The sequence below is a fragment of the Williamsia sp. Y844 genome, from assembly GCF_056786475.1.
Genome location: NZ_JBXCJB010000001.1, coordinates 1,727,355 through 1,783,814 on the forward strand (window position 1 = coordinate 1,727,355; position 56,460 = coordinate 1,783,814).

General features: G+C 64.2%; 57 protein-coding genes (2 of these 57 running past the window's edge). 32 read left to right on the plus strand and 25 right to left on the minus strand.

The features are described 5' to 3' along the window. Positions 1-320 carry the 3' end of a universal stress protein gene (locus AC1TQG_RS07670; RefSeq protein WP_482136333.1) on the plus strand. Its footprint begins 577 nt before the window's first position, so only the last 320 of its 897 coding nucleotides appear in the window; the start codon falls outside the window, past its left edge; the stop codon is at positions 318-320. A 32-nt stretch (positions 321-352) separates the two neighbouring features. Here AC1TQG_RS07670 and AC1TQG_RS07675 read toward each other — a convergent pair whose 3' ends face one another. Continuing rightward, complete coding sequence (locus AC1TQG_RS07675) at positions 353-1,234, minus strand: sulfurtransferase (RefSeq protein ID WP_482136334.1); 882 nt, start codon at positions 1,232-1,234, stop codon at positions 353-355. 192 nt (positions 1,235-1,426) lie between these two features. On the opposite strand from AC1TQG_RS07675, the gene AC1TQG_RS07680 reads away from it, so the two are divergent. Continuing rightward, positions 1,427-2,575, plus strand: coding sequence for an acyl-CoA dehydrogenase family protein (locus AC1TQG_RS07680; protein WP_482136335.1), 1,149 nt, complete (start codon positions 1,427-1,429; stop codon positions 2,573-2,575). A 35-nt stretch (positions 2,576-2,610) separates the two neighbouring features. On the opposite strand, the gene AC1TQG_RS07685 is transcribed toward AC1TQG_RS07680, so the two are convergent. After that, positions 2,611-2,853, minus strand: a complete 243-nt coding sequence (locus AC1TQG_RS07685; RefSeq protein WP_482136336.1) for a DUF3263 domain-containing protein — start codon at positions 2,851-2,853, stop codon at positions 2,611-2,613. A 230-nt stretch (positions 2,854-3,083) separates the two neighbouring features. Between AC1TQG_RS07685 and AC1TQG_RS07690 the strand changes: the two genes are divergently transcribed. Continuing rightward, a complete protein-coding gene (locus AC1TQG_RS07690) occupies positions 3,084-4,061 on the plus strand; it encodes a bile acid:sodium symporter (RefSeq protein WP_482136337.1) in 978 nt (325 codons plus the stop codon). 28 nt (positions 4,062-4,089) lie between these two features. Here the strand turns inward: AC1TQG_RS07690 and AC1TQG_RS07695 are convergent, their stop codons facing one another. Then, positions 4,090-4,974, minus strand: coding sequence for a diacylglycerol kinase catalytic domain-containing protein (locus tag AC1TQG_RS07695; RefSeq protein WP_482136338.1), 885 nt, complete (start codon positions 4,972-4,974; stop codon positions 4,090-4,092). Between the two features lie 30 nt (positions 4,975-5,004). Beyond that, complete coding sequence (locus tag AC1TQG_RS07700) at positions 5,005-6,006, minus strand: SPFH domain-containing protein (protein WP_482136339.1); 1,002 nt, start codon at positions 6,004-6,006, stop codon at positions 5,005-5,007. A gap of 105 nt (positions 6,007-6,111) precedes the next feature. Between AC1TQG_RS07700 and AC1TQG_RS07705 the strand changes: the two genes are divergently transcribed. From AC1TQG_RS07705 to AC1TQG_RS07725, 5 genes are all read left to right on the plus strand, one after another. Beyond that, the gene (locus tag AC1TQG_RS07705) at positions 6,112-6,822 is read left to right on the plus strand and encodes an NUDIX hydrolase (RefSeq protein WP_482136340.1); all 711 of its coding nucleotides are present in this window, start codon (positions 6,112-6,114) and stop codon (positions 6,820-6,822) included. A 70-nt stretch (positions 6,823-6,892) separates the two neighbouring features. After that, entirely contained in the window at positions 6,893-7,435 is a 543-nt protein-coding gene (locus AC1TQG_RS07710) for a HutD family protein (RefSeq protein WP_482136341.1), read from the plus strand. A gap of 54 nt (positions 7,436-7,489) precedes the next feature. Further along, positions 7,490-8,203: a YwaF family protein gene (locus tag AC1TQG_RS07715; protein WP_482136342.1), complete on the plus strand. Its 714-nt coding sequence runs from the start codon at positions 7,490-7,492 to the stop codon at positions 8,201-8,203. A gap of 50 nt (positions 8,204-8,253) precedes the next feature. After that, positions 8,254-8,922, plus strand: coding sequence for a hypothetical protein (locus AC1TQG_RS07720; RefSeq protein WP_482136343.1), 669 nt, complete (start codon positions 8,254-8,256; stop codon positions 8,920-8,922). Between the two features lie 103 nt (positions 8,923-9,025). Beyond that, positions 9,026-9,175, plus strand: a complete 150-nt coding sequence (locus tag AC1TQG_RS07725; protein ID WP_482136344.1) for a hypothetical protein — start codon at positions 9,026-9,028, stop codon at positions 9,173-9,175. On the opposite strand, the gene AC1TQG_RS07730 is transcribed toward AC1TQG_RS07725, so the two are convergent. Beyond that, positions 9,176-10,195, minus strand: a complete 1,020-nt coding sequence (locus tag AC1TQG_RS07730) for a nitronate monooxygenase (RefSeq protein ID WP_482136345.1) — start codon at positions 10,193-10,195, stop codon at positions 9,176-9,178. It abuts the gene before it with no gap. 70 nt (positions 10,196-10,265) lie between these two features. Here AC1TQG_RS07730 and rnhA point away from each other — a divergent pair, with 70 nt between their 5' ends. Genes rnhA through AC1TQG_RS07745 form a run of 3 tightly spaced genes read left to right on the plus strand, consistent with a single transcriptional unit; the run spans position 10,266 to position 12,747 of the window. Then, positions 10,266-10,709 (plus strand): ribonuclease HI, encoded by a 444-nt coding sequence (rnhA, locus tag AC1TQG_RS07735; RefSeq protein WP_482136346.1) that lies wholly within the window; start codon positions 10,266-10,268, stop codon positions 10,707-10,709. Then, positions 10,709-11,632, plus strand: a complete 924-nt coding sequence (locus tag AC1TQG_RS07740; protein WP_482136347.1) for a D-isomer specific 2-hydroxyacid dehydrogenase family protein — start codon at positions 10,709-10,711, stop codon at positions 11,630-11,632. The genes rnhA and AC1TQG_RS07740 overlap by 1 nt, the downstream gene beginning before the upstream one ends. A gap of 17 nt (positions 11,633-11,649) precedes the next feature. Further along, positions 11,650-12,747, plus strand: a complete 1,098-nt coding sequence (locus AC1TQG_RS07745) for a PQQ-dependent sugar dehydrogenase (protein ID WP_482136348.1) — start codon at positions 11,650-11,652, stop codon at positions 12,745-12,747. A gap of 21 nt (positions 12,748-12,768) precedes the next feature. Here AC1TQG_RS07745 and AC1TQG_RS07750 read toward each other — a convergent pair whose 3' ends face one another. Then, positions 12,769-14,487: a cation:proton antiporter gene (locus AC1TQG_RS07750; protein ID WP_482136349.1), complete on the minus strand. Its 1,719-nt coding sequence runs from the start codon at positions 14,485-14,487 to the stop codon at positions 12,769-12,771. 106 nt (positions 14,488-14,593) lie between these two features. Continuing rightward, positions 14,594-15,346, minus strand: a complete 753-nt coding sequence (locus tag AC1TQG_RS07755) for an isocitrate lyase/PEP mutase family protein (protein ID WP_482136350.1) — start codon at positions 15,344-15,346, stop codon at positions 14,594-14,596. A gap of 105 nt (positions 15,347-15,451) precedes the next feature. On the opposite strand from AC1TQG_RS07755, the gene AC1TQG_RS07760 reads away from it, so the two are divergent. Both AC1TQG_RS07760 and AC1TQG_RS07765 read left to right on the plus strand, forming a co-directional pair. Beyond that, entirely contained in the window at positions 15,452-18,352 is a 2,901-nt protein-coding gene (locus AC1TQG_RS07760) for a DEAD/DEAH box helicase (RefSeq protein ID WP_482136351.1), read from the plus strand. Continuing rightward, positions 18,349-19,095 carry an SWIM zinc finger family protein gene (locus tag AC1TQG_RS07765; RefSeq protein WP_482136352.1) on the plus strand — a complete coding sequence of 249 codons (747 nt, stop codon included), beginning with the start codon at positions 18,349-18,351 and terminating at the stop codon, positions 19,093-19,095. Before AC1TQG_RS07760 ends, AC1TQG_RS07765 begins: the two co-directional genes overlap by 4 nt. A 28-nt stretch (positions 19,096-19,123) precedes the next feature. Here AC1TQG_RS07765 and AC1TQG_RS07770 read toward each other — a convergent pair whose 3' ends face one another. After that, positions 19,124-19,771 (minus strand): dihydrofolate reductase family protein, encoded by a 648-nt coding sequence (locus AC1TQG_RS07770; protein ID WP_482136353.1) that lies wholly within the window; start codon positions 19,769-19,771, stop codon positions 19,124-19,126. An 83-nt stretch (positions 19,772-19,854) separates the two neighbouring features. Then, the gene (locus tag AC1TQG_RS07775; protein ID WP_482136354.1) at positions 19,855-20,715 is read right to left on the minus strand and encodes an SDR family oxidoreductase; all 861 of its coding nucleotides are present in this window, start codon (positions 20,713-20,715) and stop codon (positions 19,855-19,857) included. 180 nt (positions 20,716-20,895) lie between these two features. Between AC1TQG_RS07775 and AC1TQG_RS07780 the strand changes: the two genes are divergently transcribed. Both AC1TQG_RS07780 and AC1TQG_RS07785 read left to right on the plus strand, forming a co-directional pair. Beyond that, on the plus strand, positions 20,896-21,855 hold the full coding sequence (locus tag AC1TQG_RS07780) for an esterase/lipase family protein (RefSeq protein ID WP_482136355.1): 960 nt from the start codon (positions 20,896-20,898) through the stop codon (positions 21,853-21,855). Between the two features lie 110 nt (positions 21,856-21,965). Continuing rightward, positions 21,966-22,397: a DoxX family protein gene (locus AC1TQG_RS07785; RefSeq protein WP_482136356.1), complete on the plus strand. Its 432-nt coding sequence runs from the start codon at positions 21,966-21,968 to the stop codon at positions 22,395-22,397. Position 22,398: 1 nt separating this feature from the next. Here the strand turns inward: AC1TQG_RS07785 and AC1TQG_RS07790 are convergent, their stop codons facing one another. Beyond that, positions 22,399-23,523, minus strand: coding sequence for a citrate/2-methylcitrate synthase (locus AC1TQG_RS07790; RefSeq protein ID WP_482136357.1), 1,125 nt, complete (start codon positions 23,521-23,523; stop codon positions 22,399-22,401). Between the two features lie 100 nt (positions 23,524-23,623). On the opposite strand from AC1TQG_RS07790, the gene AC1TQG_RS07795 reads away from it, so the two are divergent. The 3 genes from AC1TQG_RS07795 to AC1TQG_RS07805 all read left to right on the plus strand — a co-directional run bounded on the left by AC1TQG_RS07795 (position 23,624) and on the right by AC1TQG_RS07805 (position 26,091). Next, entirely contained in the window at positions 23,624-24,868 is a 1,245-nt protein-coding gene (locus tag AC1TQG_RS07795; RefSeq protein WP_482136358.1) for a citrate synthase, read from the plus strand. 73 nt (positions 24,869-24,941) lie between these two features. Next, positions 24,942-25,331 carry a carboxymuconolactone decarboxylase family protein gene (locus AC1TQG_RS07800; RefSeq protein ID WP_482136359.1) on the plus strand — a complete coding sequence of 130 codons (390 nt, stop codon included), beginning with the start codon at positions 24,942-24,944 and terminating at the stop codon, positions 25,329-25,331. Positions 25,332-25,338: 7 nt separating this feature from the next. Further along, complete coding sequence (locus AC1TQG_RS07805; protein ID WP_482136360.1) at positions 25,339-26,091, plus strand: DUF429 domain-containing protein; 753 nt, start codon at positions 25,339-25,341, stop codon at positions 26,089-26,091. Here the strand turns inward: AC1TQG_RS07805 and AC1TQG_RS07810 are convergent. From AC1TQG_RS07810 to AC1TQG_RS07820, 3 genes are all read right to left on the minus strand, one after another. Further along, positions 26,079-26,564 (minus strand): PPOX class F420-dependent oxidoreductase, encoded by a 486-nt coding sequence (locus tag AC1TQG_RS07810; RefSeq protein WP_482136361.1) that lies wholly within the window; start codon positions 26,562-26,564, stop codon positions 26,079-26,081. The genes AC1TQG_RS07805 and AC1TQG_RS07810 overlap by 13 nt on opposite strands. 120 nt (positions 26,565-26,684) lie before the next feature. Next, on the minus strand, positions 26,685-28,208 hold the full coding sequence (locus AC1TQG_RS07815; RefSeq protein WP_482136362.1) for an acyl-CoA synthetase: 1,524 nt from the start codon (positions 28,206-28,208) through the stop codon (positions 26,685-26,687). 42 nt (positions 28,209-28,250) lie between these two features. Continuing rightward, the gene (locus AC1TQG_RS07820; protein ID WP_482136363.1) at positions 28,251-28,679 is read right to left on the minus strand and encodes a VOC family protein; all 429 of its coding nucleotides are present in this window, start codon (positions 28,677-28,679) and stop codon (positions 28,251-28,253) included. A gap of 97 nt (positions 28,680-28,776) precedes the next feature. Between AC1TQG_RS07820 and AC1TQG_RS07825 the strand changes: the two genes are divergently transcribed. The 3 genes from AC1TQG_RS07825 (at position 28,777) to AC1TQG_RS07835 (ending at position 33,040) form a co-directional block, all read left to right on the plus strand. Next, positions 28,777-29,745 (plus strand): helix-turn-helix transcriptional regulator, encoded by a 969-nt coding sequence (locus AC1TQG_RS07825; protein WP_482136364.1) that lies wholly within the window; start codon positions 28,777-28,779, stop codon positions 29,743-29,745. A gap of 59 nt (positions 29,746-29,804) precedes the next feature. Continuing rightward, complete coding sequence (locus AC1TQG_RS07830; protein WP_482136365.1) at positions 29,805-31,325, plus strand: amidohydrolase; 1,521 nt, start codon at positions 29,805-29,807, stop codon at positions 31,323-31,325. Positions 31,326-31,519: 194 nt separating this feature from the next. Continuing rightward, positions 31,520-33,040: a SulP family inorganic anion transporter gene (locus AC1TQG_RS07835; protein WP_482136366.1), complete on the plus strand. Its 1,521-nt coding sequence runs from the start codon at positions 31,520-31,522 to the stop codon at positions 33,038-33,040. Positions 33,041-33,063: 23 nt separating this feature from the next. Here AC1TQG_RS07835 and AC1TQG_RS07840 read toward each other — a convergent pair whose 3' ends face one another. Continuing rightward, the gene (locus tag AC1TQG_RS07840) at positions 33,064-33,273 is read right to left on the minus strand and encodes a dodecin (protein WP_482137285.1); all 210 of its coding nucleotides are present in this window, start codon (positions 33,271-33,273) and stop codon (positions 33,064-33,066) included. A gap of 159 nt (positions 33,274-33,432) precedes the next feature. On the opposite strand from AC1TQG_RS07840, the gene AC1TQG_RS07845 reads away from it, so the two are divergent. From AC1TQG_RS07845 to AC1TQG_RS07865, 5 genes are all read left to right on the plus strand, one after another. Next, positions 33,433-35,604, plus strand: coding sequence for an FUSC family protein (locus AC1TQG_RS07845; RefSeq protein WP_482136367.1), 2,172 nt, complete (start codon positions 33,433-33,435; stop codon positions 35,602-35,604). Positions 35,605-35,745: 141 nt separating this feature from the next. Next, entirely contained in the window at positions 35,746-35,919 is a 174-nt protein-coding gene (locus tag AC1TQG_RS07850; protein ID WP_482136368.1) for a hypothetical protein, read from the plus strand. Positions 35,920-35,993: 74 nt separating this feature from the next. Next, positions 35,994-36,350, plus strand: coding sequence for a UBP-type zinc finger domain-containing protein (locus AC1TQG_RS07855; RefSeq protein WP_482136369.1), 357 nt, complete (start codon positions 35,994-35,996; stop codon positions 36,348-36,350). A gap of 127 nt (positions 36,351-36,477) precedes the next feature. After that, positions 36,478-37,356: an alpha/beta fold hydrolase gene (locus AC1TQG_RS07860; RefSeq protein ID WP_482136370.1), complete on the plus strand. Its 879-nt coding sequence runs from the start codon at positions 36,478-36,480 to the stop codon at positions 37,354-37,356. A gap of 110 nt (positions 37,357-37,466) precedes the next feature. Continuing rightward, on the plus strand, positions 37,467-39,032 hold the full coding sequence (locus AC1TQG_RS07865; RefSeq protein WP_482136371.1) for an MFS transporter: 1,566 nt from the start codon (positions 37,467-37,469) through the stop codon (positions 39,030-39,032). Positions 39,033-39,045: 13 nt separating this feature from the next. On the opposite strand, the gene zwf is transcribed toward AC1TQG_RS07865, so the two are convergent. After that, complete coding sequence (zwf, locus tag AC1TQG_RS07870; protein WP_482136372.1) at positions 39,046-40,518, minus strand: glucose-6-phosphate dehydrogenase; 1,473 nt, start codon at positions 40,516-40,518, stop codon at positions 39,046-39,048. A 103-nt stretch (positions 40,519-40,621) separates the two neighbouring features. Then, positions 40,622-41,176: an NADPH-dependent FMN reductase gene (locus AC1TQG_RS07875; RefSeq protein WP_482136373.1), complete on the minus strand. Its 555-nt coding sequence runs from the start codon at positions 41,174-41,176 to the stop codon at positions 40,622-40,624. A 272-nt stretch (positions 41,177-41,448) separates the two neighbouring features. On the opposite strand from AC1TQG_RS07875, the gene AC1TQG_RS07880 reads away from it, so the two are divergent. After that, positions 41,449-41,895, plus strand: a complete 447-nt coding sequence (locus AC1TQG_RS07880; protein ID WP_482136374.1) for a riboflavin kinase — start codon at positions 41,449-41,451, stop codon at positions 41,893-41,895. 19 nt (positions 41,896-41,914) lie between these two features. On the opposite strand, the gene AC1TQG_RS07885 is transcribed toward AC1TQG_RS07880, so the two are convergent. Next, positions 41,915-42,688: a nucleoside phosphorylase gene (locus AC1TQG_RS07885; protein ID WP_482136375.1), complete on the minus strand. Its 774-nt coding sequence runs from the start codon at positions 42,686-42,688 to the stop codon at positions 41,915-41,917. Between the two features lie 168 nt (positions 42,689-42,856). On the opposite strand from AC1TQG_RS07885, the gene AC1TQG_RS07890 reads away from it, so the two are divergent. Then, on the plus strand, positions 42,857-43,153 hold the full coding sequence (locus tag AC1TQG_RS07890; RefSeq protein WP_482136376.1) for a hypothetical protein: 297 nt from the start codon (positions 42,857-42,859) through the stop codon (positions 43,151-43,153). A 34-nt stretch (positions 43,154-43,187) separates the two neighbouring features. Here the strand turns inward: AC1TQG_RS07890 and AC1TQG_RS07895 are convergent, their stop codons facing one another. Continuing rightward, positions 43,188-44,531: an NAD(P)/FAD-dependent oxidoreductase gene (locus AC1TQG_RS07895; RefSeq protein ID WP_482136377.1), complete on the minus strand. Its 1,344-nt coding sequence runs from the start codon at positions 44,529-44,531 to the stop codon at positions 43,188-43,190. A 219-nt stretch (positions 44,532-44,750) separates the two neighbouring features. Between AC1TQG_RS07895 and AC1TQG_RS07900 the strand changes: the two genes are divergently transcribed. Next, positions 44,751-46,223 carry an MFS transporter gene (locus tag AC1TQG_RS07900; protein ID WP_482136378.1) on the plus strand — a complete coding sequence of 491 codons (1,473 nt, stop codon included), beginning with the start codon at positions 44,751-44,753 and terminating at the stop codon, positions 46,221-46,223. 75 nt (positions 46,224-46,298) lie between these two features. Further along, positions 46,299-47,405: an NAD(P)/FAD-dependent oxidoreductase gene (locus AC1TQG_RS07905; RefSeq protein ID WP_482136379.1), complete on the plus strand. Its 1,107-nt coding sequence runs from the start codon at positions 46,299-46,301 to the stop codon at positions 47,403-47,405. Between the two features lie 26 nt (positions 47,406-47,431). On the opposite strand, the gene AC1TQG_RS07910 is transcribed toward AC1TQG_RS07905, so the two are convergent. The 4 genes from AC1TQG_RS07910 to AC1TQG_RS07925 form a co-directional block, all read right to left on the minus strand. Beyond that, the gene (locus tag AC1TQG_RS07910; protein WP_482136380.1) at positions 47,432-48,808 is read right to left on the minus strand and encodes an NAD-dependent succinate-semialdehyde dehydrogenase; all 1,377 of its coding nucleotides are present in this window, start codon (positions 48,806-48,808) and stop codon (positions 47,432-47,434) included. Positions 48,809-48,916: 108 nt separating this feature from the next. After that, positions 48,917-50,551, minus strand: a complete 1,635-nt coding sequence (locus AC1TQG_RS07915) for a solute symporter family protein (RefSeq protein WP_482136381.1) — start codon at positions 50,549-50,551, stop codon at positions 48,917-48,919. Next, complete coding sequence (locus AC1TQG_RS07920) at positions 50,548-50,910, minus strand: DUF485 domain-containing protein (protein WP_482136382.1); 363 nt, start codon at positions 50,908-50,910, stop codon at positions 50,548-50,550. The genes AC1TQG_RS07915 and AC1TQG_RS07920 overlap by 4 nt, the downstream gene beginning before the upstream one ends. Positions 50,911-51,114: 204 nt before the next feature. Then, positions 51,115-51,711 carry an NADPH-dependent FMN reductase gene (locus tag AC1TQG_RS07925; protein ID WP_482136383.1) on the minus strand — a complete coding sequence of 199 codons (597 nt, stop codon included), beginning with the start codon at positions 51,709-51,711 and terminating at the stop codon, positions 51,115-51,117. A gap of 98 nt (positions 51,712-51,809) precedes the next feature. Here AC1TQG_RS07925 and AC1TQG_RS07930 point away from each other — a divergent pair, with 98 nt between their 5' ends. Next, entirely contained in the window at positions 51,810-52,700 is an 891-nt protein-coding gene (locus tag AC1TQG_RS07930; RefSeq protein ID WP_482136384.1) for an SAM-dependent methyltransferase, read from the plus strand. A 234-nt stretch (positions 52,701-52,934) separates the two neighbouring features. On the opposite strand, the gene AC1TQG_RS07935 is transcribed toward AC1TQG_RS07930, so the two are convergent. Then, positions 52,935-53,600, minus strand: a complete 666-nt coding sequence (locus tag AC1TQG_RS07935; protein WP_482136385.1) for a TetR/AcrR family transcriptional regulator — start codon at positions 53,598-53,600, stop codon at positions 52,935-52,937. Between the two features lie 127 nt (positions 53,601-53,727). Here AC1TQG_RS07935 and AC1TQG_RS07940 point away from each other — a divergent pair, with 127 nt between their 5' ends. Continuing rightward, the gene (locus tag AC1TQG_RS07940; protein ID WP_482136386.1) at positions 53,728-54,642 is read left to right on the plus strand and encodes an SDR family NAD(P)-dependent oxidoreductase; all 915 of its coding nucleotides are present in this window, start codon (positions 53,728-53,730) and stop codon (positions 54,640-54,642) included. A gap of 32 nt (positions 54,643-54,674) precedes the next feature. Here AC1TQG_RS07940 and AC1TQG_RS07945 read toward each other — a convergent pair whose 3' ends face one another. Together AC1TQG_RS07945 and AC1TQG_RS07950 are read right to left on the minus strand one after the other, a co-directional pair. Then, positions 54,675-56,447 carry a sodium/solute symporter gene (locus tag AC1TQG_RS07945; RefSeq protein ID WP_482136387.1) on the minus strand — a complete coding sequence of 591 codons (1,773 nt, stop codon included), beginning with the start codon at positions 56,445-56,447 and terminating at the stop codon, positions 54,675-54,677. Between the two features lie 10 nt (positions 56,448-56,457). Further along, positions 56,458-56,460, minus strand: partial view of a DUF485 domain-containing protein gene (locus AC1TQG_RS07950; RefSeq protein ID WP_482136388.1) — the 3' portion only. It continues 375 nt past the right edge of the window; 3 of the gene's 378 nt are visible here — the last part of the coding sequence; its start codon lies off the right edge, out of view; it ends in the stop codon at positions 56,458-56,460.

The window sequence follows — 56,460 nt, forward strand, 5'->3', positions numbered from 1 at the left end:
TGTGGGAAACCGGTCCCGCGATCGGACTCGGATACGGCGAGGGCCCAGTCGACTGGAACCTGATGAACCTGTTGAAGTCCAATCAGGAAGAGAAGATGGACGAACTCCTCGCACCCCTGCGCAAGGAGTTCCCCGGCGCGCACATCCACAAGGTCTACACCGACAGCGGCCCGGCCAAGGGCCTCAAGAAGATGTCGCAGGAGGCCCAGTTGGTGGTGGTCGGAAGCCGGGGTCACGGCAAAATGGCCGGCGCTGTCCTCGGTTCGGTCAGCCAGAGCCTCATCCACCACGCCGAATGCTCTGTCTTGGTCGTTCGCTGACTTACCCGTTGCCGTGACCCCAGGCGTCTCGATCAGCGCAGTGACGAGCCCTTGACCAGCGGCAGGTCCGGGTTGGCGGCCCACGCGGTCATCGATCCGTCATAGATTGCGACGTCGGAGCGGCCTGCCTGTGCCAGCGCATGGGCCACACCGGTGGCCGCGATCCCGCCACCGCAGTAGGTGATCACCTTCTTGTCGGCGTCGAGCACACCCGCTTCGTCAAGGATTGCCTTCAACTCTTCGACCGGCTTGAAGCCACCGTTCTCCAGGTCCAGTACGTTGAAAACAGGCAGGTTGATACTGCCCGGGATGTGCCCGTTGCGGGCGTAATTCGTGGTCTCACCTCGGTAGGTGGCCTCGTCGAGGACGTTGACGATGATGGTCGACTCGTCGTCGATCGCCGCGAACACGTCATCGGTGGAACGAAGCAGTTCAGGGCGTCGATTCGGGACAAAGCTGCGCGGTGTCGGGACCGACAAGGCGTCGGTGGTGTCGTATCCGGCTGCCTTCCAAGCCGACAGGCCACCGTCCAACACGGTGACATTGTCAAAGCCCTCGAGGCGCAGATGCCACCACAACCGGGTTGCCCAGAATCCCTGCGACTGGTCGTAGACGACGACTGTCGCGCCGGTACCGATGCCCAGCGCTCCGGCGGCCTTGGCGAACTGTTCCGAACTCGGCACGGTCCACGCCTGGTCACTGGCGGTGTCGGCAAACGTGGTGAGCAGATCAGCGAACAGCGCTCCTGGGATGTGCTCGGCGTGGTAGGTCTGCTGACCCGACTCCGGTACGTAGGGGCCGTCTTTCGGGATCGGCAGATGCGTAGTGGAATCGACCACGACAAGATCTGGATCGCCGAGATGGGCGCGCAGCCAGGCAACGTCGACGGTGGCTGGGACTGACTCGATACTCATGAGGCCTCTCATCAATTGATATGTGTTCGAACCCCCTCCCCTGACCGCCAGGCTAATACCAAGCTTCGCGTGCACGGCCGGTCGGCGACCTCACTGAACGCAACCGGGGGTCATCGCGCGCGGCGGGTAGTGTCGTCGCTGCCGACCGCGGGGCCGCCATACCCCGCATATTTCACCGCAGAAAGAACAACGATGATCAACCACACACCGTCCTGGTATGACGACGAGGTCCAGGCCGTCTCCGATCTCGCTCGCGGATTCTTCGAGCGTGAGGTCATGGCCCACGCGGAACGTTGGGACAACCAGCGCCGCGTCGATCGCGATGTGTGGCGCAAGGCCGGCGAACTCGGCCTGCTGCTGTGCTCGATCCCGGAGGAGTACGGCGGTGGTGGCGGCACGTTCGCGCACGACTTCGCGGTCCTCGAGGCCCAGGGTTACGCCGGCGACTTCGCGATGGGGTTGAGCATCCACAGCGGGATCGTCGCCCACTACATCAACGAGTACGGCAGCGAAGAGCAGAAGCGTGCGTGGCTGCCCGAGATGGCACGCGGCGAGCTGCTCGGCGCACTCGGGATGACCGAGCCGGGCACCGGGTCCGACCTCAAGGCGATCACCACCACCGCCATCCGCGACGGCGACAGCTACGTGATCAACGGATCGAAGACCTTCATCACCAACGGTTCCACGGCCGACGTGATCGTCCTCGCGGTCAAGACAGACCCCAAGGCCGGCGCCAAAGGCGTGTCACTGGTCCTCGTCGACACCCGCGACTGCGACGGCTTCGTCGTCGGACGCGTCCTGGACAAGGTCGGCCAACACGGTGCCGACACCTCAGAACTGTCGTTCACCGACGTGCGGGTGCCGGTGGCAAACCTACTGGGCGACAAGGAAGGTCAGGGCTTCGCACAGCTCATGACCCAGCTCGGACAGGAACGGCTCATCATCGCCGCCCAGTCGGCCGGAGCGATGAAGCGGGCCATCGAAGAGACAGTCCGCTACACCAAGGAACGACAAGCCTTCGGTCACAGCATCTTCGAGTTCCAGAACACCGCCTTCGAACTGGCGGAATGCCAGACGATCGCGCTCACCAGCCAGGTCTTCTTCGACCATTGCGTCGAGCAGCACCTGCGCGGAGAACTCGATCCGACGACTGCCGCCATGGCCAAGTACTGGCTCACGGATCGGCATTGCGAGGTTGTCGACCGCTGCGTACAGCTCCACGGTGGCTACGGTTACATGCGCGAGTACCTGATCGGCCGGATGTACGAAGACGCCCGTGTGCAGCGGATCTACGGCGGCACCAACGAGATCATGAAAACGATCATCGCGCGAGCGCTCTGACCCGCGATTACCACCCGGCGCGGTGGGACTCGACGCTACCGGATGTCGGGGTTCTGCCGCGCCGCGACGACCACCCGGATCGCTTCGATTTCGTCGTCGCCCGGATCGAACGATTGTGTGTCGAGCACCGCGCCGAGCCGACGGAAGTACTCGTGCTCGGTGATACCGAACTCCACGAGGATGTCCTCGGCTGATCCACCGCCGAAGAGATACCAGCGGCGCGCGAAGCCCAGGATGTCCGCGGGCTGGTCATCGAGGTTGTCGTGTGCCTTGGCCATGTGTCCAATTATCGCTTGGCCGCATCCCATTTCGCACATCGGCGACGTCATTCGAGCGGATTACAGCTGGTGGCGTTAACACCGCGTGAACGCTGCCGCGAGCCGCGATGTTCGGAGCGTGCGCGTCGGAGACAGCAGTCGCCATACGACTACAGGCCGGTCTGCGAAGATGGCACGGGATACCGCGTCCACTGCAGTATCGCCACCTACCGAGCACGGGAGCCGACGAGTTGTCCGAGTCATCATCGAGACTTCTCGACCAGCTGGATCGGCATCAGGTCGCCATCTACCTCGGCGCCATCGCGTCCGGTGCGGCAGTGGCCTGGGCGGCGCCGGGATCCGGTTCTGCACTGGCCACCGTGATCAACCCGGCCCTGGGCGCCTTGCTGTACGTGACCTTTCTTCAGGTGCCGGCCACCGACCTCGGACGTGCACTGCGCGACCACCGGTTCGTCGCCGCGCTGCTGGTGGTGAACTTTGTGGTGGCACCCGCCGTGGTCGGCGCACTGTTCACCTTCTTGCCCTCCGAACAGGCTGTGCGCGTGGGTGTTCTGCTGGTCCTGCTGTGCCCGTGTGTCGACTACGTCATCGTGTTCGCGGGTCTCGCAGGCGGCAGCCGCCGGCGGTTGATAGCGGCCACACCGCTCCTGCTGTTGCTCCAGATGGCACTACTCCCGCTCTACTTATGGCTCTTCATGGGATCGGATCTCACCGACGTGGTCGAGTTCCGGCCGTTTGCCCGGGCCTTCCTGTTCCTGATCGTCGTCCCGCTGGCACTGGCCTGGATCACCCAGTGGTCGGCGGGGCGCACAACGATCATTCGGCAACTCGAGGTGGCGGCCACCGCCACCATGGTCCCGCTGATGGCGGTGGTGTTGTTCGCGGTGGTCGGCTCCCAGCTGCCCAAACTCGACGGAAACTACCGCGATGTTGTTGCGGTGGTACCGGTTTACGTGGTCTTCCTGATCGTCATGTCCGGCGCCGGGGCACTGGTGGCCGCGCTGTTCTCACTCGACACCGCCGGTCGACGTTCGGTGGTGTTCAGCGGGGCCACCCGCAATTCGTTGGTGGTGATGCCACTGGCGCTGGCATTGCCTGCCGGATTCGAGGTAGCCGCCGTTGTTGTCGTCACCCAGACCCTCGTCGAAGTGGTCGGGATGGTCATCTACGTCCGGGTGATCCCGAAACTCGTACCGGCCCAAACCTAGTGACGGACTGGCTCACCCGCCAGCAGTGTCAATTCACCAGTCGCAGCGACGTCCGCGCCCGACGCACGGTGACCCGCTGGCCCCAAGAGACCGTCAGAGCATCGGATTCGATGCCGTCGCCGAACACCACCAGATCGGATTCGGCAACGATCCCGAGTTCCTCACCGTCGTCGAGCAACCCCTGGGTGAGGTCGGTGCCGGTGGCCGGTGACGGCCAGGCCTCGCGGACGAACCAGCACAGGTCCAGCGCAGGCCGCGTCGGTAGAACCAGCCTGCTGCGACGTTCGAGCCACACCGATTGGCACCACCCCGTGGCCCCGGTCCCGGTGCCCACCAATACCCCGGAGGATGACTGCCGTTCGCGGGCCGTGCCGAGTTCGATGCGGTAGCGGGCCGATTGGTGGGACGGGTGTCCGATGTAGATCTCGTTCAGTGCCCGCAACACCTGACCATCGTCGAGTTCGGCCTCGACCATGGTGCACCGAGTGAGCTGCTCGAGCGCCTCCGGCCGGCGCAGCAGGTCCGCAACATCCTGGCTCCGGTGATTCACCAGCACACCGGGATTCATTGCCGGTTCGGCATTCACCCCGATCACCGGCTGACCATCTAGGTACTTCGCAACGTTGGCCACCAGCCCGTCCTGACCGACCACCACAACAACATCTTCTTCACCGAAGACGAAGCGGCTCAGGTCGGTTCGTTCGACCATCCCGCGGCGCCAGTCCACCGGTATCGCCGCGTCGACCCGGGTGCGGGCCAGTTGGACCGCATCGTGGCGAGCCTGCACTCCGGTGATGTTGCGTCCGCGGGACTTCAGGAAGAACGCGGCCTGGCCACGGGTGCCGTGCTTGGCGAGCAGTTCGTCGAGTTCGGTGCGGCGGTATACGACCACCGCCCGTGGTGCCAGTGCCATGATTCTTTCCTTCCGCGGGTAGGTGCGTTGTCAATTGCGTTCGGCGGCAAACCGACCGAGGATCTGTGTCAGCACATCGGGCGTCAGGTTCAACGTCCCGATCTCCGGCAGGTTGGCAGCCAGTTCCTTCAGCGCCAGCCCCAGGACGATGGCTTGATCCAGATCGCGATACGGCATCAGCGCTGCCGCATCCACCTCGGCCTGCGCCATGCCGACCACGCGGGTGGCCTCCGCTTGGGTCTGCGCCAGCAACTCCTGACGTTGCGCATCGGCCTCCGTGCGGATCTTCTCTGCGGCAACCTCTTCCGTTGACCGCTTCCGCGCATTGCGTCCCTGTTGGTCCACCAACTGTTCCTCGCGGCGAGCGAGTTCGATCTGGCTCTGCAGCTCGTTCTCCGTGATCGTCCGCTCCCGTTCCACCGCCACCGCACGTCGTTCATAGGTGGCCCGGTCGGCTTCCTGCTGCACCTGTTCCCGCAGCGGTGTCTGCAGTGCCCGTTCCATCTCGGCCTCCGACCGCAGGGCGACCACCCGGACATCGACGACCTCCAGACCGGTCTCGGCCAGTCTCCGGTCGGCGAGCAACCCGACCGCGACGCGTTCGCGCACCGGCGCCACACCGTCGGCCAGTGCCTGTCGCAGCGGAGTGCCTGCCAGCAGGTCCAGTGCGTGCTGTTGGGCGGATTCGGTGAGCAGGCCGGCCAACTGATCCAGAGGCCTTGCCCGCCACACCCCCTCGTCGGGATCGATACCGAAGTCGATACGACCGGCAGCGGTGTGCGGGTCGACGATCCGATAGGTGACGGTGGCCTGGACGGTCAGGTCCTGGAAGTCCACTGTGCGGGCGTGGAACAACAGCGGGAGTTGCTGGTCATCGACCGGGACCTCACTGACCGACGCATTCAGTGGCCGGAACCAGAACGCCTGGGCCAGCCCCGAGTGCACCAGCTTCGCCTTTGCCGTGTGCTCGATGTACATGTTCGGCGCGCACCGCATGTGACGCAGGAACATTGCTCGTTTGATGTCAGCCATGACCCGGCCTTCCTCTGTTGCTCGTCTCGACGATCCATTGTTGTCGTCAGATTGACGATAACCCCAATCGTCGCTAATCGTCAAGATGACGATTAGTATGAGCGCATGGCTTCCGAGTTCTGGTTCAACGCCGCCGCCAGCGTCGACCTTGTGGTCCTGACCATCCACGATGGCCGGCTGTGCGCGTTGCTGGTCCGCCGCGGCATCGAGCCGCACATCGGCGAGTGGGCGTTGCCCGGCGGATTCATCCACGACGACGAAGACCTGCGCGACGCCGCCTACCGGGAACTCGGCGAAGAAACCGGAGTGGGCCGCGACAGCGTCCACCTCGAACAACTTGCCACTTACGGTCGCCCGGGCCGTGACCCCCGGGGCCGGGTCATCAGCACCGCATACCTGGCGCTGACGCCGCAGGCCCCGGCACCGGTGGCCGGATCCGACGCTGCCACCGCAGCCCTGCACCCGGTCGAGACAATTCTCGGTGACACACCATCTGGCAGCACAACATCATTGGCGTTCGACCACAACGAGATCCTGGCCGACGGTGTCGAACGCGCCCGGTCGAAGCTGGAGTACACGCCACTGGCCACGACATTCTGCGAGCCCGAGTTCACCGTCGCCGAACTGCGCCGGGTGTACGAGACCGTCTGGGGCCGAACGCTCGATCCCCGCAATTTCCATCGCAAGGTAACCGGCGCCCCGGATTTCGTCCGGCCGACCGGAGCCATGACCGGCCGTGACGGCGGTCGCCCCGCCGCGCTCTACACCGTCGGCGGCGCCGCCTTGCTTCACCCGCCACTGCTGCGTCCCACCTGACGCGGCGAGTCCGATACTCATGCACGCCAACAATCGAGAATCAGAAAGCCGGTGTGGCCCAATGGCAATCATGCTCGTTCAATCAACCGATCGCGTCCAGGTGCCCTGGAAGAACGGGGCCGGAATCACAGAGGAGATCGCGCTTCTGGCCGATGCCTCGGGTACACCGATCTGGCGCATCAGCGTCGCCGATCTGCCCGGCGCGGCGTCCACGTTCTCGGAGTTCGAAGGATTCGACCGCATCTTCACCGTCATCGGCGACCACGGTGTGGTGCTGGACTTTTCGGGGTCGGCCGTCCCGGTCGATCCGCTCACCCCCTATCGGTTCGCCGACGACAGTGCGCCTCAGTGCCATCCGCGTGGACACACCCGGGCACTCAACGTGATGGCGCAACATGACTCCACCGACATCGCCGTGTCGCCACTGCCCGGTCACGGTCGCCGGCCTTTCACCACCGATCCCGCCGTGATCACCGGAATGTTCGTGATTTCCGGAAGCATCTCGGCGGGCGATCTCGTCGCACACCCGGACGACTGCCTCCTCATCCATCACAGTGAACAGACACTATCTGTGGACGGTACCGCGATACTGATCGAGATCACTCCGCACTGAATGGGTGGCGGAAGCCGGTGCGGGGTCGGAGGACGGCAACGGCGGAGGTGATAGATGTTCACCGCACAAAGGGAGTTCACGGCCTACGGGCCGTCGTACTGGACAGTGATCGCACTGTTCGTCGCGGTCGCCGCGCTGCTGGTCTGGCTCGGGCGACGGCAGAGCGAAGCTCAGGCGCGGCGCCTGCGCCGCACCCTGGCCGTTACGACCGCCGCGATCTACGGTGCAGCACTGATCTATTCGCTATTCCCGCCCAGCATCGACGGGTCTGTGCCGCTGCGTCTGACCGATCTCGCGACGGCGGCGGCGGCCTACGCGCTATGGTCGCAGGCACATTGGGCTTACGCGCTCACCTACTACTGGGGTCTGGTGCTGAGTGCGCAGGCGTTGATCTCACCGGTCCTGACCGGCCCGGACTTCCCCAGCTACGAGTTCCTCACGTTCTGGGGGATCCACCTGCTCGTCGTCTGGGCCGCGATCTACCTCACCTGGGGTCGGCGGATGCGGCCGCAGTGGCGCAGCTACCGGATCGCGGTCCTGGTCACAGCGATCTGGGCGGTGACCACGTTCACCTTCAACCGCATCGCAGGCACCAACTACGGATTCCTCAACCGGAAACCCGACACGGCGACCCTGCTGGACGTGCTGGGGCCATGGCCGCTGTACGTGCTGACCGCGACCATCCTGATCCTCATCGTGTGGGCCCTGATGACCTATCCGTGGGTGCGGACCCACCGCGTCCAGGATGAAAGTCCGTCCCGGACCTGATCGCTCACTGTGCAGCGTTGGTTCGAATGACCAGTGACAGGATATGGCCCATGGGGAGACTGTGTTTTGCACTGACGGTCGTGGGTGGTCTGGTCGCGTTACTGGGGGCGGCGCTGTACCAGGGGCTGTCGAGTCCGGGCGGTGGTAGCGGGTACGTGGTGGATTACTTCGGGGCCACGTCCTTTCCCGATGATCACATCACCTCGGAATCCCAGCGCTACGTGACGGCGGGTGCGGTGGGTGCGGTGATCGGGTTCGTCACCGGTGCGGTGTTGCACCTGGTCGGCGTCCGGGTGGATGCAGGTACTCGCGTCGGCCTCACTGTGCTGGCGGGTCTACTCGGATGCACTGTCGGCCTACTGCCCGCGCTCATCCCTTTGACGACCGGAACTGACCCACCCGGTGGTCTCTCACCCCTAGAGCTCTACGCGGTCACCGGAATGTTCGCGTATGCCGTCGCCCTCGCTGCCGTGCACTTCTCGCTAGGGGCTGTCGGTGCTCCGGGTACGAAGCCGACGACGCACGCGACGGCAGTCGTGCTCCCTGCCGGTGCGATTCTCGCAACAGCGGCCGGGGTGTTCAGCGCGTGGTGGTTGGGTTTCTCCACCGTCACCTCGACGTGGATCGTCGTAGTGGTCGAGGTGATCCTGATCCTGTGCGCGTCGTTTGCGGTGTCTCGTGGGGTGGGAATGCGACGGCATACTGCTCAAGAGCGTTGACCTGCGCGGTATCGGCACAGCGACGGGCGATCCGGTACCTCCATGCGATCAAGCGGGTCCGCGACTAGCGTGGAGGCAGCACTCCAATCGAAGCGAGGTCTAGATGACGTTCCCCTTCGAAGACGCAGAACCCATCGGCGAGACCGAGGAACTGCGCAAACAGGCTGCGGTCTACGAAGCCGGCGAGCACGGCCACGAGATCAACCGTGGCCACGCCCTCGGCGGAACCGCGGGCTCCATCGACGGGCAATAGTCAACGACCAGCAAAAGCTGCAACGATGTCGGCGGCCGACCCCGGGCGGGTGTCCCGAAAACCGGTACCCGCCCAATGGTTGGTCGCGTGCGGATCACCGGCCCGGACCGCGGCCTTACGCAGAGGCCCGGTCAGGTAATGGATCTGGGGATACGCCAGGGGCGCGGTCTGATCGTGATTCTGCATGAACCGGTTGCGTAGTCCGCGCGCGTATCGCCCAGAGAATGCGCGGGTCACGGCGGTTGCGGTGAACTGCGGATCGGTGAGCGCGGCCCGTGATACCGGATTGGTACCGGCTTCATCGCTGAGCAGCAACGCCGTGCCCACCTGCGACGCGACCGCACCGAGCCCGAGCATCACCGCGGCGGCCTCCGGCGTGCTGATACCACCGGCCGCGACCACGACATCGCTGATTGCACCGGCCGCGACCACCAATGTTTCCAGCGAATCGGTGGACGGTCGTGCCAACGGATCAAAGGTTCCGCGATGGCCCCCGGCCCCCGGACCTTGCGCCACCAGCCCGTCGACACCTCGGGCGACGGCCTCCTGCGCCTCGGCCTGCGTTGTCACCGTCCCGAGCGTGGCCACCCCGGCGTCGGCGAATCGCTTGATATCGCCCGCGTCGGCACATCCGAACGTGAATGACACCACCTCGGGACGCAGGTCCAGGAGCACCTCGACTTTCTGCGCGTAGTCGTCATCGGTGTATTTGGGCTCCCCGAGGTCGACGCCGAAGTGCCGGGCCAACGCCCCGAGTTCCTCCGCGTAGGCAGCGATGTCCGCGGGCTTCCCGACGTCCGGCTGTGGCACGAAGAGGTTCACCGCGAGAGGTCCGGATGTCAGCGAGCGCGCCACTGCGATGTCGTCGGCGAGCTTGTCCGCTGTCAGCAACGCTCCGGCGAGAAAGCCGAGCCCACCGGCCTCGGTGACCGCTGCCGCCAGCTGCGGAGTACTGGGGCCACCTGCCATCGGAGCCCCCACGATGGGTACCTCGAGAGCACGAACGTCGAACACTGCCACGGCCAACCTCCTGCGTTGAGTAGTGCTACGCCGACGGTAGCCTTTCTGCCATGTCAGAGACGATCACACAATGACAACTCCCGTCGAGATCTCGACTGACGGCGCCTGCCTGGGCAATCCGGGACCGGGCGGATGGGGTGCCGTCCTGCGCTACAAGGAACACGAGAAGCAGATCTCCGGCTCCGAGCCCGACACCACCAACAACAAGATGGAGCTGACCGCAGCCATCAAGGGGCTCGAGGCTGTGAAGAAGCCGTCGACGGTGATTCTGTATACCGACAGCACTTACGTCCGCAACGGAATCATGAAGTGGGCGTCGGGATGGCAGTCCAACGGCTGGCTGACCAAAGACAAGAAGCCGGTGAAGAACAGTGAATTGTGGCGTGAACTGATCGCACAATGTGACAGGCACGAGGTCGAGTGGAGGTGGGTCAAAGGCCATTCCGGCGACCACTACAACGAGATCGCCGATGAACTCGCCACGAGCGCTGCCCGCAAACTGAAAGAAGGATGATGAGTACCGAACCTGTTCCGGTTGCCCTGATCCCCGACCACGATAGGTATCTGGCGCAGGCGATCACCTCGGCAGGCGGCGAGATCGTCGACCTCGCCGATGCCCGCGCTCTGGTGTGGACCGGCAATGTCGATGGCTTTCCCTCACCCCTGCCCGACCACATCGAATGGGTGCAACTGCGACTTGCGGGGATCGAATCATTCCTGAACGCAGGCCTTCTCGACGACAAGCGCATCTGGACCAATGCCTCGGGCTTTTATGCCGAGAACGTCGCCGAACACGCCCTGGCATTGCTGTTGGCCGGGCTCCGGCAGATCAATGTTGCGGTGCAGCGACATTGGGACAAAGACGCGATCGACACCGCAGTTCGTTCGCTGCACGGTTCCACCGTGGCCATCATCGGTGCCGGTGGGATCGCCCGCTCGCTGATCCCGCGCCTGCGGGCCTGCGGCGCAGATGTGCTGGCCGTCAACCACTCCGGCCGACCGGTCGACGGGGCGATCGACACGCTGCCGTCGAGCCGACTCGACGAGGTGTGGTCGCGGTGCGATCACGTGGTCCTGGCCGCGCCATCCACCGACGAGACCCGGCACATGATCAACGCGACCACCCTGGCCGCGATGCCGTCACACGCCTGGGTCGTCAACGTGGCACGGGGACCTCTCGTCGACGAGACTGCGCTGTACACCGCACTGACCACCGGTGAGATCGCAGGCGCGGCCCTCGACGTCACCGATCCGGAACCGCCCGCCGTCGACCATCCACTATGGGATCTGCCGAACGTGATCATCACCCCGCACGTGGCGAACCCGTCATCCGGCCTGACGCGGACCCTCGCCCCCTGGGTCGCCGAGAACCTGCGCCGGTTCGCTGCCGGCGGCGACAACATGCTGGCACTGGTCGATCCGAACGCCAGCTACTGATCTTCCGGGAGGTCGTCGTGCGCACAAGCGTCCGAGTACTCATGTCCCTCGCCGGGGCGAGTGTGATCGCGTCGTGCAGCGGCGAGAGCGGAAACACCGCGCCCACGAGTCCATCGCCGCCGACGTCGGCCCAGACGTCAACCCAGATCCAATACCCGAGTACGCCGGCAGACGTCGTGACCGACCTCGATGCACCGTGGTCGATCGTGTTCACCCAGGGTGCTGCCCTGATCAGCGAACGCGACACCGGCGACATCCTCGAGATCGTCGGCGACGGCACCCGCGTGGTCGGGACCGTCCGCGATGTCGCACCTGCCGGTGAGGGCGGTCTGCTCGGACTGGCGGCCCACGACGGCGACCTGTACGTCTATTTCACCGGCAGCGACGGCGACAACCGCGTGGCGAAGTACTCGCTGACCGGATCCGCAGGCGGTCTCGGGCTCGGTGAACCCAAGGACATCCTGGTCGGGATCCCGGGTGGGCGTACCCACAACGGCGGACGCATCGCGTTCGGCCCGGACGGCATGCTCTACATCACCACCGGCGATGCGCAGGAACGGTCCAGTGCCCAGGATCCGTCGAGCTTGGCGGGCAAGATCCTGCGCTTGACACCCGAGGGCACGGTGCCTGCTGACAACCCGACCGCGGGAAGTCCCGCGTGGTCACTGGGTCACCGAAATGTGCAGGGGCTGGCCTGGTCTGACGATGGCACCATGTTCTCGGTCGAGTACGGCCAAGACGCCTGGGACGAACTCAACATCATCCGGCCTGGCGGCAATTACGGCTGGCCGCAGGTCGAGGGCATCGGAGAGGCGGTCGGCGACAGCGCCTACATCGATCCTGTTCAACAGTGGCGCCCCGACGAGGCCAGCCCCAGTGGCATGACCATCGCCGACGACACCATCTACGTCGCCAATTTGAAAGGTGAACGGCTGCGCGCGATTCCGGTTGCAGATCCGTCCACCGCCGAAGAGTTGTACGTCGACGAGTTCGGCCGACTCCGCGATGTGGCGGTAGCGCCCGACGGTTCCCTATGGTTTCTGACCAACAACACCGACGGCCGCGGCAACCCGCAACCGGGCGATGATCGGATCAAACGCGTCGTGATCAGCTGAACTGAACGCGATCAGCCGAGATCAGTCGGACTCATCGATGTTCAGTTGTTCGAGCCGTGCTTCTTCGAGGTCGAGCAGATGCTGCGCGTGGGACAGTGCCTGCGAGCTGCACAACCCCAATTTGCGGACGCGGAGCAGCGTCTTTCGTTCGGCGACGAGCACCGCCATGCGAACCCGAAAGTACTCGTCACGGCCGCGTTGTTCGACCTCGGTGTCACTCTGGACGCGCCCCCGACCGATGATGCTGTCGTTGCGAACCATGTCGATGACTGCGTCTGACACCCTGTCTTCACCGGTGCCGATCACTGCCGGATCACGCAGTGCATCGGCGGCGGCCTCCCTCAGCTCGCCGACCAGCTGCTCGTATTCACCGCGCAGCCGGTCCTGATCGTCGGGTGCGACCTGCGCCATCCGGATCACCGTCGGCAGTGTGAAACCTTGCAGCAGAAGCGTTGTCCCGGCGACCACAAACGCGATCAGGATCAGCTGCGGCCGGTGGGGGGTGTCCGACGGCAGCGTCTGTGCGGCGGCAACGGTGATGGCGCCGCGCATACCCGCCCAGCCGAGCACCACACCGCCGCGCCATCCGAGGGTCTCGTTGAGTTTGAAGGCGACGTCGGCCGAGACCCGCGTCATTCGGGTCTGCATGTGGCGCAGTCGTCGTTCGGTGAGTACGTCGTCGGGTTCGCGGGCGTCGAGCCTAGCCTGCATTTTGTCCAGGCGCGGGATCGACTCGTGGGCGCGCTTCGTGTCGCGGCGCAACAGCGCGACCATCGGTGCCACGAAGGCGATCCGCAGCAGGATCACGATGACCGCGGCGAGCAGTCCGAGGCCGACCGCGTGCCAGGTGCTGAACGAGCTCTCCTGGACATCTTCGATCGATTTCTTGAGCTCGAGCCCCATCAGCAGGAACACCGCGCCCTCCAGCAGGAAGGCGAGCGTGCGCCAGTTGACCGCCTCCGTGAGCCGGTCCTGTGCACCCAGATGCTGCGATGCCTGATGGCCCGTGACCAAACCTGCGACCACGACGGCCAACACGCCCGAGGCCCCGGCCTCTTCGGCGGGTAGGTAGGCGATGAACGGCACGACCAACGAGATGGCGGTGGTCAGGATCGGGTCGTCGAGCAGACCGCGGACGCGGACATTGACGTAGCCGACAACCACCCCGATCGCCACGGCGATCACCACGGCCAACACGAAATCGCCGGCCACACCCCAGAGCGTCACCGTGCCGCCGAGCGCTGCCACCGCGGACCGCAACAACACCAGCGCCGAGGCGTCGTTGACCAAACCCTCACCTTCGAGGACCGCCACCACTCGCGAGGGCAGCCCCAACTTCTTACCGATCGAGGTTGCCGCGACCGCGTCGGTCGGGCTGATCACCGCGCCAAGAGCAAAGGCCGCGGGCCATCCCAGGTCAGGGATCAGGGCGTGGAAAAACCAACCCGTCCCCAGCGTGGTGACGACGACCAGCAGGACCGCGAGCGCCGTGATCGGTTTGAAGTTGCGCCGGAAATCCTGGGCAGGCATGTTGACCGCTGCCGCGTACAGCAGCGGCGGCAGCACACCCGCCAAAATGAGTTCCGGTGAAATCTCGACGTCCGGAACCCCGGGCAGAAAACTCAGGCCGACCCCGACGATCACCAGCAACAACGGTGCCGCGACACCCAGCCGGCCCGAAAACACCGCTACGCCCACGATTGCGATGACTGCCAGGACGAAGACCAGTGTCAGTTCCACACCCACACCTTGCCACCGCTGTCACGAATCACCGGCAGCCGAGCTGCCTTGGTTGTGCAACTTCGGCCCGGTCGACGGTTGGTTCGGCGCGGTCAACGGAGTGGCCCTACTTCCAGGGCGCGAGGACTTCGTCGGCCCGCACGGCCAGGACCATCTGGAACAGCGGACCGAAACTGACGCGGGCGACCCCGAGCGCAGCGAAGGCGGCCTTGTTGTTGTTCACCGGATGCCCGATGGCGTTGACCGGCAGTGGCAACTCCTCAACGAGCCGTTTCTGTACCGCATCCTCGTGGAAGCCCACCGGGTAGAGCACGTCGGCACCGGCCTGCGCAGCCAGTTTCAGGCGGGCAATGGCCCGATCGACCCGGTCGCCCTCGTCGCCGACCTGTTTGACGAACAGGTCGGTCCGGGCGTTGATCACCACATGTACGTCGGTGGCGTCGGACGCCGCGCGCAGGGCACCCACGAAGTCGGCGTGTTCCTGCGCTTCCCGCAGACGGCCGCCCTCGCTGTGGACGGTGTCCTCGATGTTGAGTCCCACCGCGCCTGCAGCGATCAGTCCGTCGATCAGCCGTTTGGGGTCTTCGCCGTATCCGGCTTCGATGTCGACGGAGATCGGCACGTCGACCGCGTCGGTGATCTGTTTGATGCGGGTGGTCAGTTCGGTGAAGGTGATGCCCTCGTTGTCGGATTTGCCGATCGAATCCGACACCGGATGACTGCCCACGGTCAGTGCGGTGAATCCCGCGGAGACGGCCAGGTTGGCCGACCACGCGTCCCACACAGTCGGCAGGATCACCGGGTTTCCGGGCTGATGGAGTTCGAGCAGAGTTGCGGCCTTGCTTGAGAGTCCCGTCATGCCCTCTACAACTACGCCGGTTGTCGTCAACATTCCGCGAAGTGGGCAGATATGTATGCGCCGCACGATGCCGGGGCTGTCAGATAAGCGTGCCACCATGAACGGGTGACTCAGAGCGCTTCGGCCCACGCGTTATGGCGCGGTGGGGTCGGTCTGTCCCTGTGGTTCACCGACCCCGATGGGCAGCCGTGCACCGAGCACGTACCCGACGGCTTGCCGCCCGCACTGGACACCGTTGTCGGTGGTCGGTCGCTGCGGCGCACCATCACGGTCTCCGGGCCCGGCGCCGATGACCGGCGCGACATCGCCTCGGTGACGCTCGGACCGGCGGCAGCATGTGAACTTCTCGAGGCCATCAAACCCGACGACGTCGTCGGCGGAGAGTTGCGCTACTACCGCTATCTGCTGGATTCGACCGAGCGATTCGTCCGATCAGGTTCGGTCACACCCGCCGTCAACCGGGTCGCAGGCGAGTGGGCTGTCCGATGGGCACCCTTGGCCACCACCACCTGGCGCACCTGGTTGTCGACGGCGATTGCGGCGGCCCCGCCCGTGGTCCTCGCCAACGGCGACACCGACGCAATCATGGACTTCTGCGGTGAGATGACCGACCATCTCTGCCGAACCAGTTGCCGCGACATCAAACCCGATGCCGTCCGATCCGCATTTGTCCGGACCTTGCTACCCGACGTCGATGCGCCGCCGATGTCCGCGGACAAGGCGACGTCTGCCGCGTCGGCCTGGTCGCAGTGGGCCGACGGTCTGCGGCTCGGTGAATCCGCTCTGGTGTTGCGTCTGAACGAACCAGACGAGGGCGATGAGGACACCGAAGGAGATCCGACCAGGTGGCGCCTACAGGTCTGCCGCCGGACCGTCGATCGCCCCGACGAACCCGTGGAGCTGCGGCGGCTCGACGCCCACGAGATCGATCAGGTCACCACCGAGGTCGCGGGCGCGGTCCGGGCCTTTCCCACACTCAAAGCCGCTCGCCACGACCACTATTCGCTCGATTTTCTGCTCACCACCGACGTCGTGCTCGAACTGCTCGACACCGGGGTCGCGGGACTCGCCGAGGCCGGATACGAAGTGTTGCTGCCTCGCTCGATCGCACATGTCCGCCCGACGCTGACGTTGCGTGGCAAGCAGGAGGGCGGCACACCGCAGCGGTCGGTGGTGGTCGGATTCGACGAGATCCGCAACTTCCAATGGCAATTGGCGCTCGGCGAGGACGTTCTCAACGCCGCCGAGTTGGACGCGCTGGCCCGCCAGAAGGGCGACCTGGTGAAGGTCCGGGGCAAATGGGTCCGGGCCGACAACGCCGCGTTGTCTCGCACGGCGGCGTTCATCCAGACGCAGAAAGCGCTGGCCGAATCCGGTCAGCCCGCCGACATGGGCGAACTGTTCGCCCTGGTGACCGACGGTGATGACAAGCTTCCGGTCCCGGTCAGCCGGGTCGAGGGTTTGTCGTGGCTCGACGAGATCAAACGCCGTGGGCGCATGGCGCCACCCGTCCTCGCAGCGCCGCAATCATTGCGTGCCGAACTGCGGCCCTATCAACAGCGCGGCATGGAGTGGCTACGGCATCTGAGCTCATTGGGTATCGGTGCGGTGCTCGCCGATGACATGGGGCTTGGCAAGACAATTCAGGTCCTGGCGTTGATCTGTGGCGAGCGTGAAACCCCTGACGCCCAGGCAGATCAACCGTCTACAACGCTGCTGATCTGCCCGATGTCGGTGGTCGGCAACTGGGAGCGGGAGATAGCCCGGTTCACCCCGCAGTTGTCGGTGCTGATCCATCACGGCCCTGGACGGATGGCAGGGCAACCGTTCACCACTGCCGCAGCGGGCGTCGACATCGTGATCACAACGTTCGCCATCGCATCCCGCGATCGAAAGTTGTTGAGTGCCAACACCTGGGACCGACTGGTGGTCGACGAGGCGCAGCACATCAAGAACGTCGCCACCGCACAATCAAAGGCGGTTCGATCGATTCAGGCCCGACACCGCATCGCAATGACCGGCACCCCCGTCGAAAATCGTCTCGAGGATCTGCGGTCGGTGATCGATCTGGTCAATCCCGGACTCCTCGGCACCGCCTCGACCTTCAAATCCCGGTACGCCGAAGCCATTGAACGAGAGCGTGATCCGCGGGCAGTGCAGCGCCTGAACGCCGTCACGTCCCCATTCATCCTGCGACGGGTCAAATCAGATCCGACAGTGATCTCCGACCTGCCCGAGAAGGCAGAACTGACGGTCCGCGCCAACCTCACCATCGAGCAGGCGGGCCTGTATCGCGCGGTCATCGATGATCTGATGGAGGCCCTGGGCAGGGGTGAGACCAAGGAGGCCGGGAGTGAGCGTCGCAGAACAGTTTTCGCGGCGCTGACGCGACTCAAGCAGATCTGCAATCATCCGGCCCACTATCTCGGCGACGGTTCGCCGATCATGCGGCGCAACGAACATCGTTCCGGCAAGATCGAATTGCTGGCGGACATCCTCGAGAACATCGTCGCAGACGGCGAGCGAGCGCTGGTGTTCACGCAATTCACCGCATTCGGGACGATGTTGCAGCCGTGGCTCTCCGATCGGATCGGCCAAGAGTTCTCGTTCCTGCACGGCGGCCTGAGCCGCACCGCGCGTGACACTATGGTCGCGGAGTTCTCCGACCCCGATGGGCCCGCGATCATGCTGGCATCGTTGAAGGCAGGCGGCACCGGACTGAATCTCACCTCGGCCAATCATGTTGTGCATCTGGATCGTTGGTGGAACCCCGCCGTCGAGAACCAGGCCACCGATCGCGTCTACCGGATCGGGCAACAGCGTCGGGTGGAGGTGCGCAAGTTCGTGTGTGTGGGCACCCTGGAAGAACGCATCGACCAGCTCATCGCCGACAAGCGGGAGTTGTCCGAGCTGACCGTCTCCACTGGCGAGAGTTGGCTCGCGAACACCGCGGACGACGAACTCTACGACCTGATGCGCCTGAGCGACGAGGCGGTGGGCGAATGAGCCGCACACCCAAGGCGCCTCAGCGCGGCTATGGTCTGACACCGTGGTCCAAGGCCTTCCTACTGGCCGTCGAATCAACTGCCGAGGCACGCAAGATCACCAAGGCCCGCACCTACTTTCGTGACCGCGTGGTCATCGATCTGGTGGTGCGGTCCGGCCAGGTGAAAGCATTGGTCCAGGGTAGCCAGCTCGATCCGTTCGAGGTGACGATCACCACCGGACCGGCAGATCCCGCCACCGTCCTGTCGCTGCTACGCCAACAGGGTAAGACCGATGACCTGGTCGCGGTCACGCGTGGTCGGCAACCCGAAACCCTCGGATCGCTGGTGATCCCCACCGAGGCATCCGACATTCGCGTCGACTGCAATTGCCCGGATGCAGCCGACCGCTGCATCCACCTGCTCGCCGTCAGTTACGAACTGGCCGCCGCCATCGACAAGGAACCATCCACGCTGCTCACCGTGATGGGCACCGACCTGGCCCTTCTGCTCGCACACTTGCGTGATGCTCCCGCCGACGCGGAGACCGAGACAGCGCCCCAGCCGGCGGTCATGACCGAGGTCGACTTCTACGGCGACGGCAGGCAGATGCCCGCGTTGCCCCATCCACCCCAGCTCGATGTGCTGTCCGAACTCGACACCACCGAGTTGTCGGCTGCACTGCGCCGTTCAGGTGCCGCAGCAATGGATGTGGCCCAGGCCGTCGACGAGCTCGCCGAGTTGTACGCCCGCATCGTGCACTGATCGCCGACCGGCGCGAGAGCAGATGGGCCTACCGGCGCCAGAACAGGTGGTGGGTCACTCCGCTTGCGCTGGGTACGGTTTCGAGGAAGAACCGGTCTTCGAGCTCTTGCGGGGTGTCCCACAGACGCAGGCCATTCCCCAGCGTGATCGGTGCGACCGCGACGTGCATCGAGTCGATGAGATCTGCGTCGAGGAACTCACGGACGGTGCTCACCCCGCCCCCGATACGGACGTCCTTGCCGTCCGCAGCCGCCTTGGCCTCAGCCAGTGCTTCGGCCGGCGACGCATCGATGAAGTGAAAGGTGGTGTCGGCCAGCGTGAACGACGGACGCTCGTGGTGGGTCAGAACGAATACCGGGGTGTGGAAAGGCGGCGTATCGCCCCACCATCCTTGCCATTCGTGGTTCTGCCACGGCCCACGCTCCGGCCCGAACTTGTTGCGCCCCATGATCTCGGCACCGATATTGTGGTCGAAGTCACGGATCAGGTAGTCGTCGAGACCACGAGTACCCCCGGGGCCGGTGCGACCCGGAAAACCGGCGGTGGCGAAGCCCCACGCATGCAGATCCCTGGGATCGACGCCGTCTCCGAACGGCTGATCGATGCTTTGGTTCTCACCTGCGCCGACGCCGTCCAAAGACACGCCAAAATTCTGAACCCGGACCAGCTGCGACATTTTTCGTCGACCTTTCGTCTGTCTGTGAGTACCGCTTGCAAGACAGACTGCGAACGGCGACCGAACTCATCGGTCCCGGGAGCCTAACCGAGGGCAGGCCTGATCGCGTCCGCGACGGGAGTGGACGGACGACCGATCAGCGACTGCAGATCACCGGAATCGGTGTCGAGTTCACCGCGTGCGATGGCCGCGTCCGAGCCGGCGAGCATCGCTGCGTACTGCTCGGGCATCCCGGCACCGGCCAGCAGGGCGGCGTAATCGGCCTCAGGAAGGTCCTGGTATTCGACGGGCTTACCCGACACATCGCTGATCACCTCGGCGAACTCTGCGTAGGTGAGGCGGTCGTTGCCGCCCAATTCGTAGATCTTGGCACCCTGATCGTCGTCGGAGGTCAGCACAACGGCGGCGGCCGCGGCGTAGTCGGCGCGGGTGGCGGCTGCGAGCCGGCCTTCTCCTGCTGCACCGAAGAGCTTGCCGAACTCGATGGCCTGCGGAATCGCGGCAAAGTAGTTCTCCCAGTACCAACCGTTACGCAGGAAGACAGACGGCACCGACGATGCGGTCAACCGCTGTTCGGTGGCCAGGTGTTCGGGTGCCATCGCGGTTCCGCTGGTATCGGCCTTGAGGATGCTCGTATAGGCGATCAGCTGTATGCCGGTGAGTTCGGCGGCCTCGATCACATTGGTGTGCTGCGCGATCCGCTGTCCGATCTCTGACCCGGAAATCAGCAGCAGCTTGTCGACGCCTTCCAGCGCGGCCCGGAGTGCGGCCAGGTCGGAGTAATCAGCAACCCGTACCTGCACGCCCTTGGCCTGCAGGTCTGCCGCCTTGTCCGCGTTGCGGACAACAGCCACGATCTCGGCCGGTGCGACACCGCGCCCGAGGAGTTCGGTGATGACGTGGGCTCCCAGATGCCCCGTTGCTCCGGTCACTGCTGTGGTCATATCTGCTCCATCTCGTCGGCGAATCCGTACTCTCCCCACAGTAGGGATGCTGACCCGGACTCAATTGACTCGATCTGGTCACGGCTTGTGATCAGAGTCGAAAACGCCTCCCCGATGCTCGACCGACGACTATTTTTCATCCAACAACCGGTTCGGTTGCGATGGCCGGCGGGGGTCGGGATGCAGAACGTACGCAAAGTCGGAGTGGTTCTCGTCGCTGCGATACTCGCCCTGTTCACCGGTCTGGGAGCGGGGCCGGCCGGCGCACAGGATCCGCTTCCGGTCACATACAACTTCTTCTCCGGTATCCCCCACGAGTTCGCAAACCCCGGGGGATCGTTGCCCGGCAGTAACGACTGGAACTGCAAACCCTCGCCCGAACACCCCCGGCCGGTCGTGCTGGTCCACGGCACCGGTGGCGGAGCCCAGACGAACTGGGGCACGTACGCACCGCTGCTCGCCAACAACGGCTACTGCGTCTTCGCCCTGACCTACGGAAACCTACCGGTGGTGCCGTGGCCGCTCAGCGCGATCGGCGGGCTGGACCGGATACAGGACAGCGCCGCCGAGCTGGCCACCTTCGTCGATCGCGTGCTGTCGGCGACCGGGGCCGAGAAGATCGACATCGTCGGACACTCTCAGGGCACGCTGATGCCGACGTACTGGCTGAAGTTCCTCGGCGGAGCCGGGAAGGTCGACAAGTATGTGTCGTTGGCCCCGCTCTGGAACGGGACCACGGTCGCAGCCGCGCGTGAATTGAACATGTACACCGAAATGCTTGGGCTCGGATGGTTTCAGGAGATCACCGTCGGCGCGCTGTGCGGCGCCTGCCTGCAGATGGTCACCGGCTCAGACCTGCTGCGCACACTCCAGGCCGGCGGCATCCTCGACCCCGACGTGACCTATACCAACATCATGACCCGGTACGACGAACTGGTCGTGCCGTACACAAGCGGCAGTCTGGTTGCCGCCAACTCGACAAACATCGTTGTCCAGGACGGTTGCTCGCAGGACTTCTCCGAACACACCGGAATCGCCGGATCACGTCGTGCGGCAACCTTTGTCCTCAACGCGCTCGACCCGGAGAACCAGCAGCCCGTCGGCTGCTGGTTCGCCGCACCGTTCACCGGCGCCTCCTAGCGCCCACCGCACCGAATCTGCCCGCTGAGCAGGCAATTCCCTGTCTTTCGATTACTTTCTCCGACGTAGGTGGTCTCACTACACAACATCCCACCAAGCCAGGAGTACCGATGACCACCACCACACGTCCCAGTTCCGCAGCGTCCAACACCCCCTCGCTCGGCCGCCCGGCTCGGATCGCCGGTTGGGTGGTCACCGGAATTGTCTCCGCTCTCCTACTCGTGGACGCCGTGTCGCACCTGGCAATGCCCCAGAGCGTCAAGGATGCGACGTACGATCTCGGTTTCACCGATGGAGACGCCACCGCCATGGGTCTCGTCTTACTCGGATGCGTGGCGCTATACCTTTTTCCACGAACCTCGATCCTCGGTGCAGTACTCCTGACCGGCTACCTCGGTGGTGCTGTCACCGCATTGATGGTGTCCGAGGAAGGGTTTGCCGCAGGGGCCTTCTTTCCCATTGTTGTCGGAGTGATCATCTGGGCAGGCCTCTGGTTGCGCAGCACCACCGTGCGTTCGATCATGCCGTTGAGCCCACGATGAATCACACCACGGGCGGTCCGACGTAGCGGGCGATGGGACGGATGATCTTTCGATCCTCGGCCTGCTCAAGGATATTCGCACACCAGCCGACCACCCGGCTGACAGCAAAGGTGGGGGTGAACATCTCCCGCGGCACACCGCAGCGGTCCATCACCACCCCGGCATAGAACTCCACGTTGGCGTAGAGGTTGCGGTCGGGGTAGGCATCGGCCAGGACCGCAACCACGTCCTTCTCGACCTGGACCGCGAGGTCCACCAGCGGACCACCCAGCGACAATGCGATGTCGCGCAACATCTCTGACCGCGGATCGACCGTCCGATAGACGGCGTGCCCGAAGCCCATGATGCGACTGCGGTGCGCGAGTTGCTCTCGGGCCCAGGCGGTTGCGTCCCCCATCCCGCGGATCTCGTCCAGCGCATCAAGTGCACGGTCAGGTGCCCCACCGTGGAGCGGGCCGGAGAACGCACCGATCGCGCCGCACACGGCCGAGACCACATCGGCGCCGGTGGAGGCGATCACCCGGCCGGTGAAGGTCGACGCGTTGAAGCCGTGATCGATGGTCGCGATCATGTACTGCTCCACCGCCCGGGCAGCACCGGGCGTCGGATCGACGCCGGTCAGGCTGTACAACCAGTTCTGCGCCACCGAGAGGTCATCACGTGGTTCGACCGGGTCCTCACCGGCGCGAATCCGGTAGAGGGCAGCCAGAATCGTCGGAGTGATCGACGTGACCACCAGCGAATCGGCGATGCGCTGCTCCGGACTGCTGTCCCACATCGGCGCGATCTGGTGTGTCGCCGCAAATGCCGAAAGCACCGTCCGGAGTCCGGCCAGCAACTGCCGCTCGGTGCCGGCAAGGGCGACGGTCCGCAGCAGCGATCCCAACTCGTCCGGTATCGCCCGAAGTGATCGGGTGTGGGCCACGAACTCCGCGAGTTCGGAAGAATCTGGAAGCCGACCGTATACGAACAGGTACCAGACCTCCTCGAACGATTTCGTGCGAGCGAGCTCGATGGCCGAGTATTGCCGATACTGATAGAAGCCCTCGTCACCGCGGACGTCACCGACGCGGGTATCGGTCACGACGACGTTGCTCAATCCGGGTGGCGCAACAATGACGGACATTGATGCCTCCGATCTTGTTTTGTGTTCTTCTGGTACAGCAACATTCGGCTCGATATTGATCTGTGTCAATGTTGATCGAATCAACATGGAGGTCCCGACGATGACAGTTGAATCCCGGCGCACCGGACATCGACGACGCTGGCCCACCCCATTGCGCCACGACGGCCGGGACTACCTGACCACCGCGCAGGTCGCCCGCATCCTCGGAGTCAAGACGCAGACGGTCTATGCCTACGCCAGTCGTGGCACATTGACCAGCGCCCGCATCGACGGTGTCGGTGGGAGTGTGTTCGCCGTTGACGAGGTGGACGCGGTCGCCCGACGATCCTCAACCCGTCCACCCGCCGGGGTCGTCGAGCGAATACGCACGCAGATAACCCTTCTCGACAACGATCGGCTGTACTACCGGGGCCGCGACGCGGCTGTCCTGGCAGATGCCACCCGATTCGAAACCGTCGCCGAGTTGCTCTGGGACCACACCACGGACTGGGATGTGAACCTATTGCCTACCAAGGTCTTCCGGCAGATCTCCGCATTGCAGCCGACCACCGGCCGCGGTGTGGACAGTATCAAGATGGTCGTCGACGTCCTGGGATCACGGGATGCGCTGCGCCATCAGATCTCCCCTGCCGCGGTCTGCGCACGAGCCGCAGGCATACTGGCCAACACTGTGGCCGCCCTCCCGCCACTGACCGACAAGCCTCCCCTCGACAACTCCCTGGCAGCGCGGCTCTGGCCACGACTGAGCACCGTCACGGCCACCCGGCAGCGGATCCGGCTACTGAACATGGCGATGGTGTTGCTCGCCGATCACGACCTCTCCGCGGGCACCGTGGCCGCCCGGGTTGCGGCCAGTTCCCGTGGCAGCATCTATTCGGTGATCACCTCCGGTCTCGGAGCACTCGACGGATCGCTGCACGGCGGTGCCGCCACCCTCGCCTACCGGTTCCTGCGGGAGGCCACGTCAGACCCGGCAGCTGCCTTGGCGACGGAACTCAAGGCATCGGGCGGTGTTCCCGGCTGCGGCCACGTGGTCTACAGCCACCAGGATCCACGCGCCGAGACCCTGTTGACCGCGCTCGCGTCCGCCTCCGGTGGCAACCGCAAGGTCATGCCGACCATTGCCGATCTTCGACCCTTGCTCGCCGAGTCGGGCGCCGGATTCATGAACTCCGACATGGCACTTGCCGCGTTGGCCCTGCGTTACGACATGGCCCCGGACGCCGCCGAGACAATCTTTGCCCTGTCGCGGATCGCCGGGTGGGTGGCGCACGCCATCGAGGAGTACAACGAGCCGCGACTTCGATTCCGTCCGGAAGGTGTGTACGTGGGCATCCGGCCATGACGGGTCCGCATGGCAGGATTGGCTGCGCGACATCCCGTTCGACCCTGAACGTTCGACCCGGCAAGGAGCACCCATGACCACCGAGAACTCCCGATTCGAACCAGGTATGCAGATCCGCCGGGAAGTGATGGGTGACGAGTTCGTCGACCGCGCCCTGGCCCGTACCGAGGGCACCGAGTCCGAGGCCATCCAGAGCGCGGTCACCGACCTCGTCTGGGGCGGTATCTGGTCGCGGCCAGGACTGGAGCGCCGCGACCGCAGCCTCCTGAACATCGGACTGCTCACCGCATTGCGAGCCCATGGCGAGCTTGCCGGCCACGTCCGCGGCGCATTGAAGAACGGCCTGTCCCGCACTGAGATCACCGAGGCCGTCATCCATTGCAGCGGATACTGCGGCGCACCCGCCGCATTGTCGGCCATGGCGGTGGTCCAAGAAGTTTTCGACGCCACCCCGACCGACTGACCCGGCGATGCGGACCCTCGGGATCGACCTTGCGTCCCAACCGAATCGGACGGCGATGGCGACGATCGAGTGGTCCGGTGCCGGTGCGTCAGTTACTGCCGTGCAGACGATTGTCACCGACGCGGACATCCTGGCGGCCGTACCCGGGGCCGACAAGGTCGGTATCGATGCGCCGTTCGGCTGGCCCGATGCGTTTGTCGATGTGGTGTCCGCCCAGCACGTCGGTGATGTCCCTCGACAACAAGCGCTGTTCGCAGATCCCGGTGTGACCCGGTTTGTGGCCCGCCGTACCGATGAATGGGTACGCGCGACAACAGGTTTGATCCCACTGAGCGTCTCCGCCGATCGCATTGCCTACGTGGCATTGCGCGCGGTTCGGTTGCTGGCACACCTCGAAAGCCCAGACTTCGATGCGAGCCGGATCAACGGAACCGCGGTCGAGGCCTACCCCGCTGCGGCATTGAAGACCTGGCAACTTCGTCACAACCGATACAAGGGCGGACCGCATCTGGTGTCGCTGGCCGCCCTGGTCGACGAACTAGAGGTCCAGGCTCCATGGCTGAACCTCGGACCCCACCGAACGCTGTGCACGACCAGCGATGATGCTTTTGACGCAGTGATCACCGCTCTCATCGCGCGGGCCGCCGCCCTCGGTCTGACCGTATTGCCCGATGCCGAGCACGCAGCCATCGCCCAGCGTGAGGGTTGGATCCACGTCCCGAGCGCGCCTCTCGACGCTCTGGCCCCTCAGCTGTCCTGAGCGTCCAGCTTCTCGGCGACGTCGGCGGGGAATCCGCCGGTTGCCAAAGGACCCCAACGGGTTGGCGTGATGCGGATGAGCGACTTGTTCTGGAGCCTCATCGCGGCGCGATACTCATCCCAGTCCGAGTGTTCACCGGCGATACTGCGGAAGTAGTCGACCAGCGCGTCCTCGGCCTCCGGCATGTCCAACACCTCGGCCGTGCCGTCCACCTGAACCCACGCCGCGTTCCATTCATCCGACAACACACAGACGCTGACAGCAGGATTCCGCTTGATGTTGATCGTCTTCGCCCGTCCCGGATAGGTGGCGATCACGATGCGACCCTGCGGATCGACACCACCACTGACCGGTGACAACTGCGGCGTTCCGTCGGCCCGGACCGCGCTGAGCAGCATCTTGTGTCTCGGACGAACGAAGTCGAGCAGTTCAGCAAGTTCCACATGATTGTTTGTTGCAATGGTTCTGGCCATGCATCCAGCCTACGGACTACGGTCTGACGAGAAAAGCACACGCTCCAGTCATGAGCACACGTTGCAACGTGTGCTTATGACTGAAGCGTGTGCATCTGTTCGATGTGTGTCGCGGCCGACCTACAGGCCCGCCCGCAATTCGCGTTTGAGGAGTTTGCCACTTTGGTTGCGTGGCAATTCTTCGACGATGACAACACGTTTCGGAACCTTGAATGGCGCGATCCGTTCCTTCACATGAGCGATCAACACCTCCGGTGCAACGTCGCCGGCATCGGGCCGCAGCACGACCACCGCGGTGATCGCCTCGATCCACTTCTCGTCGGGGGTGCCGATCACGGCGACCTCGGCGACGCCGGGATGTGTGTAGATGACGTCTTCGACTTCCCGTGAGGCCACCAGGATCCCACCGGTGTTGATGACGTCCTTGATGCGGTCGACCACGGTGAGGAAGCCTTGTTCATCACGGGTGACAAGGTCGCCGGAGTGGAACCAGCCGCCACGGAATGCCTCTTCGGTGGCTTCGGGGTTCTCCCAATAGCCTTGGCACAGTTGAGGTGAACGGTAGAGGACCTCACCTGCCGTACCGTCGGGAACGTCGTTGCCCTCGGCGTCGACAACGCGTGTCTCGACGAAGAACACCGCCTTGCCGCAGGATGCCGGCCGGTCAGCGTGGTCGTCAGGTCCGAGAACGGCAGCCAGCGGACCGATCTCGGATTGCCCAAAGCAGTTGTAGAACTTGATGTCCGGGTATCGCTCACGCAAACGGTTCAGCACGGTGACCGGCATGATCGACGCCCCGTACTGGGCCTTGCGCAGGGACGAGAGGTCGCGGGTGTCGAGATCGGGATGACCGGCAAGCGGTACCCATACGGTGGGCGCGAGGAACAGCGATCCGATCTTCTCCGCTTCGACGCGGCGCAGGATCTCCGGAATGTCCGGTGTCTCCATGAGACTCACCGTCGCACCGACCGACAGCGACGGGATCATGAAGACGTGCATACCCGCCGAGTGGTACAGCGGCATCGCGATCAGCGGATTGTCATCCTGATCGAACTCGAGTGCGATCACCGACGACACGTACTCGTGGACCATCGCGCCGTGGGTCATCATCGCGCCCTTGGGCTTTGACGTCGTGCCCGAGGTGTAGAGAAGCTGCACGAGGTCGGTGTCGGCCACGTCCCAGTCGATCTCCGGGACATCCCCGGCCGTGCTGCGCTCGAGGAGTGATCCATCCTCGTCGCGCAGGGTGATGACCTTCCCGATGTCGAGGGCATCGGCGACAGGCGTCAGGTTCTGACGCAACGCCGGGTCCACCAGGACTGCGCGGCTACCCGATTGGCCGATCAGGTACGACAACTCGCCTTCTTTGAGCGCGTAGTTCACCGGCACGTGGACCAGTCCGCCGCGGGCGCAGGCCAGGAAGGCGATGACGTAGGCGTCTGAGTTGGTGCCGTAGGCCGCCACCCGATCGCCGGAGTTCAGGCCGAGTGACCGCAGGTAACCCGCAGCCCTGGTCACCGCACCGTCAAGCTCGGCATAGGTCCAGGCGCGGTCGGCGAATCGCAGCGCGGTCCGGTCGGGAAACCGCGCTGCGGTCCGGCGCAGAACTCCATCAACGGTACTGAAACGGGGGTTGGCGATCATGCCCCGACTTTATAGGACGTCCAAGTATTGACGGCAGCAGATTCACTGCCCTGCCGGATAGTCGATCTCGACGTCGAGAACCCAGGTGACACCGAACTTGTCCACGAGCATCCCGTACAGCGGAGCCCAGGCGGCCGGACCGAGATCGACGACAGTGTGCGCCTCCGCGGAGAGTTCCTTCCAGTAGGCGGTGACCTCCTCGGCGTCCCGGCCGCGCACCGATACGAAGTGCGCGTTGCGCCCGGCGGCGTAGGGCATGGCGGACGGCACGTCGTAGGCCATGACATGAAAACCGTTCGGCGCCTGGACCTGACCCCACATGATCTGGTCGGCCTCAGCCGGTTCCTGGACGTTGTGGGCATCCGAGTAGCTGATTGCGGTGAGTTCTCCGCCGAATGCGCCTTGATAGAACTCCAGTGCCGCCTTGGCATCGCCGCGGAAGTTCAGATGGTTGGTGACCGTGATCGACATTGTTTGCTCCTTGATTGGTGCGCTCTGTGATTGACAAACACCAGGGTCACACCAGTAGTGGACACATGATGGCCACTACTTCCGGCAAGATGACGCCATGGCTGAAACCTCGGCTCGACTCCTGGCGTTGCTGTCGCTGCTCCAGACCCGGCGGGTGTGGGCGGGCCCGCAGCTCACCGAACGACTGCAGGTCAGCAGTCGTACGATGCGCCGAGACATCGAGAACCTGCGGGAGATGGGCTACCGCATCGACGCGATCAAAGGTCCCGCAGGCGGTTATCAACTGGGCGCCGGATCCGAACTCCCGCCGCTGCTGTTCGACGACGAGCAGGCCGTGGCCATCGCCGTCACGCTGCAGTCCGCCACCACGCCTGGCATCGAGGAAGCGGCAGCGCGGGCCCTCGCCACCGTCCGACAGGTCATGCCGGCACGCCTACGCGGGCGTATCGACACGCTCCAGGTGACCGCCGTCCCGCGCACGACCACCGGTCCGGCCGCACCGCTCGATACAGACATCCTTCTTGCGGTCAGCGCCGCGGTGAGTGCCTGCGAGGTCCTGCGATTCGACTACCGAACCGATCAGAGGCCGGACGTCGACGTCGTGCCACCGCGACGAGCCGAGCCCCATCACGTCGTCAGCCACGACGGCCGGTGGTATCTCGTCGCGTGGGATCTCGACCGTGAGGCCTGGCGGACCTTCCGCATCGACCGGATGACACCACGGATTCCGACCGGCCCGCGGTTTGGCCGACGGGAGATTCCCGGAGGCGATGTGGGCGCGTTCGTGGCTGCCCGTTTCAAGGGTTCGCGCGGTGCGAATTCCTGGCCATGCCAAGGCGAGGTACTCCTCGATCTCCCGGCAAGAACGGTGTCGCCGTTTGTGGAGGACGGGACCGTCGAAGATCTCGGCTCAGCTCGTTGTCGCCTCTTGATCGGCTCGTGGTCGTGGACCGCATTGGCTGCCGGGATCGGTCGGTTCGACGCCGATTTCGAGGTTGTCGGCCCGCCCGAGCTCGCGGAAGCCTGCGTGCGCCTGGCACGCCGGTACGCAGACGCCGCAGAATGACGGCACGGAGTCCCACCCCACATTGCGCCGCGGATCCCCCTACTGGAAAGTGATGTCTCGTGGCCTCTTCGACTTTCATCCGGCGCGCACGATTGGTGCCGGTCCGCACGCCTGCGGCGACCGCCTCACCCGTGGACATCCGGATCACCGATGGGGTGGTCACCGAGGTCGCACCCGAATTGCGCCCCGGATCCGACGACGTGGTGCTCGACGCCGACGGCCGATGGGCGATTCCGGGACTGTGGGATCAGCACGTGCACATGTCGATGTGGGCTCAGACCAGGACGCGAATCGACGTCTCCGCTGCCACCTGCGCTGCCGACGTAACCCGGATCATCGCTGACCATGTCGCGGCACTACCGCGGCCGTGGCAGGGCCGCGCTCTCCTCGGCTTCGGCTTCCGGACCGCACTGTGGCCCACCCAGCCCACCGTCGCCGAGCTCGACGCCGTGAGCGGACATCACCCGGTCATCCTGTCCAGTGGCGACGTGCACACCGGCTGGCTCAACAGCAAAGCGCTTGCACTACTGGGTATTCCACCACGCGATACACAGCTGGTTGAATCCGAGTGGTTCGACGTGCAACCGGCACTCGCGCAGTTGTCGGCGGCCTCGAACGATGTCGATTCGCTTGTCCGCGCAGCGGTCGACGAGGCTGCGGGACGCGGCGTGGTGGGCATCGTCGACTTCGAGATGGCGGCTGGACATCGTGAATGGCCGGAGCGTTTCGCGGCCGGGATCGATCAGCTACGGGTCGCGCCCGTCACGTACGCCACCACGCTCGACGAGGTGCTCGCCGCCGGGCTACGGACCGGGGATCGGCTGATGGAGAGCTCGGACCTGCTGACCATGGGCCCGCTGAAGATCTTCTCCGACGGTTCCCTCAACACCAGGACCGCGCACTGCTGCCAGCCCTACGCCGACGCCGACGAGCTCGAATATCCACGAGGACAACAGATCTACGATCGCGAGACGATGATCGAGCTGTTGGCCCGCGGCACTGCCGGTGGACTCCACATCGCGTTGCACGCCATCGGCGACGCCGCAGTGGATCAGGCGCTGAGCGCTTTTGAGGCCACCGGCGCTCGCGGCGGCATCGAGCACGCGCAGCTGATCCGCTTCGCCGACATCCCCAGGATGAAGGCGCTGGGCATCCGGGCGAGTGTGCAGCCGGCACACCTTCTCGACGACCGCGATGTCGCCTTCCGATGCTGGCCCGACCGCGGCGAGCGCTGCTTTGCCCTGCGGTCGATGCTCGACGGTGGTGTTCGGCTCGTCCTGGGATCCGACGCCCCGGTCTCGATCCTCGATCCCCGGTTGGCGATGGCGGCGGCTGTACATCGCGGCCGCGACGGCGACGACCCGTGGAATCCGGCCGAATCACTGACACCCGCAGAGGCCTTGGCGGCCAGTACCGGCGGGCAGCCGGCCATCACCGCAGGCAACCGGGGTGATGTGGTGCTGCTCGACGAGGACCCGCTGCAACCGGCCGAGACCACCGCGCAGGCGGCGCAGGTGTTGCGTAACCTCGGCGTCGCGGCAACAGTCACCGCAGGCCGCATCACCCATCTGGCAATGTGACGTACGTCAGGTCAAGCACTGTCTGAGTTGGCAGCAAAGCGGTCAGATCGGTAGGTTCCTACAGTCCGACGGCGCTGACCTCGGGTAACAATCGCGGGGTCGACCAGTCGCGCCGTGCAATCCCCCCCGCCGTAAGACCAGGCCGTAAGACCAGGCCGTAAGACCAGGCCGTAGGACCAGAAAGTGAACTCCCCGTGCCCAGCGCAGTGAAGACCGCCCATTCGCAGACGCCACCGGCAACGGTGCGCTCGCTGCTCCGCAATCCGGTGCAGCTGCGCAAAGAGATCCTGGCCGGTCTGGTGGTCGCACTCGCGTTGATCCCCGAGGCGATCTCGTTCTCGATCATCGCCGGGGTCGATCCGCGGGTTGGCCTCTTCGCCTCGTTCACGATGGCCGTCACCATCTCGATCGTCGGTGGACGTCCGGCGATGATCTCGGCGGCCACCGGCGCAGTGGCGTTGGTGGTGGCACCGGTGGTCGAGGAATACGGTCTCGACTACCTCCTGGCAACGGTCCTTCTCGCCGGGCTGCTGCAGATCGTGCTCAGCCTGGCCGGCATCGCCAAACTGATGCGGTTCATCCCGCGCAGCGTGATGACCGGCTTCGTCAACGCGCTGGCCATCCTGATCTTCAGTGCGCAGCTGCCGCAGTTGTTCGGCGACGACATCCCCTGGCTCGTCTATCCACTGGTGGCGGCGGGTCTGGCGATCATCGTCTTCCTGCCGCGCCTGACCTCGGTTGTCCCGTCACCCCTCGTTGCGATCGTGGTGCTCACGGTGCTCGTGACGTCAGTCGGCTGGGACGTCCCGACGGTCGAAGACGAAGGCGCCCTGCCCGATTCGTTGCCGTCACTCCTTCTGCCCGACGTGCCGTGGACCTGGCATACGTTGTCGGTCATCGCGCCGTACGCGCTGGCCATGGCCCTGGTCGGGTTGATGGAGTCGTTGATGACCGCCAAACTCGTCGACGACATCACCGACACCCACTCGAACAAGACCCGTGAGAGCTGGGGGCAGGGTGTGGCAAACATCGTCACCGGATTCTTCGGCGGCATGGGCGGTTGCGCGATGATCGGCCAGACGATGATCAACGTCAAACAGTCGGGCGCCCGCACGCGGCTGTCGACGTTCTTGGCCGGAATCTTCCTGTTGATCCTGGTGGTGGTGCTCGGCGACATCGTCGGTGTCATCCCGATGGCCGCCCTGGTGGCCGTGATGATCATGGTGTCGGTCGGCACGTTCGACTGGCACAGCGTCCGCCCCCGCACATTGCGGTTGATGCCGTTCCCGGAAACGCTCGTGATGCTGGTGACGGTGGTGGCCACCGTGGCGACAAGCAACCTGGCGATCGGCGTGGTCCTGGGAGTGCTGACGGCGATGGTTCTGTTCGCCCGCCGGGTGGCCCACCTGACCGGCGTCGAGGCGACAACGGAGACCACCGACGGCGTGGAGGTCCGGCGCTATCGCGTCACCGGGCAGCTGTTCTTCGCGTCGAGCAACGATCTTGTCTACCGGTTCGACTACGGAGGCGATCCCGACTCCGTCGTCATCGATCTCAGCGCGGCGGACATCTGGGACGCCTCGACGGTCGCCGCCCTCGATGCCATCTTGCGGAAGTACCGTGATCGCGGCAAGGAAGCCACCATCGTCGGACTCGCCGGTCCGAGTCTGGAGCGACTCGAACGTCTCTCCGGAAAGCTCGGAGCCGGACACTGACGTCTGGCGATCTCGACCCAGGGTCAGTCCTCGATCTTGAAGCCGACCTTCAAAGTCACTTGAAAATGGGCGACCTCACCGTTCTCGACGTGCCCACGGGTCTCGATCACCTCGAACCAATCAATATTGCGCAGCGATTTATTTGCCCTCGCGATGGCTTTTTTGATCGCGTCGTCGGAACTCGACAGTGATGTTCCCACGATCTCTGTGACTCGATAGACGTTCTCGCTCATTGGCGATCCTCGATTCTTCGTTGAACGGAAATCGTTCGATGGCGTCAATCCCTCGCACTGCCAACGGTACTGATCAGGAGCAGCCGTGGAGGCGTTCACGAAAACATCGGCCACAATCAGTTCCCCGCGGGGGCCGGTGCATCCGACTACGATTCAAAAATGGGCATGCCCGTCCGCCAGCTGAGCTCGAGGTTCGTCGCTGCAGCAGGTAGGCGTGATCCCGATTTCGACGCGCTACGGCGCGCGATTCGATCGGCACTGGTCATTCCGGTCACCGCGGCGGTCGCGATACACCTCGGGGACGCGCAAACGTCACAGTTCGCGATCTTCGGTTCGGTTGCGCTCCTCATTCTCGTCGATTTTCCGGGCAGTCGCACCCGTCGGGCAGTGAGCTACTGCGGTCTGGCCGTTGTGGGCTATGCCTTCATCAGTGCGGCCACGGTGCTCGCCGAGCCCGGATGGCTGGCCTCGCTGTCGATGTTTGTGGTGGGCGTGGCGGTGTCGTCTACCGCGATCCTCGGTTCCAGTTTCTCGGCGGCGCAGCGATCGGCACTGTTGCTCTTTGTCGTTCCGGTCGCCACCCCCGGGGGCGCGCTGACGGATCGGTTGCTTGGCTGGACCCTTGCCCTCGTATTCGGCATCCCGGCAGTCCTGTTCCTGCTGCCGCCGCGCCACCACAACGAGCTACGCAACCGCGCGCGCCTGGTGTGCAGTGGATTGGCGGATTATTTGGCATGTGGTCCCGACACCACCGCGACGAAGCCGGCCACAGTCGACGTCGACGCTCTGATGGATCGACTTCGACAGGCCTACCTGGGCACCAATGCCCGGCCCGCCGGCCTGTCTGCAGGCAGTCGGGCGATCATCAGGGTGGTGGACGACCTCGAATGGCTGACCACTCAGGTGATCCGGCGCAAAGTGCAGCTGTCCGATGACCTGCGCGGACCTTCTGTCCAGGTGCTACAGCTGGCGGCCGACATACTCGCGACAGACGGCCGACAGGTCGGATTGGGCGCGCGCACTGAGCTGGTGGACGCCGCCAACCACCTGAGATCGTTGATGCACAACCGTTTCGGCACGAACCTCGACGTCCTTCTCGCCGATCCCAGTGACGCCGAAGCCGAGGCGGACGGCGTGAGATTGCTCGAAATCCACACCAGCTGCAGCACCATCGCACTGATCGGCCGCACCGTGGCGTGGGCATCGGCCGCCGACGCGCGACCGATGCTGCAGAAGATTCTCGGCCGACAGTTACCGTCCACTGGGGCAGCAGATTCGGTGCTACCCGAGTATCAGTCGACGCGGATGTCGATTTCGTCGACCTTGGTCAAGCACTCGGTGATCGCGCGAAATGCGTTGCGCACCGGTGTCGGTCTCGCGGCTGCTGTCACCCTCATACAGATAGTGCCTGTGCAACACGGATTCTGGGTGGTCCTCGGCGCCCTGTCAGTACTGCGCACCAGTGCACTGGCAACAGGTTCGAATGTGCTGCGCTCGGTGCTCGGTACCGTAGTCGGGTTTCTCGTCGGAGCGCTCATCATCACCGCCATCGGCACCAGTGAGATCGCCCTGTGGACCGCGTTGCCGATTGCGGTGTTCGGCGCCGCCTACATCCCCAAGGTGATCTCGTACGCCGCGGGCCAGGCGGCATTCACGGTGTTCATCGTGACCCTCTTCAACGTGCTGGGTCCCAGCGGTTGGAAGATCGGACTGATCAGAGTCGAAGATGTGGCGATCGGCTGCGCCGTTGCCGTCGTCGCGGGAATCGTGATGTGGCCACGCGGCGTCGCGGCAACGGCCCACGCCGCCATCAACTACTCCATTGCCGTCCACGCCCGCTATCTCAGAGCTGCCACGACCAGGATGATCACGGGCTCGACAACCGCCACCGAGGCCGCTGTCACCGAGTTGCGAACGGAAAGCCTGATTGCCTACCGAGCATCCGATGATGCAGCGCGCCAATATCTTTCCGAATCAGGAACAGCCGTCGAACGTCGCACGCCGATGGTGAGCGCGGTGGGACGATCCATCCGGCTACGCATCGTCGCCGATTCCATCGCCGACCTCACACCCACCTCACACCCGGCTGCAACCGGCCCGAACATGTGCACGGTCATCGATATCCAGGCCGCCCGGGTCACCGTCGACACCGTCAACACCGCCGACGAGCACACCCGGGACCATCTGAGCCGAATCGCGGCCGCAATGGTCGCCGCGCTTCGCACCGACTATGAGAAAAACGGCTTGGGCATCGACGAGGCGCGTCCGCTCATCGCGACAGCGGCCTACCTCGGCGAGCTCGAGTTGATGCGCGGGGGCAGACCGCTATAAATCAGTTGCCGCAGCGGCTGATCGCAGCAACACTGTCCTGACCTGCACAATCTTCGCCCACATAGGCCTTGGCAGAAACTTTGCCAAGGCTGGCAATTCTGCCACTGTTGGCAGGAAGTTATTGAACGGATAGTTACTGCCATGGAACTTTTGGTAATCATCGGACCGGCTGTAGTGGCCGGAATCATTGCGGCGTACCAGAACCACACCTCGCCGTACGCACCCCTCGATGCCGTTCGCCGGCCGACGTCCACACGTACCCAGATCGAACTCGAAATGATCACCCGGCGCGAGAGCGCATCCACCAACGCTTGATCAAAACCATTTGCCGACAACCGATCTCGTTGCACCGCGTGCATGATCGGCAAAGCTGGTCTTGGATGGGATCTATGACGACCCCATCCATCGATCCCCAGGTGCCACCAAGCGGGCCGGGTTGCCTCGACTGCGACAACACCGGAGGCTGGTGGTTTCATCTCCGTCGATGCGCGGCATGCGGACACATCGGATGTTGCGACGATTCCCTTTCACGTCATGCATCCGCCCATGCCACGCAGACCGGGCATCCGATCATCCAGTCATTTGAACCGGGCGAGGACTGGTTCTGGGACTACTCCAGCAACGACTATTACGACGGACCCGAGCTCGCTCCCCCACACTCTCGGCCCGCCGACCAGTCCACACCCGGACCGGAAGGCCGAGTTCCCACGGACTGGGTCGAACAACTGCGCAACCGCACCGACTGACCTGCCTCCTTCCGGCCGGAATTTCGCGCGCGCCAGCGCAAAAGGGCACTGTTTGTCCCCGAATACCTCTGTTGCCACGGTCTGGTCCGTAGTCTTCTCTGCAGACCAGACCGGAAGAGGACAACCTATGCCCACTGAGTTCGACCTACTGCCCGAGAACGCCGAAGAGCTTGGCCTGGAATCTGATCCGCTCCCACCGGTGACCCGGATCGACACGGTTGTCGACGGCCGGACCGTCAGTGCCCTGCGCTGGGGCACCGCGTCGCCACGGGTGGTGTTGCTACACGGCGGTGGCCAGAATGCCCACACCTGGGACAGCGTTCTGCTGGCTCTCGGGGTACCGGCTCTGGCCATCGATCTTCCGGGTCACGGCCATTCGGAGTGGCGCGAGGACGGTGACTACCGCCCCCATGTCAATGCCCAAGCCGTGGGGCCGGTGATTCGTGCCCTCGCTCCGGAGGCCGAATTGGTGGTGGGGATGTCGTTGGGTGGACTCACAACCGTCTCGGCGAGCGCCCGGTACCCCGGGTTGATCAAACGCGCGATCCTCGTCGATGTCAGCCCGGAATCGCCCAAACGGGTGGAGAACCTCAGCAACAAGGAGCGTGGCACCGTTGCGTTGGTCAGCGGCCCGGACACGTTCGACGATCTCGATGAGCTGATCAACCTCACCGCCGCGGCCGCCCCGAACCGTCCCAGATCTTCGATCCGGCGTGGTGTCATCCACAACACCCGGCAGACCGACGACGGCCGCTGGCGATGGCGCTACGACCGGTTCCGTAAGTCCATCGAACCCGAGCCACTGTGGAAAGATCTGTCCGACAGCAATACTCCGATCACGCTCGTCCGCGGTGGCCTCTCGCCGTTTGTTGCCGACGACGACGTCGACACATTGCGGCGGCATCGGCCCGGCATGGAGGTCTTCACCGTCGACGGTGCCGGGCATTCGGTGCAGAGCGATGCACCGCTCGAGCTCGCGAATATCGTTGCGAGCGCGCTGCGCTGAAATCGATTAGCCCAGGCTGCGCGACTGATTCGCGATACTCTTTGACGGCTTGACGCATTCAGCACTCAATTCGGTACTCATGCTGTACGTCCGCCGATGGAGGAGGACCCTTGACCTCACCGGTTGCCGACAAGGCCCCTCCGCGCGCGAAAGTTGTGCTCGGAACACTGATTCTGGTTGCCGGTGTTGCCAACATCAATCTCGCTGTCGCCAATGTCGCCCTGCCGGATATCGGTAAGGACTTCGACGCAGGCGCCACCGGCTTGAACCTGGTGGCCGTCGGCTATTCCCTCGGCCTGGCCGCCTCGGTTCTGTACTTCGGAGCCCTCGGCGACCGGCATGGCCGCAAGCGGATGCTCATCATCGGCATGGGCCTGTCGATTCCGGCATCACTCATCGCCGGGCTGGCCCCCAACATCGAGATCTTGTTTGCCGGTCGCCTCCTCGGCGGTATCGCGGCGGGCCTTGCCTATCCGACAACCCTGGCCATCATCACCGCGTTGTGGCAGGGCCCGAGCCGCACAAAGGCCATCGCGGCCTGGTCGGCGCTCGGCGGTGCGATCACCGCACTGGGTCCGGTCCTGTCCGGTGGGCTGCTCGAGGTGTTCAGCTGGCACTCGGTTTTCCTCGTCACCCTGCCGCTGGCCGTCATCGCGCTCATCGCTGCACTCAAGTTGGTACCCGGTGACAACGGCGACTCCACGGACCCGGTCGACAACCTCGGCGGCGTCCTGTCCATCGCCTTCATCGGCGCCATGGTGCTGGCGCTGAACTTTCTCCCGATGGCAGGCGCCGGGACGATCACCGCAATCCTGGCGGCCATCGCACTGGCCGCAGCCATCGCGTTCTTCTTCCGACAACACCGCGCCGCCAACCCACTGTTCGACCTCAAGATCGCTGCCCGCCCGACTTTCTGGGTCGCCGCAATCGGTGGCATCGTGGTGTTCGGCACCCTGATGGGCGCGATGTACATCGGGCAGCAGTACCTGCAGAACGTTTTGGAGTACTCGACCCTCGCGGCAGGCGCCTCGGTTCTTCCCGCCGCCGCCTCCATGGTGGTCGTTGCTCCCCTGTCCGCGCGGATGGTCGAGAACCTCGGATCGCGCACCACACTGCTGGTCGGATTCGCGTTCATCGGTCTCGGCATGGTCTTCGCCATGACGATGTGGAGCGAGAGTGCGCACTACTGGCAGGTCGCGTTGGTCTACATCTGCATCGGTGTCGGGGTGGGTATCGCGGGAACGCCCGCGTCGCGTTCGCTGACCGGTTCTGTTCCGCTGTCGCGAGCCGGAATGGCCTCGAGCATGTCCGACCTGCAGCGCGATCTCGGCGGGGCGATCATGCAATCGATTCTCGGTGCGATCCTCACCGCCGGCTATGCGCACAACCTGACGAAGCAGATCGCCGGATCGCCCGATGCCGACACCATCACCGACCAGACTCAGGCGGCGCTCACCAAATCGTTCTCCAGTGCCGAGGATCTCGCGGAACGCTACCCCGACAACGCTACCGAAATCCTGTCGGCTGCGCGAGAAGCGTTTGTGGACGGCGACTTTCTGGCCTACGCCTCGGCCATCCTCGTTGTGCTCGTCGGCGCGGTGGTCGTCAGGATCTGGTACCCGAATGTCACCAAGGAACGCGTACTGATGAAAGAGTATGCGGCTGAAGAGAACTGATGGTCAGACACCGTCAGCTTTCCTTCTTGTTGCGCCAGATCCGTTCGAACGGCAACCGCCAGGCGTGCGGTGCGATGAGCTGATGGATCGCGTTGGGCCCCCATGAACCCTGACTGTAACTGCGGACCGGGGGTGGATCGTTGAGCAACGGCGCCGAGACATCCCACAACCGTTCGATGCCCTCCGCCGTGGTGAAGAGTGTGTGATCGTTTTTCATCGCATCAAGGATGAGACGTTCGTAGGCCTCCAACACCAGGTCGGCCTGCTCGGTTTCGTGCATCGCGAACTGCAGACTCAGCTTGTCGAGCTTCATGCCCGGACCCGGCTTTTTGCCGTAGAACGAGAGCGACACCTTGAACTCGTCGGCGAGGTCGAACGTCAGGTGATCCGGACCCTGTTGCCCCACACCCGATCCGTCCGGGAACATGCTCTTCGGTGGCTCGTGGAACGCGATCGAGATGATGCGCTGTCCATCGGCCAACCCCTTGCCGGTTCGCAGGTAGAACGGGACCCCGGCCCACCGCCAGTTGTCGATTTCGGCCTTGAGCGCAACGAAGGTCTCGGTCTGCGACTCGGCGATGACACCGGGTTCATCGCGATAGCCGGTGTACTGACCGCGCACCACGTTTCGGGGATCAAGCGGCAGCATCGACCGGAAGACCTTGTTCTTCTCCTCACCGATCGGTCCGGGCGCCAACGCGGTCGGTGGTTCCATCGCAACGAAGGCAAGGATCTGAAAGAGATGGGTGACCACCATGTCCCGGAACGCGCCCGTGGATTCGTAGAAGTGCGACCGTCCTTCGAGCGCCAGCTTCTCGGGTACATCGATCTGGATGTAATTGATGAAGTTTCGGTTCCAGATCGGTTCGAACAACCCGTTGGCGAACCGGAAGGCCAGGATGTTCTGGGCCGCTTCCTTACCGAGGAAGTGATCGATACGGAAGATCTGATCCTCCCCGAACCACTTGTGAATCGAGGCATTGAGCGCGACAGCGCTGTCATGGTCGGTACCGAACGGTTTCTCCATGATCACGCGGGACTTCTTCACCAGATCCGCTTCGTGCAGCATCTCGAGCACGGCCATCGCTGCCATCGGCGGCACGCTCAAGTAGTGCAGCATGTGGGCGTCGGTTCCCAGCACCGAAAGCTCCTGCCGCACCTGTGCGGCGAGCGCTTCAGCGCCTGCGCTCTGCGGCACATAGGTCAGGGTCTCGGCGAACTCTGCCGCTGCTTCGGGTGTGAAGACCCGGCTGGAGAACTCGCTGCAGGCCTTGACCGCGACTGCCCGGAACTCCTCGGTGTCGATGTCATCGAGCGAGGTCCCGACGATCCGCATCGGCGGCGCCAGTTTCGACATGAACAGATGAAACAAGCCGGGCAACAGTTTTCGGCGCGCCAGATCGCCCGTGGCACCGAACAACACCACGACATGGGGCGGCACCTTCTTGGCTGCTTTGACCCCGAGGGCCGCTTCGAGTCCGGACACATCGTCGATCGTCCCACCTGGGAGCGAAGTAGGCAGTGCAACCGGGCAACCCCCAACTTCGCCCCTGATGACCTATCGAGGGCGCATAGCCCTCGGCAGGTCGCTATTGCGCAGTTTTCAGGGCCGGACGGACCGAGCCGGCCACCGACGACAGCGAGGCGAACACGGCAGAATAGTCGGCGGCCGCCTGCGCGATGAAGCTGTCGAGTTCGGGCAGATCGTCGATGACGAAGTACAGACCACGGCCCGGGATCGCGGCACCCAATTCCAGGAGCAAGGGTGCCAGCGTTGTCTGTGGTGCCAGCGAATGCGTCAGGTCCCCACCGGTGAACACGGGTATCGCCACCACGCCTTTGAGGCCATCTGTACCGTACTGATCGAGGAATGCCTTCAGCAGTCCGGTGTACGAGGCCTTGTAGGTGGGTGTGGCAAAGATGACCAGGTCGCTGGCCGCGACCGAAGTCTTTGCTGCGGTGACCTTTTCCGAACCCCATTGGAACAACTCATCTGCCAGGTCGGCGAGTTCGATGACATCGACCTCGTACGATCCCGGCTCGAGCAGCGCAGGCACCAGCGCTTCGGCGACCGTCCGGGTCCGCGACTGCGGCTTGGGGTTTCCGACAACTACCGAGACCTTCAACGATCCTGCTTCAGACAACGCGGTCAGCTCCAGACTTCATCGTGGCGGGGGGTTCATCGGCCGTAGACCAGCGATTCTGCAGCCGTAGGTGACGCTATGTCACCACGACAACCTAGCCACGGGTTTGAGTCGCCGCGAGTTTTGGTCTTCCCGCGGGATGAAACCCCCCACATCTCGACAGCCAGATCACCGGTACCTGTACGGACCCGTCTACGCTCGAAGACAGCATTTGGTCGCCGCACCACGCGGTGTCCGACCCGCGACTTGTGACCCCACGAAGGGATAGTGCAGTGACCAGCAACTCCGACGAACTTCTCGGCTACGCCGCGGGCGAGATCGTGCGTGGCGAGGGACGCGGAGCGCCCATGGGCTTCCCGACCGCGAACATCCGCACCGAAGACGAGAGTCGGATCCCCGAGGACGGCGTCTACTTCGGTTGGTTCGGGCTGGCAGAGGGTGAGCCGCCTCGTGGCCGTCTACGCCCGGGCACGTACCTGCCTGCGCTGATCTCGGTGGGCAACAACCCGACATTCGACGGTCGTACCCGCACGGTCGAGGCCTACGTCATGGACTTCGAAGAGGATCTGTACGGCGCCCACGCGATCGCGGAGCTGACAACACTCGTGCGCCGCATGGAGAACTTCAACTCGATCGACGATCTGGTGGTCGCCATGAACGGCGACAAGCAGGCGGCCCGTGATCTCATGGCGAAGTACCCGACGCGGCCGGAAAGCTGACCGCACCGGGCCTTGTCCGTCAAAGGTCAAGCGCAACAGCAGCATCGAGGGCAACCTCGATGCTGCGCATCCAACCGTCCTTGAGCGCGGCCTTCTGATCTCCGTAGACGCTGACACCGTCGACGAGGTTGCTCGAGCAGGCACACACCATGCCGGCGCGCAGACCTCGCAGCTTCGCGACGACGTAGAGCGCCGAACTCTCCATCTCGACGTTGAGGATTCCCATCTGCGACAACTGGGAAATCCACTCCGGGCCTTCCGCATAGAACGCATCGTCGGTGGCGTTGATGCCGGAGTACACCCGAAAGCCGCCGCGCTGCGTCGCCATGGCCTCGGCAACGCGCCGCAGTTCTGCTGCGATCGAAATATCCGGTACCGCAGGGAAACCCGGATGAACATACGCCGCGGTGGTTCCGTCATTGCGCAATGAACCCTCGCTGATCAGGAGATCACCCGGCGCGATACCCGGCTGCAGGCCGGCCGAACTCCCTACGCGGATAAGCGAAGTGACACCGACCCTGGCCAGTTCCTCCACCGCGATGGCAGTCGATGGGCAACCCATCCCCGTCGACGTCGCAGTGATCAGTTTGCCCTTGTAGTAACCCGTCATCGTCCGGTGTTCGCGATTATGGGCGATGTCACGCACATCGGTCAGAAACTCTGCGACAAAGGGCACCCGGAACGGATCACCCGGCAACAACGCAACTGTTCCGACCTCACCCGGAGCCACCCCGATGTGGTACTGCCGGACATCGAGTCCGGCGGCGTTCTTGTCGACGATCTGCTCTGACACTGATGGCTCCCGGCGTTGGTGGGGTGTAGTTGCTTGTGCAAAGTAGCGCGCAGTTGCCTGATCCGCCTGCCGAGCTCGAAGCTTGCATGAAATCGACTCATTCCGGGTACCACCGGAACAGTTCACAGAGTGTGAAGCAACCGTGAGTTCACAGAGAGGGAGGCCACCGTGACCAATGACGTCGAAAAGCGCTGGAACGATCCCCCGACATTCCGGGCCGCTGCCAAATACGTCATCGTGGTGATCGCCCTGGCCGCAATCTGGCTGGCTGCCGACCTTCTGATCGACCCTTCCAGCCTGCTCTGGGGTGCGGGTTCAACCGCGATACTGCTCCTGGGCGGCATCGGCGCCTTCATCGAGGGCTACCGGGTGTGGAAGCGCGGTGGCACCTGGACGATCTGGCAGGGCGCCGGATGGTTGTTGTTCGCACTGATGCTGGCGACGATGGGTACGGCGGCACTCTGAGTCGCATTGTGGCCGAACCTTGTTCAGCGGCCGGTCAGCTCGCATTCTTCCTGGCGTTGGTGAAGTACGTGTTCCGTGCGATGCGCGAATCGCCGAACGTGACGGCCCGCTCCCGCCGCGATCCGGTGGCCAGCGTCGCACCCCAGTTCAGCAGCGTGCCAATACGATTGCGAGCTCCGGCCAAGAAGACGATATGGATGACCCCCCACGACAACCAACCCAGGCGTCCCGAAAGATGAAGTGGCCCGGCCTGAACGAGTGCGTGACCCCGCGCAACATACGCCGCACTGCCCAGGTCTCGATACTTGAACGGCGTCCGCGTGGCGGCGCCGCCCGATGCGACCTCCGCAGCGATCAGCTTGCCTGCATACCGTCCGCCCTGCATCGCGACCTCTGCCACACCAGGCAACTTGTCGCGGGACATCAGGTCACCGACCACCCAGATGTTCGGATGTCCGGGGACCGTCAGGTCCGGTTCGACGGCGATGCGCCCGGACCGGTCCTGCGGGACACCCAACGCCGCGGCGAGCGCCTTGGCAAAAGGCACGGCCTCCACACCGGCGGTCCAGACGACGGTCTGTGTTTCATACCGACTCGTGGTTTTCGGCTCCGCCTTGGTGGTCGTCTCGACATAACCGGGACCGACCTCGGTGACATGAACCCCGAGGTGGGTCTCGACACCGACCCGCTCCAGCGTGCGCTGTGCATTCTTCGACAGTCTCTTGTCGAAGGAGGGCAAGACCCGGTCACCGCTGTGGAACAGCAGCACCCTGGCCTCGCAGGGATCGATCGACCGGAACTCGTTCGTCAGGGCATGCAGGGCCAATTCACGGATCTGACCGGCGATTTCCACACCGGTCGGTCCACCACCGGCCACCGCAAAGGTCAGCCAGCGCGCTCGCTCTTCGGCGGTGGGAAGTGACTCGGCCATCTCGAATGCGGTGACCAGTTTGCGGCGGATGGTCAAGGCGTCGTCCAGCGTTTTCATGCCCGGCGCCCAATCGATGTACTCGTCGTGCCCGTGATAGGCCTGCTGCATCCCGGCGGCGACCACGAGGTGGTCGTAGGGCAGATCGAACATCGACCCATCGCTTCGGCAGGCCGTCAGCGTTCGGGTGTCGACGTCGATCGCCGTCGCTTCACCCAGTGCCACATGGGTATTCTTCTGCCGCCGCAACAGGTGTCGCAGCGGACTGCCGATCGAGCCCTCGGACAGCACGCCCGTCGCACATTGGTAGAGCAGCGGCTGAAAGACATGACTTGTTCCGCGGGACAGCAGGGTGACGTCGACGTCGGCGTGCCGTAGTTTTCGGGCGGCATTCAGTCCGCCGAAACCTCCGCCGACGATCAATACACGCGGGCGCTCAAATGTGGTCATGTTCTCTTTCGGTCGCGAATTGCCACCACCAAAGGCTTGAGCAACAAGCCTTTCCATCACTGTCGTGACTACTGCGAAAGTCTATCCCCCTCCCTTTCTTGCTGTGTGGTGCATCACCGCCAGGTTCATTGACCGATTGAGTCATACGCTTTAAGTTCAATCAGTCGGCTGCTTTAGTACTCACGCGCCCACGAACCTGAATCTCTCTGGAGGCGTTACATGCACGTTCCCGTAGCCGGCGACACCACCAAGGCTCCGCCGCCTGGGCCTATCGTGGCGATCCTGGCGTTCTCCGGTGTGGTCGCGGCCCTGATGCAGACCGTGATGATCCCGATCATCCCCGAACTGCCCAAACTCCTCGACGCTTCACCGTCCGACACCGCTTGGGCCGTCACCGCCACCCTGCTGACCGGCACCGTCGCAGTACCCGTCATGGGTCGACTCGGAGATATGTTCGGCAAGCGCCGGTTGCTGCTGCTGAGCCTGATGCTCCTGGTCCTCGGTTCCGTCGTCGCCGCGCTGAGCAACAGCCTGATCCCATTGCTTCTCGGTCGGGTGTTGCAGGGTCTGGCGGGAGCGGTGATCCCGCTGGGAATCAGCCTGATGCGCGATGCACTCCCCAAAGAGAAGTTGGCGAGCTCGGTGGCCATGATGAGTGCCTCGCTCGGCATCGGCGGTGCACTCGGCCTGCCCATCTCGGCCCTGATCGCCGAATACGCCAACTGGCACTTCCTTTTCTGGATCTCCGGTGCACTCGCTGTACTTGCCACCGTGCTGGTCCTGGTGTTCGTTCCCGAATCTGACGTCCGCAGCGGCGGCAGCTTCGATTACGTTGGCGCCGCGTCACTCTCGACCGCGTTGATCGCCCTACTGCTCGCGATCTCCAAGGGCTCCGACTGGGGCTGGACCAGTGGCACAACCCTGACGCTGGCAGCGCTCTCGGTCATCGCGTTCGCTGTCTGGGGCTGGTGGGAGCTGCGGACCAAGCTGCCACTTGTCGACCTGCGGGTCACCGCCGGCCGACAGGTGCTCTTCACCAACCTGGCATCGGTTGCCCTGGGCTTTGCGATGTTCGCCATGACGCTGGTGTTGACGCAGGTACTCCAGCTACCCGAGAGCACCGGGTACGGGATGGGCAAATCCACTCTGATGACCGGCCTGGCGATGGCCCCATTCGGTGTGGTGATGATGCTCGCGGCCCCCGTGTCGGCGCGGATCACCAACTCGCGAGGCCCCAAGACAACCTTGATGATCGGTGCCCTTGTTGTTGCTGCCGGATACGTCCTCGGGGCCTTTGCCCTCAGCACCGTCTGGCAGATCATCATCGTCGGCATCATCATCGGCATCGGCACCGGTTTGGCCTATGGCGCCATGCCCGCGCTGATCATGGGTGCCGTCCCGATGTCGCAGACCAGCGCTGCCAACAGCTTCAACACGCTGATGCGCTCGCTCGGAACATCCTTCGCCAGCGCCATCGTCGGCGTGATCCTGGCTCAGATGACGATCTCGTCCGGCGGGTTCGACGTGCCGTCCGCGGACGCATTCAAGGTGACCATGCTGCTGGCCGCCGGAACCGCACTCCTCGCTTTTGCGTTCACAGCGTGCGTTCCTCGCTTCCAGCCACAGCCGTCCCCGGTCGAGCTGCCCAGCGACGCCACCGACATCGAAGGGTCCACAACCGCTGCTCGCTGAATCGTCCGCCGATACGCTCCATGCGTCATGGTGCGTGGAGCGTATCTGCGTTGAACGAGGCCTCGGAGGTGAGCGGTGGAGTACATCGATTGTGTGGTGATCGGTGCCGGTGTGATCGGTTTGGCCATTGCCAGGCAGCTCGCCCGCAGCGGGCGTGAGGTACTCATCATCGAACGGTCCGAGTTGATCGGGTCGGAAACCAGTTCACGGAACTCCGAGGTCATCCACGCCGGTATCTACTATCCCGCCGGCAGCGCCAAGGCACGCTACTGCACGACCGGCCGAGACAAGCTCTACGCCTACTGCGCCGACAACGGTGTTGATCACCACCGGATCGGCAAGCTCATCGTGGCAACCGATGCCGATCAGTTCGACCGCTTGTTGGGCATTGCCGCTGCCGCAGAGATCAACGGCGTCAACGATCTTCGGATGGTCCACACGGACGAACTCTCCGACCTCGAACCCGACTTGCAGGCCGGACGGGCACTGTTGTCACCGTCCACCGGGATCGTCGACAGCCATGGACTGATGAGTGCCCTGCGGCGTGATGCCGAAGAATCCGGCGCAACCACGGTGCTGCGCAGCACCGTGATGGGCGGATCGGTTGCCGGGACAGGCAAGGATTCGTCGATCGTCCTGACCATCGATGACACCGAGATCTCCTGCGGCACAGTGATCAACAGTGCCGGGTTGGGCGCGTGGGATGTTGCGGCGCAGTTCGATGGCTTTCCTGCCGAGCACCTTCCGAAGCGCTACTACGCCAAGGGGAATTACTACACTCCGACCGGCGTCAAGGTGCCCTTCTCGCGACTCGTCTATCCGATCCCCGTCGACGGCGGACTGGGCGTACACCTGACCCTCGACCTCGGCGGTCAGGCCCGTTTCGGCCCGGACGTCGAATGGGTGAACCGTGTTGACTACCGGGTCGATCCGACCCGAGCAGACAGTTTCTACTCCGAGATACGCCGGTACTGGCCTGCGCTACCCGACAACTCGCTCACGCCCGCCTACTGCGGTGTCCGGCCGAAACTCTCCGGCCCGGGCGAACCGGCCGCCGACTTCCTGATCCAGGGCCCCGCACAGCACGGAGTCACCGGGTTGGTGAATCTGTTCGGCATCGAATCCCCCGGGCTCACATCCTGTTTCGCCATCGCCGAAGCGGTGGCCGACGTCGCCGACTGACCGGTGCACCCGCCTTCGATAGGGGTCTAGCGGCTGGATGTCCGGCGGAGGCGGGTGTTCACGAACTCGCCCATCCCCCAACGTCCGAGTTCTCGACCGAACCCGGAGCGCTTGACGCCGCCAAAAGGCAAGCCCGGCAACGTTGTTCCGTGCTCGTTGATGTACGCCATACCGACCTCGAGGCGATCGGCGATGTCGCGGGCCTTGTCGAGGTCGGAGCCCCAGACCGAACCGCTCAAGCCGAAGTCGACGTCATTGGCGAGCTTCACCGCCTCGTCCTCCGACGCCACGGAGTAGACCATCGCGACAGGACCGAAGATCTCCTCGGAGTAGGCGTCCATGTCCTTGGTGATCCCGGTCAGCACGGCCGGACGCATGAAGGCGCCATCTCCATCGACCGCTTCACCGCCGGTGTGCAACTTGGCGCCCTGCGATACGGCCTTCTTGACCTGATCGACCACTGTGTCCCGGGCATTGACCGACGACAGCGGCCCGACCACGGTGTCGGGATGTGAGGGGTCACCCACCGTGGCCGACTCGAACTCCGCGGTGACCGTCGCGACGAATGTGTCGAAGTCTTTGTCGCGCACGATGAAACGCTTGGGACTGTTACATGCCTGGCCCGCGTTCGACAATCGACCTTTGGCCGCGGTCCGCGCCGTGTTCTCCAGATCGGTGGTCTCGAGAACGATGAAGGGATCGGACCCACCGAGCTCGAGTACCGCCTTCTTCAGATTCCGCCCCGCCGTCTCGGCGACGGAGGCTCCCGCCGCTTCGCTGCCCGTCAACGACACTCCCCGGACGCGGGTATCGGCGATCATGTCGGCAACCTGGTCACTGGACGCAAAGACGTTGATGTACGCGTCGGTCGGTACGCCCGCCTCGTGAAGCTTCTCTTCCATCAGCTGAGCCGACCCGGCACAGATCGACGCATGTTTGAGAATGATCGTGTTGCCCGCCATCAGGTTCGGAGCCACAAACCGGGCAACCTGATAGTAGGGATAGTTCCAGGGCATGACACCCACGAGCGGACCGACCGGTTCTTTCTGAACAATCGACTCGTCCGCCCCGCCGACGTCGAGCTTCTCGCTCTTGAGCAGGTCCGGCCCGTGCTCCGCGTAGTAGCGGTAGATCGCCGCAGCCAACTGCACTTCGCCAAGCGCCTGTTTTGTCGGTTTACCCATCTCCGTGGTGATGGCCTGCGCCAGCTTGTCGGCCTGCTGTTCGTACAGGTCAGCGGTCCGGGCCAGTGCTGCGGCGCGTTCGGCCGGACTGGTGGCCCGCCACGGCTCAAACGCCGCCATCGAACGGCTCAGTACGTCTTCGACACCCGCCGCGGTAAGGCTCTCGAACTCCCGCTCGGTCTTGCCGGTGGTCGGATTTGTGGTCGTGTAGGTACTCATCGCCCCCGAGTACCCAAGTAACACCGGCTTAACACAATGATGTGCGGTTCTGGCGAACAAACTCCCAGGACGGGACCGCCAAAACCGCACATCATCGGGGTTTTCAGGTCAGTGCGAGACCGCCTTTTCGACGCCGACCCCGGTGAGTGAGCGAACCTCCATCTCGGCCTGCTTCGCTGCGTTCTCCTGCTTGCGACGCCCGACGTAGGTGCCGATCACGGCCAGCAGGAAGCCGGCGGGGATCGAGACGATGCCCGGGTTCGACATCGGGAAGAAGTCGAAGTTCGCATCGGGGAACATCGAGGTCGCCTTGCCGGACACAGCTGGTGAGATCACGATCAGTCCGATGCAGGTGATCAGGCCGCCGTAGATGCTGAAAAGCGCACCAGTGGTGTTGAACTTCTTCCAGAACAGCGAGAACAGCAAAGTCGGCAGGTTGGCCGAGGCGGCAACCGCGAAGGCCAGGGCCACCAGGAAGGCGATGTTCTGCCCCATGGCCAGGATGCCCAGCACGATCGAGACGAGGCCGATGACCACAACGGTGATCCGCGAAACCCGGACCTGCTGCTCCTCAGATGCCTTGCCGCGCTTGATGACACTGGCATAAATGTCGTGAGCGAATGAGGCGGAGGCGGTGATGGCCAGTCCGGCAACCACGGCGAGGATGGTCGCGAAGGCCACCGCCGAGATCACGGCCAAGAAGATGGTGCCGCCGAGCTCGAATGCCAACAGCGGCGCGGCTGAGTTCTCCTTGCCCGGTGCGGCGAGGATCTTGTCCGGGCCAACCGATTTGGCGGCACCGTAACCGAGAACCAGGGTGAACAGGTAGAAGGCGCCGATGAGTCCGATCGCCCAGGTGACCGAACGACGCGCCTCTTTGGCGGTCGGGACCGTGTAGAAGCGCATCAGGACGTGGGGCAGACCAGCGGTACCGAGAACCAAAGCGATGCCCAGCGAGATGAAGTCGAGTTTCGACATCTCGCTGATGCCGTACTTTGCACCGGGAGCAGCGATGTCACGGCTCGCGACCGCCTCGTTTGCCGACCCACTCACGGTGGCCTGCGCATCGGCGATCAACTGCGAGAAGTTGCCCTTCACCGCGAACAACACGAGGAAGAACATGACGCCTGCACCGGCGATGAGGAGAACCGCCTTGACCATCTGGACGTAGGTGGTGCCCTTCATGCCGCCGATGAGGACGTAGGCGATCATCAGGACGCCGACCACGGCGACCACAATACTTTGACCGAACTTGCCGTCGATGTTCAGTAGCAGGGCGACAAGTCCACCCGCACCGGCCATTTGGGCCAGCAGGTAGAACAGCGAGACCGTCAGGGTGGACAGCGCCGCGGCCATCCGGACCGGACGTTCCTGGAGTCGGAAGCTCAGAACATCGGCCATCGTGAACCGGCCGGTGTTGCGCAGCAATTCGGCAACGAGGAGCAGAGCCACCAGCCAGGCAACGAGGAAACCGACCGAGTAGAGGAAGCCGTCGTAACCGTAAACGGCGATGGCGCCTGCGATACCGAGGAACGATGCGGCCGACAGATAGTCGCCTGCGATCGCAAAGCCGTTCTGCGGTCCGGAGAACTGGCCGCCACCGGTGTAGAAGTCGGAGGCCTTCTTGGTGGTCTTGCTGGCCCGGATGACGATCGTCATGGTGATGACGACAAAGGCCACGAAGATGGCGATGTTGAGTGCGGGGTTACCTACCGAAGCGGTATCCGCGGCGAGAATGGTCATTTGACCGGTCCTTCCAGCTCTTCGCGGATGGCCGCGGCGCGAGGATCGAGGTCACGATTGGCGAATCGCACGTAGACGGCCGTGATGACAAACGTCGAAACGAACTGCCCGAGACCGAAGATGATGCCGATGTTGATGTTGCCCCACACTTTGGTGGCCATGAAGTCGTGCGCGTACGTGGCGACGAGGACATAGAGCATGTACCAGGCCAGGAAGAAGCCCGTCACGGGGAAGACGAACACGCGTAGTCGACGGCGCAGATCCTGGAACTCCGGACTTGCCTGCATGTCGATGAACGCCTGTGCGTCCGGAGCCGGTCGCTCGGGCGACCTATCCGGGCTCAGGTCTGATGTGGTCACGGGAGACTCCTGACATAAACGAGTGAGAGAACCTGTCAGGAGACGTTATTGAGGTCCAGGTCACATGAATATGGTGTGGTCGCAGTCACACGGTGAGCTGTCGAACTGTGCGACGAACGGTCGATTCTGAGCGACGAACGGTAAGCGGCCGCGCCCCGAATCGGGCTCAGCCGCGTGGGGACTGCCGACGCGATCGGAACGTTTCTAGGTCCCGGCGACGAGCGCAGCCACGGCGCTGCGGATCGCCTCGCGCTCGGGGCTCGGGGCCACGAGACCGTCCGCACCGATCAACGCTCGTGGGATCGGCACGTTGACGCAGGCTGCATCGATGATTCGAGCGTCGGTGTACTCGAGCACGGTGCGCAGCGACGCGTACGTTCCGACGGACCGGTTGTGGATCGATGACGGGTTGATCCACCCGGTTGGCTTCTGCGTCGTCTCCACACCGCCGACGGTCCACTCCAGCAGGTTCTTCAGCGCCCCCGGCATAGCACCGGCGTACTCCGGCGTGCTGAACAGCAGCGCAGTCGACTCGTCAATCAGGCGACGCAGCTCGATCACGGCCGGCGGCGGGGAGTCGTTGTCGAGGTCGGGGTTGAAGTGCGGCAGATCACTCAGCCCGGCGTATGTCACCGCGGTGGTGCCCTCGGGCACCACCGCGGCCGCCGTCGCGACCACCGCAGCATTAACTGAGCCCTCACGGACGCTGCCACTGATCATCAGGATGCATTGAGCCGTCATCCGGCCACTGTAGGCGGCAAACGATGGAGTTCTGTTCAGCACGATCTGCGATTGATTCACTCCTGCTCCTCCGGCATCACCACGATGTGCAAAACGAATCGAAACGCCGGTACGAGGGGCTACGTTCCTCAGAGAACCGACTGGGGAGGATTGAGTCCATGGATAGAGGTCTGCCGGATTCACTGGCTGGAGTTGGGCTGACTGCGATCGGAGTGGCATTGATCCGCGCGCGCGAAACTGTACGCACGGATGCTCTGTTCGCCGATCCGTACGCACAGCTTTTCGCCGAGGCCGCCGAGACAGCGTTCTTCGACCTGGACGCGCCCGAGAACGCTGTCGACACGTGGGAGCGGATGCGACAACTCGTTGACGACTTCTACGATGATCGCGTTCTGGCCACGAAATTCTTCGACGACTACCTGCTCGCGGCCTGCGAGCAAGGGTGCGAGCAGGTCGTCATCCTGGGGGCAGGCCTGGACACACGCGCCTTTCGACTGCCGCTGCCGGCGCACATACCGGTCTTCGAAATCGATCTCCCACCGATGTTCGACTTCAAAGAACAAGTACTGGCGAAAGTCCAGGCCCCCAGACCCGGACCGCGACACACCGTTGCCACCGACCTACGCGGACAGTGGGAGCATGACCTGCTCGCATCCGGGTTTCGCCAGGACGTTCCGACCGCCTGGCTGGAAGAGGGCGTGCTGCCTTACCTATCCGACGACGTCGTCAGGAGCGTGCTCACGACCATCACCGAACTCTCGGCTCCGGGCAGCCGGCTTGCTCAGATCGCCCAACTCGCAACGGCACCAACACAATCAACGTCCGAGCGGTACCAGAAACTCAAAACGCTTGTCGGCGCGCCCGACACCGCTACCACGGGGCGTACCGACCGCGACACCACCAGCCAGCTCCACCACATGAACTGGCAGACAATCATTCAAGGTCAATCCGATCTGCAAGACCGCTACGGTCGGCTCACCCCATCCCCCGAAGGCACCCATTATCTGACCGCGGTTCTCAAGCCGTCGGACTCCACTCCCCTTTCCTAGTGCGATCACCATAGTTGTTGCGGCACTGCATTTTTCGCAAGCGGACCGCCGCCAGACAACCGCGCGGATCGAGGTCACGATTGGCGAATCACACAGAGACGGCCGTGACTACAAACGTCGAAATGAACTGCCTGAGAACGATGTTGATGTTGCCCCGCACTTTGGTGGCCATGAAGTCGTGCGCGCTGTGCGACGAACGGTCAGTCTCGAGCTGCACGTAATAGCCCGGGGCATTCAGGCGCGCGGCAGCACGCCGACGAGCGTCGCAGTGAAGGATGACCGCAGGGCTTCGTCTAGCTCCGGATGAAGTATGCCGAGGGCGGGTTCGTCCGCGTAGACAGTCAGGAGGCTCGGTGGCGTCGGGACGTACGCCGACAGCGCGCCCGCCGAGATCAGGCTCATAAAGCAGAACATCTGCGCGCCATCGCCGAGCTCTGGCAGGTGAAGACGCACGAGATCGGCCATGTCGGCGAGTCTGGTGAGGGAGGAACGCTTGTGCTGCTTGGCCACCTCGACCGAGACGTTTCGCTCCAGAACAGCACCCTGCGCGCCGAAGAGGTGGCAGAGCACCACCCGTTCCGACAGTGACCGGCTGAGGATCTCGGCGAGCTGACCTGCTCGCACGTCCGGCGTGGCCTGCGCCTCGACGCCCGCGTCCAGTTCGTCCGCCAGCTCGGCGAGCCAGCTCCCCATGAAGGCGTCCTGCAGTTCGAGCAAGACCGCCTCGCGCGACTCGAAATACCGCAAGACGTTCGACTTGGCCAGGCCCACCCGCCGGCTGAGCTCGTTGAGGCTCACCTCGGCCACGGGCATCTCGTCGAGCATCGCCGCCGCCGTGTCCAGGATCGCCCTGCGACGTATCTCGCGCTGCTCCTCGCTGCGTGCCCGCTGAAATGTCACGGTTTGACCTTAGCTTAAAGACCACCGGTCCGTTGGGGGAATTAAAGACCGTCGGTCCCTTGACAGGAGACCGCCGGTCTTTTATGTTTATTCCACAACAGACCGATGGTTTCTTAAGGAGTACGTCATGAGCAGCAACTGGAACGACCAAAACATTCCCGAGCAGCACGGCCGGGTGGCGATCGTGACCGGCGCCAATACCGGGCTGGGCTTCGAGACTGCGCGAATGCTCGCCGAACGCGGGGCGACGGTGGTCCTGGCCGTCCGTAACATCGAGAAGGGCAGGCAGGCAGCCGCCCGCATCAACGGCGACGTCACCGTCCAGGCCCTCGACCTGACCTCACTGGATTCGGTCCGCTCCGCCGCGGCCGACCTACGCGCCGCCCACCCGCGCATCGACCTACTCATCAACAACGCGGGCGTGATGCACACCCCGCGCCAAACCACCGCCGACGGCTTCGAGCTGCAGTTCGGCACCAACCACCTCGGCCACTTCGCCCTGACCGGCCTGCTGCTGGACCGGCTCCTGCCCGTCCCCGGCTCCCGCGTCGTGACGGTGAGCAGCATCGGCCACCGCATCCGGGCCGCCATCAACTTCGACGACCTGCAGTGGGAGCGCTCATACAGCCGCATCGCCGCCTACGGCCAGGCCAAACTCGCCAACCTGATGTTCACGTACGAACTGCAGCGCCGGCTCGCCCCGCACGACACCACGATCGCAGTCGCCGCCGACCCCGGCCCGTCCAACACCGGACTCGCCCGCAACCTGCCCACCGCGCTCCGTCTGCCCCTCACCGGGCTCGCACCACTGCTCACCCAGAAGGCCGCCATCGGCGCCCTGCCCACCCTGCGCGCAGCCACCGATCCGGCCGTCGTCGGCGGGCAGTACTACGGCCCCGGCAACCGCAGGGCGATCCGGGTATATCCCGAACTGGTCACGTCCAGCCCAGACTCGCACGACCGAGTGGTCCAGCGGCGCCTGTGGACCGTCTCCGAAGAGCTCACCGGCGTGACGTTCCCTCTCGGCCTGGCCGTACGGTGACAACGGCTGGACTCATGACTGCTCCGCCACATTCAGCGATCCTCCCCGTGGTCGAGACCCACCTCGCGATCGCGCCCGACCCCCAGCCCTTCCGGGGCGTGCAGACGGGTCAGAAGCCGCCCGACATCAGCCGGGACCCGATCGGTGGTCAACTTGCTGACCAGCACCATCGTGACAAAGGCCAACGGCACACTGACCGCCGCCGGATAACCGATCAGCACAGCGGGCCAGCCGTCGAGCATGCCGTCATCGACGCCGCCGACCGATGTCGCGAGGGCGGCGCCACCGGCGACAACACCACCGACGATCAGTCCTGCCGCCGCGCCCACCGCGGTGAGTCCGCGCCACCAGATGCCCAGCACCAGCAACGGACACAACGTCGAGGCGGCGACAGCGAACACGAGACCGACGGTGCGGGACAGGTCGATGGACGTCACCCCGACGGCCAACAGGAGGGGAAGCAACCCGGCCAGCACGGAGGCGACACGGAAGTCACGGACCCGTCCGCGCAGCACGTCGGTACTCAGGACGCCGGCCACGCTGACGAGCAGGCCGGACGACGTGGCGAGGAAAGCTGCGATGGCGCCTGCAGCCACCAGCGCCGCCAGCAACTGGCCACCGATACCCGACAACACCGAGCCCGGCAGCAACAGCACAGCGGCGTCCGACGCCCCGGTGATGAGCAGCTGCGGTACCCAAAAACGCGCGAAAACACCGAGCAGGGTGGGGAACAGATAGAACACCCCGAGCAGACCCACCACCGCCAGCGAGGTCGCCCGGGCGGCCCTGCCATCCGGATTCGTATAGAAGCGCACCAGCACGTGCGGGAGACCCATGGTGCCCAGGAAGATTCCGATGATCAGCGAAAAGACCTGGAACATCGGGTGCTCCCCGCCGAAACCCCATCCCGGGGTGGCCCATTCACTGTGCGTTGACGGCGCGCCGGAGACCACCGGTACGGCCGATCCAGCGGCGAGTTCGAGCTCGGCCCCATCGCTCAACGTGTGTTCGCCCGGCTGCAACATCAGAGGTCCGGACACGGCGACGTCGTCGACCTCCCCGAACACATTCACCTGCAATGGGGTTGCCACGGTGACGACAACGTCGGTCGTGACGTCGACAGTCGTTGCCGTCGACACCGTCGGTGGCGCTTCGGACCCCTGATCATTGCCGACGCCGTAGAAGTGGATCGCCAGGACAACGGCAGGCACCGCGATGGCGGTGAGTTTGAGCCAGTATTGAAAAGCTTGCACGAAGGTGATCGAACGCATCCCGCCGCCAACAACATTGGCGATCACGATCAGCGCGACCACCACCGCGCCGACCCATGGTGGAACACCCAGCAAGATGTTGAGTGTCAGACCCGCGCCCTGGAACTGCGGAACCATGTAGAGGATGCAGATGAGGACCACAACCGCAGTCGCCAGCTTGCGTAAACGCCTGGACTGCAACCGGAATTCAGCAAAATCAGGGACGGTGTAGGCGCCGGACCTGCGGAGCGGAGCCGCCACGAACAACAACAGGCCGACATAGCCCGCGGTGAAGCCGATCGGATACCACAGTGCGTCTGCGCCGTACTTTGCAATCAGTCCCGCAACGCCGAGAAATGAGGCAGCAGAGAGATATTCGCCGGAGATGGCCGCGGCGTTCCATTTGGGTCCGACGCTGCGGGAGGCAACCAGGAAGTCGGATGTCGTGCGGGCCAGGCGGACTCCGTAGGCTCCGATGGCGACGGTGGCCACTGCTGCGACAACCAGTGCGATGAGTGTCGGGACCGGCACCGACTGTCCGGATATCGTCTGCATCTGTGGGATCTCA

Excerpts from the sequence above, each read along its gene's own strand:
- AC1TQG_RS07680 (WP_482136335.1), top strand. The coding sequence starts at position 1,427 with ATGATCAACCACACACCGTCCTGGTATGACGACGAGGTCCAGGCCGTC.
- AC1TQG_RS07895 (WP_482136377.1), bottom strand. The coding sequence starts at position 44,531 with ATGACCACATTTGAGCGCCCGCGTGTATTGATCGTCGGCGGAGGTTTC.
- AC1TQG_RS07725 (WP_482136344.1), top strand. The coding sequence starts at position 9,026 with ATGACGTTCCCCTTCGAAGACGCAGAACCCATCGGCGAGACCGAGGAA.
- AC1TQG_RS07780 (WP_482136355.1), top strand. The coding sequence starts at position 20,896 with ATGCAGAACGTACGCAAAGTCGGAGTGGTTCTCGTCGCTGCGATACTC.
- AC1TQG_RS07840 (WP_482137285.1), bottom strand. The coding sequence starts at position 33,273 with ATGAGCGAGAACGTCTATCGAGTCACAGAGATCGTGGGAACATCACTG.
- AC1TQG_RS07720 (WP_482136343.1), top strand. The coding sequence starts at position 8,254 with ATGGGGAGACTGTGTTTTGCACTGACGGTCGTGGGTGGTCTGGTCGCG.
- AC1TQG_RS07855 (WP_482136369.1), top strand. The coding sequence starts at position 35,994 with ATGACGACCCCATCCATCGATCCCCAGGTGCCACCAAGCGGGCCGGGT.
- AC1TQG_RS07765 (WP_482136352.1), top strand. The coding sequence starts at position 18,349 with ATGAGCCGCACACCCAAGGCGCCTCAGCGCGGCTATGGTCTGACACCG.
- AC1TQG_RS07785 (WP_482136356.1), top strand. The coding sequence starts at position 21,966 with ATGACCACCACCACACGTCCCAGTTCCGCAGCGTCCAACACCCCCTCG.
- AC1TQG_RS07675 (WP_482136334.1), bottom strand. The coding sequence starts at position 1,234 with ATGAGTATCGAGTCAGTCCCAGCCACCGTCGACGTTGCCTGGCTGCGC.
- AC1TQG_RS07910 (WP_482136380.1), bottom strand. The coding sequence starts at position 48,808 with ATGAGTACCTACACGACCACAAATCCGACCACCGGCAAGACCGAGCGG.
- AC1TQG_RS07810 (WP_482136361.1), bottom strand. The coding sequence starts at position 26,564 with ATGGCCAGAACCATTGCAACAAACAATCATGTGGAACTTGCTGAACTG.
- AC1TQG_RS07700 (WP_482136339.1), bottom strand. The coding sequence starts at position 6,006 with ATGGCTGACATCAAACGAGCAATGTTCCTGCGTCACATGCGGTGCGCG.
- AC1TQG_RS07775 (WP_482136354.1), bottom strand. The coding sequence starts at position 20,715 with ATGACCACAGCAGTGACCGGAGCAACGGGGCATCTGGGAGCCCACGTC.
- rnhA (WP_482136346.1), top strand. The coding sequence starts at position 10,266 with ATGACAACTCCCGTCGAGATCTCGACTGACGGCGCCTGCCTGGGCAAT.
- AC1TQG_RS07695 (WP_482136338.1), bottom strand. The coding sequence starts at position 4,974 with ATGGCACTGGCACCACGGGCGGTGGTCGTATACCGCCGCACCGAACTC.
- AC1TQG_RS07795 (WP_482136358.1), top strand. The coding sequence starts at position 23,624 with ATGACAGTTGAATCCCGGCGCACCGGACATCGACGACGCTGGCCCACC.
- AC1TQG_RS07940 (WP_482136386.1), top strand. The coding sequence starts at position 53,728 with ATGAGCAGCAACTGGAACGACCAAAACATTCCCGAGCAGCACGGCCGG.
- AC1TQG_RS07930 (WP_482136384.1), top strand. The coding sequence starts at position 51,810 with ATGGATAGAGGTCTGCCGGATTCACTGGCTGGAGTTGGGCTGACTGCG.
- AC1TQG_RS07740 (WP_482136347.1), top strand. The coding sequence starts at position 10,709 with ATGAGTACCGAACCTGTTCCGGTTGCCCTGATCCCCGACCACGATAGG.
- AC1TQG_RS07755 (WP_482136350.1), bottom strand. The coding sequence starts at position 15,346 with ATGACGGGACTCTCAAGCAAGGCCGCAACTCTGCTCGAACTCCATCAG.
- AC1TQG_RS07770 (WP_482136353.1), bottom strand. The coding sequence starts at position 19,771 with ATGTCGCAGCTGGTCCGGGTTCAGAATTTTGGCGTGTCTTTGGACGGC.
- AC1TQG_RS07900 (WP_482136378.1), top strand. The coding sequence starts at position 44,751 with ATGCACGTTCCCGTAGCCGGCGACACCACCAAGGCTCCGCCGCCTGGG.
- AC1TQG_RS07845 (WP_482136367.1), top strand. The coding sequence starts at position 33,433 with ATGGGCATGCCCGTCCGCCAGCTGAGCTCGAGGTTCGTCGCTGCAGCA.
- AC1TQG_RS07710 (WP_482136341.1), top strand. The coding sequence starts at position 6,893 with ATGCTCGTTCAATCAACCGATCGCGTCCAGGTGCCCTGGAAGAACGGG.
- AC1TQG_RS07790 (WP_482136357.1), bottom strand. The coding sequence starts at position 23,523 with ATGTCCGTCATTGTTGCGCCACCCGGATTGAGCAACGTCGTCGTGACC.
- AC1TQG_RS07850 (WP_482136368.1), top strand. The coding sequence starts at position 35,746 with ATGGAACTTTTGGTAATCATCGGACCGGCTGTAGTGGCCGGAATCATT.
- AC1TQG_RS07805 (WP_482136360.1), top strand. The coding sequence starts at position 25,339 with ATGCGGACCCTCGGGATCGACCTTGCGTCCCAACCGAATCGGACGGCG.
- AC1TQG_RS07715 (WP_482136342.1), top strand. The coding sequence starts at position 7,490 with ATGTTCACCGCACAAAGGGAGTTCACGGCCTACGGGCCGTCGTACTGG.
- AC1TQG_RS07815 (WP_482136362.1), bottom strand. The coding sequence starts at position 28,208 with ATGATCGCCAACCCCCGTTTCAGTACCGTTGATGGAGTTCTGCGCCGG.
- AC1TQG_RS07820 (WP_482136363.1), bottom strand. The coding sequence starts at position 28,679 with ATGTCGATCACGGTCACCAACCATCTGAACTTCCGCGGCGATGCCAAG.
- AC1TQG_RS07860 (WP_482136370.1), top strand. The coding sequence starts at position 36,478 with ATGCCCACTGAGTTCGACCTACTGCCCGAGAACGCCGAAGAGCTTGGC.
- AC1TQG_RS07825 (WP_482136364.1), top strand. The coding sequence starts at position 28,777 with ATGGCTGAAACCTCGGCTCGACTCCTGGCGTTGCTGTCGCTGCTCCAG.
- AC1TQG_RS07915 (WP_482136381.1), bottom strand. The coding sequence starts at position 50,551 with ATGACCATTCTCGCCGCGGATACCGCTTCGGTAGGTAACCCCGCACTC.
- AC1TQG_RS07705 (WP_482136340.1), top strand. The coding sequence starts at position 6,112 with ATGGCTTCCGAGTTCTGGTTCAACGCCGCCGCCAGCGTCGACCTTGTG.
- AC1TQG_RS07945 (WP_482136387.1), bottom strand. The coding sequence starts at position 56,447 with ATGCAGACGATATCCGGACAGTCGGTGCCGGTCCCGACACTCATCGCA.
- AC1TQG_RS07685 (WP_482136336.1), bottom strand. The coding sequence starts at position 2,853 with ATGGCCAAGGCACACGACAACCTCGATGACCAGCCCGCGGACATCCTG.
- AC1TQG_RS07800 (WP_482136359.1), top strand. The coding sequence starts at position 24,942 with ATGACCACCGAGAACTCCCGATTCGAACCAGGTATGCAGATCCGCCGG.